Origin of the sequence: Indibacter alkaliphilus LW1 (genome assembly GCF_000295935.2) — a bacterium.
GTDB lineage: Bacteria > Bacteroidota > Bacteroidia > Cytophagales > Cyclobacteriaceae > Indibacter > Indibacter alkaliphilus.
This window is the reverse complement of sequence record NZ_ALWO02000052.1, coordinates 230,686-288,356: the sequence shown is the minus strand read 5'-3', so window position 1 is coordinate 288,356 and position 57,671 is coordinate 230,686. Positions and strand designations below refer to the sequence as shown.

Here is a 57,671-nt window from a genome sequence, read left to right as displayed (position 1 = left end):
TATGCTATGAGACCAAGGTTTGTGAAAAACTTGGAATTTACTCTCTTGATCAATAATATTTTCAATCAGCTCTACGAACCTAATGGTTATACATTCAGTTACTTCTTGCCCGCTGAAGGAGCTACAGGAAGAGAGCTGGTGACAGAAAATTTCTATTACCCTCAAGCAGGAACCAATTTCCTTGCTGGCATGAAAATCCTCTTTTAATTAAAAAAAACCATCGAGTAACTCGATGGTTTTTTTTACTCCATGGTTCATCGGCCAAATGAATGACCTTCAGTTTCTGATTCCTTCGGCAAAAAAGTTTTTAACCCAAAGCGTACGGCTTATCAGGTTTACCGTATCCAATATATCATAAATGGTCTTGGGAACAAAAGGGGAGATTTTAACCCGAAAATGGCCTTTACGGTCTTTTTGGATTTCAAGATCAAATTGATGATGCAGACTTAAAAGCTCTTTAGGAAAAAACACTATATTTTTAACAGGTGATGGAGCTTCGGGTTTGATCCCAAATCTTTGTTTTTGACTTACAAATTTTTGATGGGATAATTGTTCCTGAAAATTTCTTTCCTGAATTATCAAAACTGATTTTTTCAGAAATTTGGGATTAAATCTATGGGATAGCTCCAGGCTTCCTTTGACTAAAGAGTATTTCATGTTGTCATGATAGCTGTAATCAAGAGTCAAACCGTTTTTGATACCTAGAAACTTCCAGAGATTGTCTATTCTGCTAAGCTCCATTTACTCGTTATTTTGGGTTATTGATCAGGCGGAAGAAATCAACTAAAGTAACCCTTACAGCATCTCTTTCAAGATCTTCTGCAAGTATAGAATGCCAGCTGTCTTCATGCCACATTTCAAAGTACGTATTTTCTGCCAGTAATGGATAAAACTCTTCAGCAAACCTGTAATGGGCAATCTTATCTCCTCCCAAAAATTCAAGCTCCCCTTCCTCTCCATTATCTAAATTTTTCCATTTGATTTTCAATGGCAATTCATCAGGGAATGGCTCTGTATAGATGTATGCCTCATCTTTGATTCGGTTGAGTAAAATAGCAAAGTTCAAGTGTGGTTCAGTCTCGGATATTTTCCGCTTTCCATGACGGTACATGTTCATCTTGGCTTCTTTCCTGCCTTCCATTTCATAAGTAGAAGCTCTCAGATTTTTGAAATAAATCCTATCGGCAACCGAAATCGATAAAATGGAATCATCCTTGCCTGAGTTGTCCGCCCTCCGTTCATTAAAGAAAGACAGTATGAAAACAAAAAGTATTGAGCCAAACCCGAAAATCTTCAGAATTCGGACCATTTCCGGAGAAAAAGTGTTTTGAGAACTGGATGCCATGGGTGCTTTTTGAAAACAACAGCTATCAAAGGTTAAAAGTTTTTCACAAAAGATCTCGGCTACATGATCAAATTCTCTAAGTGGAATCAGTACAAAACAAAATCAGTGCACATAAGAACCGGCATTGATATCTATGGTACAGCCTGTGGCATGATCTGCCAAGCCAGAACAAAGCAATGTCACCATAGGAGCTAGGTCTTTGGGTTCTGTCAATTGGTTCAATGCAATGTCATTGAGTGCATACTCCTCACCGTACTGATCCATAAAATCCTGTGCCATATCTGTCCTTGTAAATCCAGGAGCTATCAAAAAAGCCTTAATTCCTTCTTTTCCATAATATCTTGCAATAGATCGTGTAAGGGAGACTATCGCTGCCTTGGAAGTTCCGTAAGCCAGGTAATCTTTGGTATCACCCCTAAAGGCTGCTCTGGAAGAAATGTTGATTAATCTTCCACTTTTGTTCTCTACTGCATGCTCCAGGAATTCCTTACAGATTATTCCCATTGCATTGATGTTGACATTCATGGTTTTGAGCCAAGCATCAGTCCAAGATTCAGTATCTGCATTATCTGCCACAGAAATGGCAATACCTGCATTATTGACAATAGCATCAATTTTACCATATTTTCCTACCAGACCTGGAATCCAACCCTTTACATTTTCAAGATTTTCAAGATTGCAAGGGCACAAATGTGACTTATTGGTAAGCTCAGATTGAAGCTTCTTTGCAAGATCTTCATTGCTGTTAAAATGGATCAGCACCTCAGCTCCAGAAGCAGATAATTGTTGTGCGATGGCCTTTCCTATTCCTCTTGAGGCACCTGTGATCAAGATTCTTTGGCCTTCCAATGAAATGTTCATAATGATATAAGTTTATTTTTTGAGTAATTTAATCAAAAGCTTCAACTCGTAATTGAAACTTCAAAGATCACTAAAGACCATTGGCTTTGAGTCACCACCGGCCCTCTGATACTCAGTAACTCGAGAAAATTCAAAGAGGTGTAGCTGCAAGCATAAATGACTGGAGTACCATAAAGATTCCATCTACCCGATCTTGGTCCATAGCCCAATGGAGTCCTTCCAGGCAAATCCTCTATCAGTCTGAAATATTGCGATTGCAACTATTTTAATATTTCCCTAATCTGGAAATCCTGTAAATTACAATTTATCCATTCCTCCTCCAGATCTGAACCATACTTTTTGTAAAAGTTGATAGCAGGCTCATTCCAGTCCAGCACCTGCCATGTCATACCAGAGCACCCAGCTTCCAAGCATTTTTCCAATGTCTTATCAAAAAGCAATTTCCCTGCTCCATTTCCTCTTTCAGATGCTGTCACTACAATATCCTCCAAATAGAGTCTTTTCCCCTTCCAGGTGCTGTATCGGTAATAATAAATGGAGATTCCGACAATTTCTTTTGAACTGTCTTTGATGGCTACAAAAAATCCAAAAACGGGATTTATTCCGAAGCCATCTTGCTCCATCAATTCAACCGTGTTGATCACTTCATCAGGGGCTTTCTCATATTCAGCCAACTCCTTTACCAATTCCAATACTCTTGGCAAATCTTCTTTTTGTCCTTTTCTGATTGTATACATAGTTTAAAATTAGAATTTATCGCTTTAAATGTTGAAGGAAATACTTTGAATGGTAAGCTTTTTCTACAGAGAAGACTGTATTTCACCTAATTTTTCAACAATATCCTAAAAACAAAATCAATTTCTATCTTTGAACAAAAGGAAGTTCACCATACCTATACACCGTCAGAACACACTTTATGTTTTTAGCAATAGATGCAGGCAATTCAAATATTGTTTTCGGCTTTTATGATGAAGTTGAAAATAATTGGATTTACGAATTTAGAATAGAAACCAGTAGAGAACTTTCAATACTGAAACTGGAAAAAGAAATTCGGCTGTTTTTTCTGGAAAAAAACATTAGGATCAATCAAATCAGCCAAGTAGGGATCTCTTCTGTTGTGCCTGAAATAAATTTAATTCTTCAGGGGTTTTGTAAAAATTACCTTCAAAAAAACTGTTACCTCATCAATGGTAATAGCTACCAAAAACTAAAGGTAAGCACTGCGAGACCCAATGAAATCGGTTCTGACTTGATGTGCAATGTAACTGCTGCATTTGAAAAATTTGCTGATACCTGCATCATTGTGGATTTTGGTACTGCTTTAACTTTCACAGCGGTAGGAAAAGACGGAAATTTACTTGGTGTAAATATAGTACCCGGCCTCAAAACTGCTATCAAGTCCCTTTTTTCAAATACTTCAAAGCTTCCTGAAGTAGAACTCAAGTTACCAAAATCTGCTCTGGGAAGGAATACCATACATTCAATCCAATCCGGAATTCTCTATGGGTACACTGGCTTGGTCAAAGGCATGCTGGATACCATGAAAAATGAAATTGCTGTGCCTTGCCATGTCATCGCTACAGGAGGGCTTTCAACAATCCTTACCACCTTGCAGGATTCTTTTGAAATGGTAGACCGCAACCTCACCATGGAAGGTATACGCTTGATTACCATGACCAATATCAGCTCCTAAATGGAATAAGTAAATTAGGATCAGGACAAATCTTCCGGTACTTTTCCATTTCTCTATGCGAGCAAACACCCGGAAAGTCTCCAAACATGCCTATCATATCCCACATCAACTGAAAATGGAGGTGTGGCGGCCAATCTCCATTTTCTGGAAATGGACCTATGTGACAGAATCTTTGCCCTTTTTTGATCACCTGCCCTACTTTCAGACCGCTCAGATCTTCCAATGCCAGATGTCCATAGAGACTAAAAAGCTTTTTATCATCAAGTTCATGCTCCAAGATAATTGTAGGCCCGTAGTTGCCAAATCCGGCATTGTCCTGAAAGGAGTGTACAACTCCATTTAATGGCGCAAAAACAGGTGTCCATGCTTGTGCCCAAATATCAACCCCCATATGGATGTCTCTGAAGTCGGCTAAATCAGTTGCAAAAACTGTACTTCTGCTGTAGATAGCCCTGTGTTCAAAATAACCTCCAATTCCGTATTTCTTTTTTGCTTTTGAGATCAAATCAAAAACATAGTCATCAAACTTTTGGGTGTCTGACAAGTCAAGTTTTTCCAAATGAGAATTGGCGGGAGAAAAATCCAAAGGTAGTGTATTGGAAAGGGTTAAATCTTCCCCCATGACTGGGAAAATTTTATTTCCTTCCAAATATGAAATCAGGGTATTTTGCATGGGGCGCAAGTTATAGAAAGTAGAGGAATTGATGAAAAACTAGTTATTGTGATTTCTTTTTTCTTTGTGAATCCATTGTAAAGCGAAAGACAACGTTTTGATAATTTTAGGACTTTCATTGATCTACAATAATAACAAGGTCCTCTACATTTATCCGATTCTTGAATAATTTTTATAACTAAGTAATTTTTAGACTGTTCAGTTACTGAACCAAAAAATTATATTCCACATGAAAAATTTTATAAATCACTTATTAAACAGTCGATTTTATTTTGTTTTAATTGGGTTAATGGCAATTTCATTTGCTTGTAGTGAAGATGATGAACCTGATCCGATAACTACAGAACCTGAAGGCCAAAATGTTGTCGATGTAGCTTCATCCAACGATGATTTTTCTACGTTGGTGAGTGCGGTAGTAGAGGCGGATTTAGCAGAAACTTTGTCCGGTCCAGGTCCATTTACAGTATTTGCTCCTAATAATGATGCTTTTTCCCGATTTTTAGAAGAAAATAATCTAACAGCAGAACAATTATTAGGAAATGAAAATCTTGCCGAAATCTTAACCTATCACGTAGTTCCAGGCGAAATTCCTTCAAGTGCAGTAGAGGCCGGTGCAGTGAATTCCGTTGCGAATTCGACCTTTTATATCAGTGTTGCTCCTGATAATTCTATCTGGATCAATGGTAATACCAGAATTATAGATACAGATATTGATGCTTCAAATGGTATAATACATGTTTTGGATAATGTAATAACTGCTCCTGAATATAGCATTGCGGAAATTGCTTTAGCAGCAACAGAATCATCTGAGCCTGAGTTTACGCAACTTGTTGCAGCTCTTTCAAGAGCTGAACTTGTAGAAGCAGTAAGTGGTGGTTCAGGTGATAACTTAACAGTTTTCGCTCCAACAGATGCTGCATTTGAAGATCTTTACGATGTTTTAGGGGTTACTGGAGTAGATGAAATTCCTTTGGAGTTATTGACCAGCGTTTTGGAGTACCATGTAGTTCCTGCTCGTGCATTTTCCCAGGATCTAAGACAAGGAAATGATTTACCTACCTTATTGAATGGACAGACATTATCAGTTGACTTGGAGAACCTACAAATCAATGAATCAGGTTTGATTGCCACAAGCTTAAATATTCATGCAACAAATGGTGTAATCCACGCTATTGATAGAGTGCTATTACCAGCAATGGGAGAAGAAGTATCTGCCACAATCACTTTAGACAATGTAGGAGCTTCTGCTTATGTCATTTCTTCCATAAATGGAGAAGGTGCATCAGGTGAATTGGATGTTGAAAACGCGGCAATTACACTCCAAGCTGGTTTAAGATACACATTTGTCAATGATGGAGGGTCTGCACACCCATTGGATTTCAGAGATAGTGAAGGAAATATCTTATTAGCTCAGGGAGATCAGGAAGGTTCTTTTGAAGGAGACTCAGAAGTTGCCTTTGAAGTAGATGGAGCAAATGTATCTTTCACTTTAACTAATGGGCTAGCAGAAGAGTTAGCCGTATACAGATGTACTGCACACCCTTCTATGGAAGGAGAAATCATCATTACCGATTAAATTTTGGTAAGTTTGGTTCAGAGAGGTAGTCACTATGTTGTCTGCCTTTCTGTTTTTTTAAGGTTTATAGAATTGTTTTGATTAGGTAGCTTTGAAAAATTCTGGGATATTTGAGAATTGTCCAAAAAAGTCCATTTGAAATTTTCCATACAATTCAGATCTCGTTATAAAGTTTATTCAATACCTATGTCATTACCTTCACTTGAGGATATAAAAGAAGCCCATGATCGGATTAAGTCTTTCATCCATCACACCCCTGTTTTGAGTTCTGAAGCAATCAATAAAATTGCAGGAACAGAAATTTATTTTAAGTGTGAAAATTTTCAAAAAGTTGGAGCTTTCAAAGCCAGAGGTGCTGCCAATGCCGTGAGTAAATTGGGTCAAGAGGCGATGCGAAATGGAGTAGCTACACATTCCAGTGGCAACCATGCCGCCGCTTTGGCAAGGGCGGCAAAAGTAGGCGGAATTCCTGCTTACATAGTCATGCCTTCCAATGCACCTGAAATCAAAAAGAAGGCCGTTAAAGGTTATGGAGGTGAAATCATAGAATGTGAACCTACACTTGAGGCAAGGGAGAGGACCTTAGATGAGGTGGTCGCTAAGACAGGAGCTACTTTTATCCATCCATACGATAATATTCATGTAGTGGAAGGTCAGGCTACATGTGCCTTGGAAATGTGGCAGGAAAAAATTGATTTTGACACCATTATGGCACCCGTTGGTGGAGGTGGCTTATTAGGAGGAACAGCCCTCACTACACATTACATTTCACCTAAAACCAAAATAATAGCAGCTGAACCGGAAGGTGCCAATGATGCTTATCGCTCATTTCAAGCCAAAGAGTTGATCCCAATGAAAAACCCAAAAACAATAGCCGATGGGCTTTTGACTTCTTTGGGAAAAATCAACTTTGAAATCATACTTCAACATGTAGATGATATACTTACAGTAAATGACGATGAAATTATCCTGGCAATGAGGCTTATTTATGAGCGAATGAAGATTGTCATTGAGCCTAGCTGTGCAGTACCCTTGGCAGCTCTGTTGAAAAATAAAGAAAGATTCCAAAACCAAAAAATAGGTATTATCCTCTCAGGGGGCAATGTAGATTTGGCAAAATTACCTTTTAAATAACAATAGGAGTGGGGTCGCCCACTCCTATTGTTATTTCAGATGTAAATAAAATTAAACTTCCACCAAAATCTGATCGTGAATCCCATCCCAAAGGATTTTTCTAGCTTCCAAAGCTTCTATTGCAGCAAGCTCTGTTTCCTTCCATTTTATCTCATCAGCTCCACATAAATACTCCAGCATCCTCATGGCCAAAGGACCATGATGATCCTCATCCAAATGGATATGTCTTTCGAAGTAATACTCCAACGTTTTCAATTCTTCGGGCTTAGAAGCAATCAGGTCATTGATTAATCTTCTGAACATATCAGGTATTAAGTCCTCCCTTCCCAAGGTAAACGAAGCAGCAATTTCATGAGGCTTACCTATCATCACTTTTCTGAAATTAGTTCTTAAAAAACGCTTTGTGGGTTCAGGGATATTGACATGATCCAGCGCTGCCTCCAAAGTTTCTCCCTGAGTCAATAGCTCCAATAGCGAATCGATTGCAAAAGTACTGGCACCCGCCTCTTTCATAGCCCTCAAATAAAGTTCAAAATGCGAGCAATATCCTCCATGGCCATCTTCATCACTTTCTTCTGCCATCACAATATCATTTATCAAACGGGTAACCATTGGTTCTCCAGATGGTATCCAAGGCAGACTCATCCCAGTCAACTTCAACTGAAGAGCCTTGAGCAGGCTCATGAAATCCCATACAGCAAACACATGTTGCTCCATAAAAACCTGAAAATCTTCCAGGGATTTCATGTCCTTGTAGATTGGATGATTCAATAATTTATCTCTGTAAGGCTGAATGGCCTCCATCAGTTTTTCGGTATTCATACTATTCTAAACTTAAGGGTGATTAAAGTATAAACCAAGAATCAGCTAATTTGGTTACCTGACTGCTCTTTATTTTTCGTTGCCTTGATATGTAAGTTCATGAATCCAAAAATCAACCTATTCAGCAAATTGAAGACGAACCAAATTTGCATAAAAGCCATCCTCTTGAATAGCTAATTGCTCATGAGTTCCTTCTTCTACAATTTCACCTTCTTTGAGCACATAAATTCTATCTACTTTTCGAATAGTAGCTAATCTATGCGCTATGATGATGGTCGTCCTATTTTTCATCAGCTCATCCAAGGCCTCTTGAACCAAAGACTCCGACTCCGCATCAAGGGAAGAAGTCGCTTCATCCAAAATCAATATCGCAGGGTCTTTGAGAATGGCCCGTGCAATGGCTACCCTTTGACGCTGACCACCCGAGAGTTTAATCCCCCGCTCCCCAACCTTGGTGTCCAATCCTTCCGGAAATTGACTGATAAACTGCCACGCGTTGGCTTTTTTAGCAGCTTCAATTATTTCTTCTTCTGAAGCTTCCGGGCGGGCATAAGCGATATTTTCTTTAATACTTCCGCCAAAAAGCAATACCTCTTGAGGCACTATCCCAATATTTGATCTAAGCTGCTTGAGATTCCATTGGGAAACAGGCTTGCCATCAACAGACAATACACCATTTTCAACAGGATAAAATTTAAGAAGCAGTTGGACAATTGTAGATTTCCCTGCTCCTGAATGTCCCGCAAGGGCAACTTTCTCACCTGCCCTAATTGAAAAATTAATGTCTTTGAGTACTTGGGCTTCTGGCCTTGTTGGGTAAGCAAATGCCACATGCTCAAAAATGATATCACCTTCTACAGGTACCATTTGAAAATCCGCGGTGGATTCTTCAGGAACCTCCTCAAGTATTTCAAGTACACGCTCAGAAGAGCCTATTGCTTTTTGAATCTGTCCGTAAATATCACCTAAGCCGGCAATTGATCCACCAATAAATGTGGTATACAAAACAAATGAAACCAAGTCACCTACACTCATATCTCCTGAAGCCACCAAAGACGCTCCATACCACATCACTGCTACTATCCCTCCAAAAAGGGCAAAGATGATGAAGGATATAAATGCTCCTCTAAATCCTGCCGCCTTCAATGCAACATTGACAACTTTGTTCAGACCACTTCTATAGCGATTTGATTCATAATCTTCACCAGCAAAAGATTTTACTGTCATGATAGACTGAAGAGTTTCTTCAACAATCACATTGGCTGCCGCCAGTTCATCCTGAGTCTGCTTAGATAGTTTTCTGATAAATTTCCCAAAAACCATCGCAATAATTACCAAAACAGGAAAAGTCCCTAGCATAAAAAGTGTAAGCTTAGGCGTAGTAAACATTAGGAATATCACACCTGCTATCAAAGTAATGATCTGTCTAAACAGCTCGGCCAAAGTAGTAGAAAATGTGTCCTGCAACATGCTCACATCAGCAGTAATCCTACTGATCAGTTCCCCTGTCCTCCTTTTATCAAAAAATGTCATTGGTAACTGCACCAATTTGCTGTACAGAGCTATTCTAATATCCCGCATGCTTCTCTCACTGACTTTGGCAAAAAGCCAAACCCTGAAAAATGAAAAAATAGACTGTATCAATAAAATGCCCAAAAGAATATAGGCAATGTTATTGATGCCATTGACCAACCACTCTTCCCCTGAGGCAGCATCGATCAATTTGCCTGCTACAAAAGGAAAAGTAAGTAAGGTGAGACTGGAAAATGCCAAAAAAAGCATCCCCAGAATAAAATTGAATTTATAAGGCAGGACAAACCTAAATATACCCCCCAATTTGCCCAGATTCTGTTTATTGAGTTTTCTCTTCTCGTGTTCTTCCAGGGACGTACCTCTCTTTTTTGCCATTATTTAAACCTATTCACTTCTATACAATCTGCAAATTTAATCAATCCCTCTCCCTTGTGGTCAATTTTTCAGGCTTTTTTAGCCTCGGGTATAAATCGTTGATATCTTGGAAAAGGTATCACCTATGAGTCCATACTGATCTTTTCGAAATCATTCTTTTTTCCTACCTGTGATTCTTCTGAAAAACTGTTTTTCTTTTTCCCAAAAAAAAGAAAACTGACCAAAGACAAACCCCCATATCAACAGGATTATTTGATATAGAGGTAAAACCAATAAAAGATAAAGTATGGTTTTCCAAAAACCTCCACGCTCCATACTAATACCGAGGAAATCAAAAATTGGCTTTTTGATAAAAAGAATGGTGAATCCTGTACATGCAAATACAACAAGTACAAGAACCACCTGTCTCAAACTCTTTAGGTTCCACTTAGTCTGAAGCTTTTCCAGAAAATTTTTCTTTTCTTTTTCTTCCATATCAAAACACTTAACAATCCTAATCCCGAATAGTGCGATTAATCTATCCTAAATATTGGATAGCGGTTGTGTTCTTTTTCTTTCCAAGGGGTGCGCTCATAAACCCACCTCAACTGTGCAGCAGCGCTGTTGGCTAGATTCTCGTCCTTTGCTTTCTCCTCTTCCAATACCTGCCTCATTCTACCATGAGCTTCTAAAAACTCATTGGCCAAATCTTCGAAAACATACGCAGAATACCCCTCTTTGGCCTGAAGTACAGTATCAAAAAAATTCCAATTGAAAAAGCTGTCTTCACTTTCAGGCTCCAATACCTCCATGATATATCGATTAACTTCCTGATTCATAGTCACCAAATAATCCCCTGATCGAAAATCCATAAAGCCCTGGCTTTTTACAATTTTAGTGTTGCTGTGCAGGTAATGCCCTTCGAATGGACGGGTAGCAGTCTGAAAGTCCTCAATATGATAAATACTGACCTTGATAGTGGTATCTTTGGGGAGACGAGTAAGGGTTACACCGTTTCTTTGAAGATTTTCGATTACTGTATACCATCCATGTGGAATGATATAAGCTTCAGGCTTTTTGATTAACTGTCCTTCTCTGTAGGTGTCAAAAAACTTAACTTCCTTGGTAAAGGGCTTTCCCCTGTCATAATATAATCTCGGTAATCCAGAGATATCTGATGGCTTTTGACCTGATTCATAACCTTTAAATGTAATCAAGCTATGCTTTTCCTTATCCAAAATATGGTTAAATGCAAACTCACTCCTTGCCCTCTGGCTTTCCCTGTCTGACTTGACGACATTGACGATTTTGTTTCCTTCTTTATTCAGTATTTCTAAAAAGGCTTCCAGTAATTTATAGGTTGATTCAACTCTTTCTTTATATGGTTTCAGCATGTGGGTCTCAGGCATAAAACTTAAAGTGCCGAAAAGTGCTGCATACCCGGAACTATAACGACCCAAATCTTTGAACTGAGTCCATCCATCTTCTGGCTTACCTCCCCATGCATTCACATAGGGTACCATTGGGAATCCCTTTTCATCCATTTTTTGATACAAAAAAGGATTAAGCTCTTCATTCAGGTATTGGCCAGCCTGGCCTCCGAGTCTATTGTGTTGGGTAGAAATCAGTGTCATCACATGTTGGTAATCTGCTCCATTACTGACGTGTGTATCTACAAAAATATGTGGCCTCACCCAGTTAAATATCAATTGAAAAGAGCGGGCATTCTTGGTATCAGCTTTTATAAAATCTCTATTGAGATCAAAATTTCTTGCATTACCTCTAAAACCATAAGCTTCAGGACCATTTTGATTTACCCGACTGTGAGAACCCCTGTTTAGGTGACCCCCAATATTGTAAACAGGTATAAGTGCTATAACCAGTTCATCATTAATCTGCTGCTTGCCCAATAAAATATCTCTCAACAACATCATACTCGCATCTATCCCGTCAGGCTCACCCGGATGAATGCCATTATTGATAAACAAAATCGGCCTGTTCTTTTCATGCCATTTTTGGGGATCAAAAACCTGTGTTTTATCCAACAAAACAAGATGTAGTGGATACCCTGCATCTGTCATCCCCATTTCAACAACTTTAACTTGATCAAAATCATCTGCCAGATTTTGAAAGTATTGGATCACCTCCTCATACTCTGGAGTCTTTGTACCCTCACTTTCTTCAAAAAGGGTCTTATACTCCTGCTGGGCAAATGCAGTAAGACTGAATATCAACAATATCTTGAGGCTAACAATATTTTTCATGCCCAAATTTGGGTAAAATGCTGAAACTTACCCAAAGCAATTACATTATTGGAGAAAATGATTTTAGGATCAAGAAAGAGGGTTTAAGTTTCGGACTTTTCGTTACGATATATCGTAACGAAAAGTCCGGAATATGATTGATCTAATAAAAGTCAAAATGATTGAAAATGCCAGGAAACCCATTTTCAATCAATTCCATTCAAAAAGCCCTTCATTCAAGCTCCTCAAGGCTTCATTTTTGAACTTGGCATCAACAAGAATAGACACATTATGTCTGCTACCACCATAAGAGACCATTCTTAAAGGAAACTCTTCCAGACAATTCATGACTTTAGCTACTGTGCCTTTAGACTCTGCTATTAAATTCCCTACAACTGATATAATTGTCTGATTGGTGTCAATTTCTACAGTACCATATTTTTCCAATTCTGCAGTAATTTCTTTGAGGTGGGAAGTGTCATCAACCGTAAGGGAAACAGCTACCTCAGAAGTTGTGATCATATCAATAGAAGTCTTATATTTTTCAAAGACTTCAAATACTTTTCTCAAAAAGCCATAAGCCAACAACATCCTGCTAGATTTAATTTTAATGGCAGTAATTCCATCTTTTGCGGCCAGAGCTTTTACACCTGTTCCAAGCTCTTTAGCGGTGATGGTAGTCCCAACTGCGTCAGGCTCCATGGTATTGAGAAGTTTTACGGGGATGTTGTATTGCTGGGCTGGCCAAATAGATGCAGGGTGCAAAATTTTAGCTCCGAAATATGCCAATTCAGCAGCTTCATCAAAAGACATTTGAGCAATAGGCCTGGTTTTATCTACAACCCTAGGGTCATTGTTGTGCATTCCATCTATATCAGTCCATATTTCCACTACTTCGGCACTGATAGCTGCTCCGATCAAAGAAGCTGAATAATCTGATCCACCTCTTTTGAGATTGTCAACCTCATTTCTGTGATTTTTACAGATATACCCTTGTGTGACAAATATTCTATCTCCAGGATAATTGGCCAAAATCACCTTTACTTTATCCGAAATTTTTGTCAGCTCCGGCTCATGATTTTCATCAATACTCATAAAATCCAGGGCAGGTAAAAATACAGCCTGAATATCCAACTCCTGCAACAAAGTGTAAAACAGCTTGGTAGAAAGCAACTCTCCTTGAGCAAGAATATCCCTATTAATTGCCTCATTAAAAGAAATCTTGAGGATGATATTCAAAAACTCAAAATGCTCTTTGACAATCTTATCAGCTTTTACCCTTGCAGCATCAGTCTTGAGTAGCTCTTTATAAAAGGCCAGATAATGCTTATGCAGTACATCTATTCTTTCTTTAGCCAGTTCCTTATTGGCAGCAGCAAGTGCATCTCCTATTCCTACCAAGGCATTGGTAGTGCCTGATAGAGCTGAAAGCACTACTATTTTTTTCTGATTATCCCTCGTAATAAGGTCTTTCACTTGATGCATTCTTTCGGGCTTTCCTACCGAGGTGCCCCCGAATTTCATGATTTTCATATTCAATAGCAGGTTTGAGTTCTTTTAATAGAGATCAGAAACGAGACCTACCTGCCTACTGGCAGGTAGGTCTCGTTTCTTTTTCTATGACTTGGCCCTTTTTAATCCTTGACCATGGGGATTTTAAAAATCTCGAAGTTTCTCGCTTCTTGACTCTATTGTCTTGTATCTTAATTATTGCCTCTAATTTTCAAAATCCAAGCATTTTCACCGCAGTAATAGCCGCTTCATCACCTTTGTTTCCATGCTTGCCTCCAGATCGGTCCAGAGCCTGTTGCAATGTATCAGGAGTCAAAACGCCAAAGATTACAGGTTTGTTATATTTTAAAGACACATTGGTAATACCATTAGCAACCGCGTCACAGATAAAATCAAAATGTCTGGTTTCGCCTTGTATTACGCAACCTAAACAGATAACAGCATCAATTTCACTAATTTCAGCAAGCCACTGGGCCCCAAGAGAAAGTTCAAATGACCCAGGTACGTTTTTCCTGAAAATATTGTCCTTTTTTGCTCCATGCTTGAGCAAGGTATCCACTGCTGCGGAAAAAAGAGACTCAGTTACCTGGTCATTCCATTCGGAAACTACAATGCCAAATTTTTTGTCTGACATGTCCAGTATATTTTTATCTGAATACTGGCTCAGGCTTTTTAATGAAGTAGCCATATACTTTGGTTTTAGAATTTCAGAAAATAAAAAAGAGTAAGACTTGAGGCCTTACTCTTTCAAAATGCTTTATTAAGAAAGCATTACTTAGAGGCAAGACCTTCCAAGCGTGCTTTATGCTTTCGTGCGTTGGTAAATTCAAAAGACTCGAAATATTTGTCCTCGATGGTTCCCCAAGTTTTGATTGCATTATTGATATCACCTGCTTCTTCATAAGCAATGGCAAGTTTGCTCAAGTACCTTGGTGCAAAGTGTTTATTTTCTTTGTGATCAATTGCTTTTCTGTAATTGGAGATAGCATCTTTGGTATTGCCGAGCTCCAAATAGGCATCACCCAATAAAGCGTAGGCTCTAGCTTGTACAAAGTAATCGCCTGAAGAAAACTTCTTCAAATGGTCTACTGCCTTTTGGAAATTACCTTCTGATAAATATATAGAACCAATGTAAAAATTGGCCAAATTAGCTGCATTGGTGCCACTATATTGATCTGCAATTTTAAGGAAACCAGGATTAGAACCATCACCGTTCAGTGCATAATCTGTACTGTCCTGCTCAAAATAATAAACAGCCTGGAACATTTCAGCTTGGGCTCTTTTATCCTTATTCTGCCTGTCTATTTGAAAATATAGGATGGCTGCCATCGCAAGGATTCCTACGATCAGAATACCACCGAAAATTCTTGAATTCTTTTTTACAAAGGCTTCACCTCTTTCTAACCTGCTGGCTATTTCTTCTGGTTTTTCCAAAAGCTCGTATTCTGCTTCTGTTGCCTTTTTTTGATTTTTCTTCGCCATTTTAATATTTTTTGCAGCCGCAAATATAAAGCTTTTACTTAATTCACAAATACCTATAAAAAAAACCAACCATGAGTATACGCTCTCGATACCCATGGCTGATTTCAAGATATTTTACTTTATTCCATCACAAATGGATAATCTTCCTGGATATACACATCCTTAAATGCATCTTCCCCATCAGGCCAAGGTGACTCTTCAGCAAATTTCACTGCATCAGCAACTTGTTTTTTAACCTTTTCATCAATTTTAGAAATTTCTTCTTCGGTCAAAAGCTTGTTGTCAAGAATAGTTTGCTTAACCTGTTCAATAGGGTCCTTTTGCTTGTATTCTTCTACTTCCTCTCTTGTTCTATACTTTTGAGGATCAGACATTGAATGACCCTTATATCTATATGTTCTGAATTCCAATAAAGTGGGGCCATCGCCTTTTCTTGCTCTTTCAGCCGCTTCAGCTACTGCTTCATGCACTGCTTCTACATTCATCCCATCTACCGGGAATGATGGCATATCATATGCTTCACCTATGGTGTAAAGTTCAGTGACATTGGATGTACGAGCGACAGAAGTACCCATAGCATAGCCATTATTTTCAATTACAAAAATTACCGGTGTCTTGTAAAGCATAGCCAGGTTCAATGCTTCGTGAACCGCACCTTGCCTAACAGCGCCATCGCCCATGTAGCATATACATAGGTTTTTGGTTCCTTTATATTTTTCAGCGAAGCCAATTCCTAGTCCCATTGGAACCTGAGCACCCACGATTCCATGACCTCCCATGAAATTTCTCTCCTTATCAAAAATGTGCATGGAACCACCTTTACCTTTGGTGGTACCTGTAGCTTTACCGTAAAGTTCGGCCATAATTGCACCTGGATCTGTACCCAAGCCAAGTGGATGTGCATGGTCTCTGTAAGCTGTAATCCACTTATCGTCCTTTTCCAAAGCAGTAATTGCCCCAGAAGCACAAGCCTCTTGGCCTATATATAAGTGACAAAAACCTCTGATTTTTTGCTGCCCATAGAGTTGTCCTGCTTTTTCTTCAAAACGCCTCATTAAGAGCATGCTTTCATACCAATACGCGTAAGTATCTTTGGAATATTTTGCTTTTGCCTTGCTGGCAGTACTCTTTTTTGCCATATCGATTATTGTAAAATATGCTAAATTAGGCCTCAAATATAAGCAAATGGGCTGAATTTTAAGGCCAATTGCGAAAATAGTCAAAAACCCTACAGATTACCTTATATGCACCTCAAAAATATCCGCCTTCAACAATTTAAAAATTATGGAAAGGCAAAGGTGCAGTTTTCAAAGGAAATAAATTGCTTTGTGGGAATCAATGGCAGTGGAAAAACCAACCTTCTGGATGCTATCCATTACCTCTGTCTCACCAAAAGCGCTATCAACCCCCAAGATAATTTCAATATCCGGCACGAGGATAGTTTTTTCACCGTCTTTGGCGACTTTGATGTGGAAGGGAAGGAAATTGAAATCCGCTGTATCGTAGAAGCGGGAAAAAAGAAGCAGCTGATCCAAAACGGAAAGGCATACGATAAAATGAGTGAACATATCGGACTACTTCCAGTAGTTATGATAGCTCCAGATGATACCTCCCTGATTAAAGACGGTAGTGAAGAGCGCAGGAAATTTTTTGACAATATGCTTTGCCAACTGGACAGACAATACCTCAATAGCTTAGTCAGATACCAGCATTTTCTGAAACAAAGAAATGCTTTGCTGAAACAATTCGCTGACAGCGGTAAATGGAATAGCCAGTTGATAGAACCCTATGATCTGGAAATCATCAAATTGTCCAAAAAAATTTCAGAAATGAGAAAAGTTTTCATCCAAGAGTATGAACCTTTACTCATTTCCCATTACAAAACCATCTCAGACGATCAGGAGCAAATAGGCATAAGATATGATACCCACTGTTCTGATGCTGATTTTGAATCAGTGTTCCGTTCTTCGGCAAAGAGGGATTATCTGCTAAAGCGGACAAATATGGGTATCCACAAAGACGATTTTATATTTCACATAGATGAATACCCAATCAAGAAATTTGGATCTCAAGGTCAGCAAAAGTCTTTTGTCATTGCACTTAAGCTTGCTCAGTTTATGATCTTTTTGAGTCATAAACAGACTAAACCCATTCTTTTGCTCGATGATATTTTTGACAAGTTGGATGATAGTAGGATTTCAAAGCTGATGAATCTGGTAGCTGATCATCAATTTGGGCAGTTATTCATCACAGACGCTAGACCAGAAAGATCCAAAGGAATCCTTGGTGAAATAGATGCAGACAGCAGATTTTTCATGATTGAAAACGGTACTGTTACCAACTGGAATCAATAATTTCTGTTTTTCTTGATCTGTCCATCCACAGAATATCTTCCTGGGCCCAAAAAGAGCAGGACAATAAATATAAGGAGAAACAAGAGTGGTTTTTCTTTGGATGAAAAAGGATCATCAGCATGCGCAATAAAGGCTGCAACACTCATGGTGATGATCAACGGAATCAGCGAAAGCCTTGAAAGAAATCCAATTGCAAGCAAAATCGCACAGAAAAATTCTGCAAATATTGCCAATTGAAGAGAAATTGCTGGACCTAAGCCAATGGGATCTCTGAAAGAGGTCAAGTTTGTGCTGAAATTGGATATTTTGGACCAGCCATGCGTTAACATCATCAATGCAGAACCTACACGCAGGAGAAGTTTAGCTAAGTCTGCAAAATAAGGGCTTGTGGAGAAAAATACTTTTTTCATGGTTTTTGTTTAAGTAGATTGGAAGGTCTAAACCAAAAATAATAAGAAATAATGTAGCAAGCTCATTGTTTTTGGGTTTTGATATGATTAAAAAGTTAAAAAGTATGACCACACACTTGAATTTGAGGCCAATAGTCCTTTTAGTTTTCTCTTGGATGTTGTTGATATCCTCATCAAGCCTTTGGGCTCAAAAAACAGAATTGGCAGATAAACGAGCAGATTTTCAACAGTTTATCCAAAAGGAACTTCAGCCTAGATTGGCACAGGTCCTCTTTGACCCGGAAGTAGCACCAGACCCGGCAAGCTTTATTTCATTTAGCAAAGAGATCAAAATGGAAATGGATACTTTTTGGAAAGAAAAGGGAACGGGCCTGAGTGAAGAGGAAAGACAAGTTTTTAAAGCAGACATCCAATCTGTTTTTGTTCAGCTAGGTCAATTGTATTTGAACCGGGCAGAGACTTTGAAAAATAAAGAAAGGGTTTCATTCTTCGAACAATTCCTTGTGGAAAACTCATTACTCAGCGAGGTGGAAACACTTTCCTCTGACCTGAGCAGATCATTGGTCATGGGTGTACACCAATCTTTGATGATCCCTTTTGGAGGACCAAACCATGAAATTGAAGCATATATCCTTGAGCAGGAAGAACCAATAAGGGAGTTACTTTTTGCAGCTTTTGCCAATACTGAAATCGATATGCTCAGTGAAGGGTATGAAAGTGGTGAAAGGCAGTTTAGTGCTTTTTCAAGTGATTATCCAAAGTCAAGATTTTTGGGGCAATTGGAAAAAAGTCTAAAATCCATCGAAAAACTTAAGACCGGACAAGCTGTAGAAAATTTCGAATTCACAGACTTGGATGGAAACACAGTATCACTTTCTGATTTTAAAGATAAAATTATTTACCTGGATTTTTGGGCTACTTGGTGTGGTCCATGCATCAGTACCTTCAAAAACAAAACCCCGGCCTTTGAAAAGCAACTTGACGGAAATGAAAACATAGTCCTTATGTACATTTCAGTAGATGAGAAATCAGAGTCATGGAAAAACTACCTTGAAAAAAACCCCATGAAAGGCGTTCATCTTTTTGCAGGTAAAGGTTTTGAGGCTGACATCATGAAGTATTTTAAAGTGTGGGGTATTCCTAGGTATCTGATTTTGGACAGAGGAAACACCATACACCATGTGAATGCTCCAAGACCGGGAAAAGAGGCCTTGGAGGCTTTGAATTCTATTTTGGAATAATCTGGCTGGGTAACCAAAAAAAGATAGCCCGGAATTTCCCAGGCTATCTTTTTTCTATTTCCACAAATTTTCAGGATATTCTCCTGAGCTATGCATTTTCTTCAGGGCATCTATTACAATAGGCTTGTCTTCTGTGTAAGTTACCCCAAACCAGGTTTTTCCACCCTCCAACACTTCTACAGCAGCCTTTCCCTCCTGTATAAGATTGTTAGCTACCGTCGGGATAAAGAATTCAGATTTGAGATTTTCTTTGTTGGCCGGCAAAAACTCCTTCCACATCCGCTCAATATCTTGGAAAACAGCCTGATGAAAACCCCAAAAATTCATGGATACAGGAGTCCCTTCTTTAATCTCTAGCGTTTCACCCTCTCCTTTGGATACTATTTTTCCCCCGTCTCTGGCGATTGAAGTTCTTTCGACCATTCCGATCAGTTGATTAGAATCATTCATATCGCAAACTCCCCTAGAAACTGTTCCATGCTCAGAGAGAACATTTTCAATCGCATACCCAACCATAGCATGCAAGTTTGGCTGCGTCCCGGAGCTCAGGAATTTCCCGATAACTTCAAAGGCTTCCTTTCCATAAAAATCATCTGCATTGATCACAGCAAAAGGCTCAGCAATAGCATCTTTGGCACATAAAACAGCATGGGCTGTTCCATAGGGCTTAACTCTTTCCGCATTCTGAAATTCCTCAGGAACAAAACTATTCAAGGACTGAAGTACAAAATCAATTTCTATTTTACCCTCTAATTTGGGAATAAGAAGATCTTTAGCTGTTTCGAGAATTTCCTTCCTGACAATGAGCACAACCTTGCCAAAACCGGCTCTGATCGCATCATAAATGGAATATTCTAAAATTGTTTCTCCATTTGGCCCAAATCCATCAATTTGTTTATTCCCTCCATATCTGCTGCCCATTCCCGCAGCCAATACCAAAAGTGTAGGTTTAGTCATCTTGTATATCTATTATGATTTAAAGCCTCAAATTTAGCCCTTTCAGTTTTGATACAAAGGAAGCCCTCCAATTATTTCTTGATTCTTTGGAATTCCCGACAAATTTAGAAAACAAGGCACATTGAGTTCATTAATAACCCCTTTTTACAGCCAATAACTTCCATTTCGTTTAGTTTTGATAGATTTTTTATCCAATTTTTATCTTTTTTACATTTTTCTGACAAAATCAGGGTAAAAAACCAACCTAGATTACTTTTTTTTCATTTTTTGATTTAGATTAGCGCATAATTCCTATTAAACCAACCGAATCATTGATTAAAATGAAAAAAATCGAAGCAATTATTAGAACATCAAAATTCGAGGAGATCCATGAGTGTCTGCTTGGATTAGGGGTAAAATTCCTTGCCATATATGAGGTCAAGGGAATGGGGATGGAGCATCCTAAAGCCCAAACTTATCGGGGCATTGCTTATGAGCCGGCCTACATACCCCGAACCAAAATTGAAGTAGTCGTTCCGGAAAAACTGGTAGAAGGCGTAGTAGACTGCATCCTCACCAAAGGCAGAACAGGTCAAGTGGGGGACGGGAAAATATTCATCTATGAAGCTTTGTCTGCATACCGGATAAGGAACAACGACACAGGAGAAGAGGCTCTTTAAACCAAGCTTCCGTTGGATTTCCGATATCCAACAAGTGTAATCAACGCACATTTCTCATTAATCAAACCTTTCAAACCTATGAATCAAGAAATATTTACTATCAACAACCTTTGGGTGCTTGTGGCTACCATTTTGGTATTTATCATGCACTTGGGTTTTGCATCTCTGGAGGCGGGGCTTACCAGAGCAAAAAACACAGTTAACATCCTCTTTAAAAATACAATTATTCCAGCCATTGGATTACTTACCTATGCGTTTATCGGTTTCAACTTGATGTATCCAGGCGATGCGTTCATTGGTGGTTTTTTTGGATTGTCAGGTCTAGGGCTGAGCCTTCCTGAGGGTTGGGACACACCCGCCTATGATGAAGGCTTCACATTCTACACAGATTTTATTTTCCAGGCCATGTTTGCTGCTACAGCAGCCACGATCGTTTCAGGAGCTGTGGCAGAAAGAATTAAGCTGGGGCCATTCATATTCTTTTCAATACTCTACGTAGGCATTTGTTATCCAATTGTTGGGATGTGGAAATGGGGCGGAGGCTTTTTGGACAGCTTGGACACACCATTTTATGATTTTGCCGGATCTACAATAGTACACTCTGTAGGAGGATGGGGTGCTTTGGTCGGTGCTTTCCTATTAGGTCCTAGATTGGGCAAATACACCGAAAAAGGAATGAAGCCTATTCCTGGACACAGTATCCCCATGGCAACTATTGGAGTTTTCCTTTTGTGGTTCGGATGGTTCGGTTTTAATGGAGGGTCCGTCTTATCTGCTGATCCGGGAGATGTTTCCAGGGTTTTTGTGACTACTGCAATTGCAGGTGCTGCTGGAGCATTTGGGGCTTTATTCGCTTCTTACTTTAAGTTCAAAACCTATGACATCACCATGGTTCTGAATGGTATTCTTGCAGGATTGGTCGGAATTACTGCAGGTGCTGATCTCATGGGAGTCGGTGAATCAGCGATTATTGGCTTTGTAGGTGGCATCATCGTAGTATTTGGTGTAGTACTTTTCGACAAAATCAAAATTGATGATCCAGTAGGAGCTATTTCGGTCCACTTACTTGGTGGAATTTGGGGTACTTTAGCAGTAGGGCTGTTTGGCGATCTAGCCGGAATGTCCCAAGTACTTTCACAATTACTAGGCATCGCCGTAGTAGCTGCTTTCTGTTTTGCAACAAGCTGGTTGATTTTCTTCTCTTTGAAGAGAAGTATTGGAATCCGGGTAGACGAGCGGGAAGAGCTTGAAGGTCTGGACATCAACGAACACAGCATGCAGGCCTATCCGGACTTTGCCTCTAAAGATTAAATTGAAAATTAAGTCATCGAAAGGTCCTGCTTTTAGGAGTGGGACCTTTTTATTAATATGCCTTTAAACTGATGTCCATACTTTTAACCTGATGCGTAAGAGCTCCTACAGAAATAAAGTCAACGCCGCATTCCGCGACATCCTTAAGTGTGTCTTCAGTTATCCCTCCTGAAGCTTCCAATGGTACTCTGCCATCCACAATTTTTACTGCCTCTCTCATCATGTTATAATCCATGTTGTCCAGCATGATAAAGTCAGCACCGCCTGTAGCGAGTGCTTGCTCAACCTCTTCCAGATTTCTGGTCTCAATTTCTATTTTAAGATTCAGTTGATTTGCCTTCAAAAATGCTCTTGTATTATTGATAGCATTGGAAATGCCTCCAGCAAAATCCACATGGTTGTCTTTGAGCATCACCATGTCATATAAGGCAAAACGATGATTGAGTCCTCCACCCAGCACTACAGCCCACTTCTCCATTATTCTAAAGTTGGGAGTGGTTTTTCTGGTATCCATCAACTTGGCTTTGGTGTGGGCAATCATTTGATTGAGCCTATTCGTTTTCGTGGCAATACCACTCATGCGTTGCATGCAGTTTAGGACCAGTCGCTCTGTACTCAATATCGATACTGCGGACCCTTCAACAGTCAATCCCAGGTCCCCCGCTTGGACTGCATCCCCATCATTTAGCAACAAATTGACTTTTAATTCAGCATCATATTGCTCGAAGATCATCTTGGCAAGTTCAAGCCCCGCAATGATCCCAGGCTCTTTGATCAAAAGTTTGGCCTGTCCAAATTGCCCCTTCCGTAAAGCACCAAGACTTGAATAATCACCAGGTCCGACATCTTCTTCCAGTGCACGGTTGATAAATTCGCGGATTGCGTCTTTGCTGAGGTAGGGTAGATTTTTCACTCGGCAAAATTAGAAAAATAATTACAGCTTGCCTGTAAAATTTAAGCTTTGACTATATCTAAGCTGTAAATCCGGATATTTTCGTCATTCTTTTTGCCTTTGATAAAGACTCTAAACTCAGAATTATCGGATTTATAATTTCCTATATAATTAATGATCAGGTCTGTACCATTTCCTTTATGAACAATAGTAAAATCCGAAGGTGGAAACTTCTTGAAAAAATCCCTCATCACTTGTTCTGCCTGGTTTTTGGAATAATCACCTTGAATCCCTGAAATATTGATATCTATTCCATTGTCAAAAAATCTCGCCAAATCCCTACTAGACCCATACTTAAAAGTACTCACAATATCATCAATGGACTCTCTATTGTGATATTCCAAGCCCGTAACCGATATGGAGCAAACTAAGATTAAAACTGACAATATGAATAGTATTTTTTTCACGAAATCGCTAAAAAACAAATATTAAGCCAAAAATGAGAAAACAGTGATATGAGCCAAAAAGAAGCGCATTAACCAAAAAATAAGTCTGGTTGTGTTTCGCTCAGGCAAATTATTATCTCCCTAACTTTGTTCACTTGACAAAGAATAAGCATTTTTACGGCTCATTAATTTAATTTTTAAACTCAGCAAATTCCAAGAGATGAAATCAAACATGATGGACACATCAACTACAAGGATGAATATCAAGCATGCGCGATTCCATTGCCTACCCTAAAAATCTGGGGTGACCGCTGAAAATATAATTATATAGACTCATGAAAAAGAAAGTTGTACTAATGATTTTGGATGGTTGGGGATTAGCCACCAACCCTACTGTATCTGCAATAGACAAAGCAAAGACCCCATTTGTGGACAGTTTATATCAAAAATATCCACATTCAAAACTTGATGCTTCAGGTTTGGCAGTAGGCTTACCTGAAGGGCAAATGGGAAATTCAGAAGTCGGGCACATGAATATTGGTGCAGGGAGAGTGGTCTATCAAGACCTGGTAAAAGTCAACAAGGCTGTATTGGAAGGAGATCTAAACAAACATCCTGTTTTGGTTGAAGCCTTTGAATATGCCAAGACTTCCGGAAAGAAAGTACACTTTATTGGTTTGGTCTCTGACGGCGGCGTACACGCACACATAGGCCACTTGAAAGGACTTTGTGATGCAGCCAAAGCAAATGGACTAAAGGAAGCATTTATCCATGCTTTCACTGATGGAAGAGATACCGATCCTAAAGGTGGAGTTGGGTATTTGCAAGAGCTTGATGAGCACCTTTCCCATTCGGTAGGTAAAATCGCCTCCGTCATAGGAAGGTATTACGCAATGGATAGAGATAAGCGTTGGGAAAGAGTAAAACTTGCCTATGATGCATTGGTCAAAGGAGAAGGTGAAAAGTCAAAAGATGTAATCGCTTCAATAAAAAAATCTTACTCAAATGGAGTAACAGATGAGTTTATTCGTCCCATCATTCAGATGAATGGGGATAATAATCCAGTAGCAGTAATTGAAGAGGGTGATGTTGTTATCAATTTCAATTTCCGGACCGACAGGGGTAGGGAAATAACGCAAGTGCTTACCCAAATGGATTTTGAGGATTATAATATGAAAACTCTCAATCTACACTACATCACCTTCACAAGCTATGATGAGACTTTTCAGGGAGTGAAAGTTCTATTCGAAAAGGACAATCTCAACAATACTTTGGGAGAAGTACTTGAAAGAAACAACAAGAAGCAAATCCGGATTGCCGAAACAGAAAAGTACCCACACGTTACATTTTTCTTTTCAGGTGGTAGGGAAAGAGAGTTTGAAGGCGAGAGCAGAATTCTCTGCCCATCTCCTAAAGTCGCCACTTATGACCTTAAGCCTGAAATGAGTGCTTTTGAAATCGCCTCTAAAATCAACGCCGAACTGAAAAAGAAAGAAGTGGATTTTGTTTGCCTTAACTTTGCCAATGCTGATATGGTGGGGCATACTGGGGTTTTCGAAGCAGCTGTAAAAGCCTGTGAAGCTGTGGACACCTGTGCAAAACAAGTAATAGATCAAGCACTGGAAAGCGGTTACACCACTATTGTGATCGCAGACCACGGAAACAGCGACATGATGATCAATGAGGATGGTACGCCGAATACAGCGCACACCACCAACCTGGTACCTATGATCATGGTGGATGATTCCGAACAAATTCATGTTCGAGATGGTAAACTTGGGGATCTTGCTCCAACTATTTTAAAATTGATGGGCATCGAAATTCCTAAAGAAATGACAGGAGAAATATTATTAAAGTAAAAAATCAATAGCTATTTATATTCTGATTTATGAAAATGAAATATTACTTAAGCAGTTTTGTATTGCTTACCATGATATGCAGCTGTTCAAATATTTCAAAAGACGGTGAAAGAATAGAAGCTGCCTATTTTCCCATAAAGGAATTTACCGAAGTCACCGCAGAAAATCTTGAAGGTAAAAGTCTGATCAAAGAGGTAAATATAAACGGTGAAAAGCAAAAGGTTAATACCACGCCAAATAGCGAGGAGTGGCTCAAAGAACTGGATTTCTTTGTAAAGGCGGATATAAATAATCCTTCCCTTGCTCAGTCCTACCATACCGAAAGAAGTGAGATGGCTTTGATCCACAATTTGAAAGATGGAGAAAAAGGAAAAGTAAAAAGAATAGTGGTCAAGTATCTGGAAGGAAATGTTAAAGAAGTAAGTTTCAGATCCAAAACTGAAAACCCTTTTTATTCTTCAGAGACCAGAGGAGTGATGATATTTCATTCTGAATCCGGCAAATTAGACCAGTATTCCATCGAAAATCTTCAGGAGGTGGTATTTAGCAAGCCCAATAAAATGATCATTTCTGCATCCATTGTAGATTAATTCCTGCTTATTTCAAATAAAAAAAGAGGCCCTAAACAGCCTCTTTTTTTATGGAATATTTGAATTGCAAATTAGACGAAGGCGAAGAATATAAGCCAAGTAATAATCAAGACAGGCAATAAAATAGGTATTGAGAACCTGATAACATACCCGAAGAAGGAAGGCATTTTGATACCACTCTGTTCTGCGATTGATTTTACCATGAAGTTTGGTCCATTTCCAATATAAGTCATGGCTCCAAAAAACACTGCAGCTATCGAAATTGCCATCAACTCAAAAGCGGAGTCCTCATAATTATTCATGGCAAAGTTTCTGACATTTTCAATATTACTGATTTCCGCACCCTGAGATGCCATAGCGGCAGCCAGGAAGTTCAGGTAAGTTGGGGCATTGTCAAGAAAGCCTGACAAAATCCCTGTTCCCCAATAAAGGGTGTTATGCGTGATCATTTCTGCTCCCTCCGGAGATTTTGCAAAATTGCCCACGAGTTCCAAAGCAGGCATCATTGTGCCGAAAATCCCTATGAAGATAAAGGCTACTTCACGGATGGGCTCAAAGTTAAATTCATTCCCCTTGATAGCTTTCTGATCAGCAAATCTATAACTCAAATAAGCTACAGATAACATGATTATTTCCCTTAAAAAAGAGAACTTCTGACCGTCATAGCGGATAGCAGGCACCCAGTCAATGACGTTCGGGTCGAGGAAAACCGACAGGATCACTACCAATAACCAAAGGAAGTTTTTAGAACCAATCAGCTCAAACTTATTGGTATATGTAGCTTCTTCCAGTTCGTCTTCATTCGCCCTTCCAAACTTCTTATCAATGAAGAAGAAAATGACCGCTAAAATTAACAAGGCAATGATCCATGCAGGCCAGTTATATTCCAATGTCCAGAAGAAAGGCACTCCTTTCAAAAAGCCCAGGAAAAGCGGTGGATCTCCAATAGGTGTCAATGAACCGCCAATATTACTTACCATAAAAATGAAGAAAATGATATGGTAAGGTTGAATATTGCCTTTGTTAAGTCTAATAAAAGGCCTGATCAAAAGCATAGAGGCCCCTGTGGTACCGATCAAATTTGAAATTATGGCTCCAATAAGTAGTAAAGAAACGTTGGCTAATGGAGTCGCTTTTTTGTCTATTTCAATCAAAATCCCCCCTGAGGCAATATATAAAGATGCCAATAGGGCTATAAACTGCACATATTCTGCCAAAGCATGTACTGGGCCATGGACATTTTGCAGGGCAAACAAATAATAAAAGACTACTACTACGGCAAGCCCGACAGCAATTTTAGGATAATTATGGTGCCAAAAATGCTCGTAAAACAGGGGACCTGTTGCAATCATTAGCAAAAGAGCCACGAAAGGAATTACCAACCATACAGGAGCATCTTCATGATGCTCGTGGGAATCATCGTGAATATGTGCGGCAACACTTTGAATTTTATCTCGCTGTTCGGTCGTATCTACTTCCTCAGTCTGGGTTTCTGTCTGGGCTTGGCATTCTGGTTGATCCACAAAAAATGTAAATCCTATAACCATCACAAAAACAGCAAATAGCTTCTTCATTCAGTCAAAATTAAACTTTCTTCTACAACAGTTCTGGTTCAAAAAACTTGGCTGTAACACGTTTCAATGATACAATTTACAAGTTTGTTTTTGCTAAACTACTTATTTTGAATGAAAAGCACCACATAAAATAACTAAGCCGGGAGGAATTGTTTTATGACAATTCTACCCGGCTGATGATTGGTTTTATTCTTATACAAGTTGCTGAAGTGCGATTTCAAGTGAAGACTGTGCGATTTTGGTCTTACTACTGTTCTTGGAATGGGTCTTTTTCAATGCCTTCGATATGGTCTTGCTGACATCTTTAAAAATTGCATCATCCGTAACTTCCGCATTTCCAGACATTAAGTAGGCAAATACCCTGGCCATCCCACAATTGGCAATAAAATCCGGCAGCACTGACACCCTTTCATCTACCCAAACTCCTGTTGGACCAAGGAAAATTTCAGGGTCAGCAAAAGGGACGTTCGCACCACATGAGATAACTTCAAGGCCAGCATGAACCATTCTTTCAGCCTGAGCTTTGGTGATCAGCCTGGAAGATGCTGCCGGGATGAAAATCTCACTCTCCATATCCCAAACCCTTTGATTCATTTCCTCAAATGGTATTAAATTTTCAGCCACCAGCTTGTTCCCATCTCTATTTACAAACAACTCTCTGATTTCATCCAATGTAAATCCATTTTCATTGATCAGACCACCTACCCTATCAATTATAGCTACAATTTTCACTCCTTCCACAGCAAGAAAACACGCCGCTGCTGCTCCTACATTTCCCCAGCCCTGAATTACTGCTCGCTTTCCTTTGAGGTTACCTCCCCATATTTTATAATAATGCCTTACAGCTTCGGCTACACCAAAACCGGTGATCATATCTGCTACTGTATATTTTTTAGGACCATTGGGGGTATAGAGAGGGTCTTCCAATACTTTGGACACACCCTGTCTAAGTTGTCCTATCTTTCTTATTTTCTGTGGCTCAGTAGCATGAAAATGTCCATTGACAATACCTTCCTGGGGATGCCAAAGTCCATATGATTCGGTGATTGGAATCACTTCGTGAATTTCATCCACATTCAGGTCTCCGCCTGTACCATAGTAATTTTTCAAGAGCGGCATGACAGCTTTGTACCATCTTTTCAGTACATCAGCTTTCCTGGGGTCGCTGGGGTCAAAGTTTATCCCTGATTTGGCACCACCTATAGCCGGACCCGAAACAGTGAATTTTACTTCCATGGTCTTGGCTAAAGACTCCACTTCCCTTTTGTCCAGACCTTTTCTCATGCGGGTGCCACCTCCTGCAGCTCCTCCTCTCAGGGAATTGATCACCACCCAACCTTCTGCCTCAGTCTCATGGTCACTCCATTCAAAAACAATTTCAGGTTGTTTATTCTCAAACTTCTTTAAAAGATCTTTCATAAAATGTATTTGGGTTTATTCATGGAGCAAAAATAGAAATATTATGCAGTTCAAAAAGAACCGATTATCACAGACCAAATATAGTCCCTCCACAATTATCCCTAGAAGCTCCCGTCACCGAAGCCAGACAGTTCACTTCATTTCTTAGACGCAACACTCCCAAGAAACCAAAAATCAAAGCTTCCTTAAAGTTAATGATAGTTTCTCCTGCCGCTACAATCAAATATCCATCCCCCAAAGACTCCTCTAACAGGTCCATAAAAAACTTATTGAAAGCTCCACCGCCTGTGATCAAAACCGTCTTTCTGATTCCATCTTCACTCAAAAGCACATTTTTGATTTGACTTACATAATGCTCAAGCAAAGTTCGTAAGATATCCTCAGGCTTTCTCTCCTTCTTTTGGGTCAACACATCCAAATAATCCTCCAAATCTTCTCTTCCCAATGATTTGGCCCCCTCTATTTTGTAATAAGGGAATCCGTCCAACTGATTTAGCATTTTTTTAAGGACTTTGCCTTGGCTGGCAAGCAGACCATCTTTATCATAAGAATGTCCGGCTTCCTGAGCAAAATAGTTCAATAGCAAATTGAATGGGCAGATATCGAATGCAATCCTTTTGCCTGACTCCTGCATGCTGATGTTTGCTATCCCACCCAAGTTGATGCAATAATCATAATCTTCAAATAACAGTTGATCCCCTATGGGAACCAAAGGAGCCCCCTGACCGCCAAGCTGAACATCCAACATTCTGAAATCATTGATTACCGGTACACCTGCAGCCTGATGAAGTGCCCAACCATTTCCGATCTGAAGACTGATTCCTTTCTTTGGCTGATGAAAAACAGTATGTCCGTGAGAACAGACGGCATCCACTTGTAATTCTTCAGTCGTGACAAAGTCTTTGACCTGCTCTCCCATCCATAGCCCAAACTCAAGGTCCAGCTTGGCAAGCTTCAACCCATTATACAGGTGGGATTTTTGCAATTTCTTGCCTAATTTTTTTGGGAACGAAACAGTCTTCGCACTTTCAATTTTGAAGTTCCATTTATTGCCTCTTTCAAAAATGCAATAAGCCATATCAAGTCCATCACCTGAAGTTCCTGACATAAGCCCTATTACTTTATATAAGTTCTGCTCTCTCATGGGTTAAATAATGTTAAATATATGTGGTTAAAGTTAAATTTATTTTAATCAAAAAAACCCATTGACTAAAATCTGTATTTTCGCTCCGCTGGAATTGTGTATCAAAACCTCAACCCAAGACTGAACTTGACCAATTTAATAATTGACATAGGAAATACCAGGATCAAAACTGCTTTATTTCAGGAGGACAGTTTGATTGAAGAAGTTGGTTTTGAAGCTCTCAATGAGCTGATTTCTTATTCTAGCAACTTGGAATTCAGCCATGCCATCATCAGTTCGGTGAAGTATTCAGAAAATGAGCTCAAAGCATTAATTCCTTTTGGCTTTCTTTTTCTGGAAAGAAATACGCCGGTCCCTATCCAAAACCTGTATAAAAGTCCTGAGACCCTGGGAGTAGATAGAAAGGCAGCTGTGATCGGAGCAAGGACCAAAGTAAAAAAAGGACCAGTGTTGGCTATTGACCTGGGGAGTTGTATCACTTATGAAATCCTGGACGAAGGTAATAACTATCATGGGGGTGCCATTTCTCCAGGTCTGACAATGAGGTTTAAAGCAATGAACCAGCAGACAGCGCGATTGCCCTTGGTGAGCTTGGAAGCAAACACGAAGCCTAAGCTTACTGGTGATACTACAATAAGCTGTATGCAAAGTGGAGTATATTCAGGTATCCTTTTCGAGATAAAAGGATTTATCCAGGCTTATCAGGAAAAGTACCGTGATTTAAAGGTCATTATTTGTGGAGGCGATTCAAAAATTTTTGAAAGCTTAACAAAAGACCACATATTTGTAATCCCAAATTTGGTCCTGTATGGATTAAATAGAATTCTAAGCTACAATGTCAATTTCCAATAGGATAAAAATTCTGAGCATAATTTGCTCATTTTTCATAATCTCTGAAGTATTTCCCCAATCAAGTGCATCCACTTACAGTGCTTTAGGAATAGGTGATTTCAATAATTCGGGCCTCACAACCAATCGTGGCATGGGTGGTCTGGGTATTAGTTTCGGAACAGGCTGGTCGGTCAATTACATCAACCCAGCCTTATCCACCCGAAACACCATTTTCAATTTTCAGGCTGCACTTAATTATGAAAGAATAAATGTCTCCTCTGGGGAAGACTCTGAACTAGTTGATGGAGGAGGGCTTTCTTATGTACTTATGTCCCTACCTGTCAACTCAGGGAAATCCACCATAGGGTTGGGTATCAATCAAGTCACTAGCGTAAATTACAACTTGGTCGTATCAGGTCAGGTTTTAGGTACAGATTTTAATTCCCTCAATAGAGTAGAAGGGATTGGAGGTATTTCAGAAGCTTACCTTTCTTATGGATTTGTAGTTGCAAAAAATCTGAGCCTTGGGGTGCAGGGTTCTTATCTTTTTGGATCTACCATAAGAACCAACCAATTGACTTTACTTGATGAATCAGGAACCCCTATAGGAATATCCTCTGAATTGTATCAGAGATTTTCTGTAAGTGACTTTGCTTTGAAAGGGGGAGCCCATTATTATTTCAAAGCGGGTAGCAAGAATAATATTCACCTAGGTGCCATTTATCAGGCGTATGGAAATATTAATGGAAAAGAATTTGCGAAGACTGGCAATTTTGGTGAAGCTAGCAGGCCCGATTCAGATGGGAATATTATTAGTGATAATGTTGCCGGAAGTGTTTATATACCACATAACATAGGTTTTGGGGTAACTTTCGAAAAAATTAATAAATTTGTAATTGGCCTTGAGGGTCAATATCATCAATTGAGCCAATATCGGGGCTTCGATGGTGGAACTGGAGAACTGAGCGATTCGTTTAAATTAACATTAGGCGGTCAGTTGACACCTGATTTTGGTGCAGTAGACAATATTTTCAAAAGGTCTACTTACCGGTTTGGGATAGAATATCAGCAAACTCCATACATTTTGGCCAATATTCAAGTTGAGGACATTGGCATCAATTTTGGAGGCTCGGTTCCTATAAACAGTTTATCATTGACGAATTACGCCATCAAAATTGGAACCCGCGGCACAACTGAAAATGGATTGATAAGGGAGAATTACATAAACTTTAGTTTAGGTTTTTCTCTGAATGATAACACATGGTTTTACAAACGAGTATTTGAATAAATTTAACGATGATGAAAGTTAAAAGTGTATTAGCCGGGTTACTGACCATTTTAGTGGCAGGTTTCGCTCAGGCGCAAAATTGGAATTGGCCTGCTGATGAGGCAATGGAGGCAAAAGCAAGAGAGCTTAACGCTGCTTACACAGATTACATGAAATCTGAGCAGTTTGTGGAAGCCACCCAAGGCTTACATTGGTTGTTGACCAATGTGCCTGATTTGAATGAGTCCATTTACATTAATGGAGTTACCATTTACAATGGAGCTGCCAATGCCACTTCAGATGCGGCACAGAAAAGAGTTTACCAAGATTCTGTAATGACCGTATACGATCTAAGAAAAAAGCACTATGATAATGAATCCAGGTGGATTGAAAATAAAGCTTATTACGGTTATCAATACTACAGAGATGACAAAGCTAAACTTGCCGAAGCAGTAGGTGTATATGATAGAGCTTTTGAAGTTAATGGAACAATCAACCCTGCATATGCAGCAGCTTATTTTGACTTAGTCAGAAGACATTATTTATTAAATAAAGCTTATTCAGATGTAGAAGTTTTGGGAATTCATGATAAGATTTCGCAATTATTGGATGAAGCTGAAGCTCAAGGCGTGGATGTTTCTACACCGAAGTCAAATGTGGAAGCTTTGTTGGTAGCAATGGAACTCATCAATTGTGAATTTATCGATAACACATTAGGTCCAAGATTGGAAAAAGATCCACAAAATCTTCTACTGGCACAACAAATCATGAAATATTCCATTCAGTATAAGTGTTTGTCTTCTCAAACCTTCCTTACTGCGCTGGAACTTATTGACTCCGATAATCCTACATTCTCAACCTCTCAAGTAAGAGCGATGAGATATATGCAAAACAGAGAATATGACAAAGCACAGCCTGTATTGGAAAAAGCTTTGACATTGGCTGAGAATGACAAGCAAAAAGCTGAAGTTCAATTTGATCTTGCAAAAGTACATGCACAATCAGGAAGGAAGTCAGCAGCAAGAGCTTCTGCTCAGGAAGCTGCTAAATTAGACCCTGATAAAATGTCTGATGCTTACACAATGATTGGCCAATTGTACATGGGTTCTTTCAACGACTGTAAGGGCGGAGAAAGTAGAGCTAAGGATTACTCAGTATATATCGCTGCTTACAATGCTTTCCAAAGGGCAGGTAACAACGAGGGTATGAGAGATGCAAGGGCAAGATTCCCATCCAAAGAGGAGTTATTTACAGAAGGACTTCAGGCAGGTTCTACTATGAATACCGGTTGTTGGGTTGGAGAGACTGTCACCCTTGCCACACGTGATTAATTAAAAGCATAAAAATATAAATCGGAAAGGCAGTCATTCTTGGCTGCCTTTTTTTATCTAAAGGTCCTTGAAAAATATCATCTCAAATTCAATATTCCATCAATCAGCAATCTTTTGATATCTTTGCTCCATGAAGTCGAAAATAAGAATCCGGAATTTCTTAGCATTAGGGCTTTTGACAATGTTTCTTTACGGGTGTGAAGAAGAAATAGACAGCAGCTTACTGGAGCCATACCTTGGACCGATTAAAGTTGCTTTGGACATTGATTTATACCATAGCGATTCTGCAATAGTGCGGACGCATTTAAAGGCTCCAAAGCAAGTAGAATTTGATGTGGGAGACTTTGAATTTCCAGAGGGTATAGATATTACCTTTTTTGACGAAGAAGGAAACATTACCACTACAATGCGGGCTGATAAGGGTTTTTATATCAAAAAAGACAATCTATACAGAGGTGAGGGCGATGTAAGGGTTCATAATTTGGAAAAAGACCAAAAGCTTTCTTCGGAAGAGCTCTTTTGGGATCCAAATGCAAAAAAAATCTACACGGATAAATTTGTAACCATCGAAGAACGTGAAACCCTCTTCAATGGAACAGGAATGGAAGCTGATGAAAGCTTCAGCGAATACAAACTATTTAAAGTAACAAACAGCAGGACCATACTTCCCGGAGAAAACAACTAAAGTGAAAATCAGCAATATTTCCATATTGTCCCTAGCTGCTGCCACTGTCATCATTGGTACACATCAAATGATCACTGTCGGGATCATAGCATCCTATCCGATCTTTATGCTTTCAGTAGCTTTGCTTTTTTGGTATAAGTTCAGGAAAAACAAGCAAAAAGAACAAGAGGAAAATAGCAATTCCTCCAAAAAGCCTAAACAGAAAAAGAGATGATAGAAAGTCAATATCTCGTTTATGTCTTGATCACTCTTTTGTTTTCTGCGTTTTTTTCAGGGATTGAAATCGCTTTTATTTCAGCCAACAAATTACAGATCGAGCTTCAAAATAAACAGGGACTCCTTACCGGGAAAATTCTCTCAGGATTCATCCAGAAACCCGGACAATTTTTAGGCACTACATTGATAGGTAATACCATTGCTTTGGTGCTTTACGGGATCTTCATGGCCAATCTTCTGGAGCCTTGGATTAGGGGATATTTACCGGATGACATAGACAATCAGGCGACTGTCATGATTTCACAGACTGTTATTTCAACCTTGATTGTTCTGGTAACAGCCGAGTTTTTGCCTAAAAGCATCTTTATTCTGAACCCTAACAGGCTATTGGCTGCTTTTTCCCTTCCTTTTCAAGCAATCTATTTGATCATGTACCCCATTGTTTGGCTGGTGGTAGGACTCTCAAGATTCTTTATTACCAAAGTATTGGGCTTAGAGTACAATGAAGATAAACCTGTTTTTAAAGTAACTGATCTCAACAGCTTTATTCAAAACAATCTTCATCACATAGATGAAGACTCGAAATTGGAAATAGATACGAAGATATTTGACAATGCAGTAGAATTCAAAACCATCAGAGTAAGAGAATGTATGGTTCCCAGAACTGATATTGTCGCTGTGGAAATTGAAGAAAACATAGAGGATCTCAAAAAAACCTTTGCCGAAAGCGGGCATTCTAAAATAATAGTATATAAAGAATCCATAGATGACGTGATTGGATACTGTCACCAATTGGAGCTCTTCAAAAAACCCAAGAAGATAACAGACATTCTCACCAATATCATAATTGTGCCGGAATCAGCCTTGGCCAATGAACTTTTGATCCAGTTTATCAAAGAGCGAAAAAGTCTGGCCCTGGTAGTGGATGAGTTCGGTGGTACCAGTGGAATTGTGAGTATGGAAGATATTATTGAGGAGATTTTCGGAGAAATTCAGGATGAATATGACAGCGATGACCTTGTAGAGCAGAAAATTTCAGAAACGGAATTTCTAATGAGTGCCAGACATGAGATCGATTATCTCAATGAAAAGTATGGCTGGGCACTGCCATACGGGGAATTTGAAACGCTTGCGGGATTTATTCTCTCACTTACAGAAGATATACCGCAAAAAGGGCAGTCAGTCGTCTATGAATCCTTTACCTTTACAGTCGCTTCAAAGCAAGATCACAGAATAGAAACCCTTAAAATAAAAATCAATCCCAACCTTTAAGCCAATAAGTAATTTATTGACAGTGATATTATTTTGAATTTAGCACTAGATGTAATTATTTTGCGGCACTTCAAAAAACCAGTAGAATGGCATTAATTAAAAAAATCAGACAGAGAACAGGTCTTGCAATCGGCGTTATAACAGTGGGCTTGATCTTCTTCCTTGTAGGGGGAGATATCCTAAGTCCAAACTCAACCCTGCTGGGTGGAGGTTCAAACAAGGTAGGTGAGATTGCAGGTGAAAGTATTTCTTATGAAGAATACATTCAAAAAATAGAAGAAATCAAATTCCAGTTTCAGCAAAATACTGGAAGGACTCCTTCTGAAAATGAAATGAACAGTATCAGAGAGCAGGCTTGGCAGGCGCTGATCGTTGACAAGGTATTTGATACCCAGTTTGATGAATTGGGCTTGACAGTGACTGATGCCGAATTGGTAGATATGGTTCAAGGCAAAAATATCATTGCCGAACTTAGACAACAATTGACCAATCCTGAAACAGGAGAATTCGACAGAAATCAGTTGGTGGCTTTTCTTCAGTCCCTAGAAGATGCAGCTCCAGAACAAAGGGCTTTTTGGGCACAACAGGAGCGTTTGTTTGCAGATGCAAGACTGAGAGTCAAATATGATAATCTATTGTCCACTTCTGAATATGCTACCAAAGCAGAAGGAAGAATGGAGCATAAAATGGCCAATACCATTGCAGACGTTGATCACTTATTTATCCCTTTCTATGTAATCGCTGATACTGCAGTAAATGTTTCTGATAGTGAACTTAGAGATTATATCAGTAAGAATAAAGAGAAGTTTAAGGTGTCCAACGCCGCAGATTTGGAATACGTGAGCTTTTCGATCAACCCTAGCAGCGAAGATTCAGCAGCTGTCATTTCTGAGATCAGGCAGTTAACGGATGAGCTAAAAAACACAGAAACTGATTCTGTCTTTGCACTTAGAAATTCGGACGCTCAAAGACCTTTCCAAACCATCCTTCCTGGGGATGCGCTTCCAGCTTCTTTGACATCCAATGTTGATGATATTAAAGAGGGCGAAGTATATGGCCCTTTCCTTACCAACAGATCCACTTATGTGACTTACAAAATCACAAGGAAGTATGATGGAACTCCAAGAATGCGTGCCTCACATATTCTGTTTGGTACTCAAGGGTTGAGCGATGATGCAAAATCAGAAGTAAAGCAAAATGCTGAAAGTGTCCTGAAAGAAATTCAGGAGGGGTTAAACTTTGCCACTGCGGCTTCACAATATGGTCAGGATGGAACTGCTCAAAGAGGTGGTGACCTGGGCTGGTTTGCAAAAGAAGACTTTGTAGACGAGTTTGCAGATGTTTCCTTTGCTCAAAGGAATACAGGCCTGATCAATAGATTGGTAGAAACAGAATATGGCTACCATATCATCAGTGTGACGGACCTTCCTAAGACAGAGACTTACAAAATCGCCACTATAGAAAGAGAATTAATAGCCAGTGATGCTACCAGAAACGACGTGTACAGAAACGCTGACTTCTTTGCAACAAATGCGGGCAATGCCAATGAGTTCAGACAAAATGCAGAAAAAGAAGGTTACAGAATCATCCAGGCAAACAATGTGGATGCTTTTGCCCGAAACCTGAACAATCTCACAAATGCAAGAGAGGTAATCCGTTGGGCCTTCAATGATGCGTCCGAAGGAAAAGTTTCTCCGGTATTCGAATTGGACAATGCCTATGTGGTGGCTTCCTTGAAAAAAAGATATGAGGAGGGCACAGCTACGCTGGATCAAGTGAGGCCTCAAGTCTTGACGCAGGTAAGAAATGAGAAAAAAGCCAAAATGATCAAAGATCAAATCTCTGGAAAATCAACTCTTGAAGAAATGAGATCAGTATTTCCTGATGATGCATCTTTGGACAATACTCCTGATCTGAAACTTTCAGCTTCAGTACTTCCGGGAGTTGGTTTTGCACCAAGAGCAGTAGGAGCGGCATTCGGTTTAAATGAAAGTGGACAAATTAGTGAGCCTGTCCAAGAAGATGTAGGAATCATTGTTCTTAAACTTAATTCTTTAACACCTGCAACTGAAGTGGGAGACTATAGCAGCTTCCAAAGACAATTGACATTAAACTCTTCCCAAAGAACAGCATATATGATTATGATGGCTCTGGAGGACTTGGCCAATGTCAAAGATTATAGATATAAGTTTTTTTAAAAAACCATAAGTATCCTTCTAAAAACCCGTGAACAACTTCACGGGTTTTTTTATATCATGGATTTAATTTTCGCTGTATGCTGTTAAAGTTTTAAATTAGTGAAATATGAAAAACACATTTAACCGTGAAGCCTTTAAGGAAAAACTGGATGCACAGACCTCTTTTCCTTCACTTTACATGTTCAAATTCATTGTACCAAAAGGTAGAGAACAGGAAGTAGCCAAGCTTCTCCCCAACAATAAAATAGAACTGAAAGAATCTTCTAAAGGGACTTATGTTTCAGTTACAATCAAAGCCATGATGTCCAGCTCGGAGTCCATTATGGAAATTTATGAATCTGCTTCAAAAATTGAAGGAGTGATTGCACTTTAAAACCAAAAAAATCATGTGGAAAGAAGAAAACAATAAACTTTGCAGAACTTTTGAATTTAAGGATTTTCAGGAAGCCTTTGCTTTTATGTGTAGGGTTGCTTTTTTGGCGGAGGCTCAGGGCCATCACCCCAATTGGAGCAATGTATACAATAAAGTAACTATAGAGCTCACCACCCATGATGCCGGAAATACAATCACCGAAAAGGATCGTCAACTGGCCAAAGCCATCGATAAGATTTAATATATGTCCGACTTGGCAGAAACAGCAGTAAGCCTCTATTTGGTCCCTACTCCAATAGGAAATCTTCAGGATATTACCTTTCGGGCAATTGATATTCTGAAGTCAGTGGACGTGATCTTGGCAGAAGATACGCGGACTACAGGAAAGCTTCTCAAGCATTTTGAAATCCAGCGACCGCTTCAAAGCTACCATATTTTCAATGAGCACAAAACCGTAGAAAAGCTCATTGACCGACTTAAAAGAGGAGAGACGATGGCCTTGGTCAGTGATGCCGGAACACCTGGTATTTCAGATCCTGGTTTTTTGCTCGTAAGAGCCGCCAATGAGGCCGGCTTGACAGTCAACTGTTTACCTGGAGCGACAGCTTTCGTCCCGGCATTGGTCAATTCAGGCCTGCCCAATGACCGCTTTACTTTTGAGGGTTTTCTTCCTCACAAAAAGGGAAGAAAAACCAGAATAGAAAACCTCAAAGATGAAGGCCGAACCATGATATTTTATGAATCTCCGCATCGGCTGATGAAAACCCTGGAGCAGTTTGCAGAAGCCTTTGGGCCTGAACGTATGGCAAGTGTCTCCAGAGAGCTGACAAAACTTTATGAAGAAAATGTCAGAGGAACTCTAGAAGAACTGATTGCCTATTATCAAGAAAATCCGATTAAAGGAGAAATTGTCTTGGTAGTTCAGGGCAAATAAAAGCCCCTCAACCTTTCATTAATCAAAAAATCAAATTAAAAATGATAGAATTATCCAACATTCTTAAGCAAACAATTGATACAGCCAAAACTGCCGGTGCATTTATCCGTCAGGAATCCAAAACCTTTGATAGGAACAAAATAGAGTCAAAGGGATTGAATGACCTGGTATCTTATGTGGACAAAGAAGCCGAAAAGATAATCGTCAGCCAATTGAGAGAAATTTTGCCGGAAGCTGATTTTATAGCTGAAGAAGGCACTGCAGGTCAAAGTGGAAAGGACTATACCTGGATCATAGATCCTTTGGATGGTACCACCAATTTTATTCATGGTATTCCGATTTTTGCAGTAAGTATAGGGCTCAAATACAAAGACGAAATTGTATTGGGAGTAGTCTATGAAGTCAATTTTGATGAATGCTTTTACGCCAGTAAAGGAAACGGAGCCTATCTAAACGAGAAAAAAATTCAAGTCAGCAAACCTAAAACACTTTCCGAAAGCTTAGTAGTAACGGGGTTCCCTTATTCGGCATTCAGTAAGATTGATAATTACCTGAAAATTTTGCGAAGCCTTATGGAAACCTGCCATGGATTAAGAAGAATGGGTAGTGCTGCTACTGATCTATGCTATGTGGCATGTGGAAGATCTGAAGGATTTTTCGAATACGACCTCAAGCCTTACGATGTGGCCGCAGGTGTAATTATCCTACAAGAGGCAGGAGGAAAAGTCACAGATTTTGAAGGTGACAATGACTATTTGTTTGGAAAAACAATCTTGGCAAGTAATTCGCATGTACATACAGAACTTATGGGCGAAATCCAAAAAGTCTGGTAATCCAAAACGCAAGACTCTTTAGAGGGATTTTCGTTTAAAATTAAAAACTCATTGGTGTCATGAAAAAAAAACTGTTGATAGCGGGTGCCGTATTTCTCTTAATTCTAGGGATCCTGATAGCACTCCCATTTATTTTCAAAGATAAAATAGCTGAAAGAATTGACAGAGAAATACAGGCATCAGTCAATGCACAGGTCTATTATGACTTCAACAATATCAGCCTGAGTATTTTCCGAAGGTTCCCCCATATTTCCGCTACCGTGAGGGAGTTTGGCATTATTGGTAATCCTCCATTCCAAAATGATACCTTGATCCATGTAAACCAACTTCAGGTAGATTTCAACCTCAGAAGTGTTCTCTTCGATGAATATCCAACACTGACAGGAATGCATTTGAACGGAGGAAGCTTATATGTAAAAGTACTTGAGGACGGCACCGCCAACTACGACATCACCTATCCTACCGAAGAAGCACCTACAGAGAGTAACTTTAAAATGGCTGTAGATATTCTGGAAGTCAATGATCTTGATTTGATCTATAATGACCATAAGCTTGATTTTTTTATGGCTTTAGGCCAAATCGATATAGAAGGAAGGGGAGACTTTACCCTTGATGTCTACGATCTTCCTATGAAGATGGAAGCATATATTGCCGATGTTTCTTATGAAGGAACCAATTACTTGAAAAGCAAGCGGTTCAAAGGAGAAACTGTACTCAATGTTGATTTGGAACAGTTTAAATTTACCCTTGGAGATGGTAGCTTTACCTTGAATGATTTTCTTTTTGATCTTCAAGGATATATCGCATTGCCAGAAGATGATATAGAAATGGACCTGTCTTTTGAGGGTAAAAACAACTCCTTCAAAAGTGTCCTTTCTTTGGTTCCCGGTATTTATACAGATAGTTTTGAAAATCTCCGTACATCTGGAAACATGGACTTTAGAGGCTTCATGAAAGGAATCTATAATGAAAGCAGTTTCCCTACCTTTGATATTTCCCTTAAAGTAGAAGATGGTATGTTTCAATACCCCGATCTTCCAAGACCTGTCAGCGATATCAATGTAGACATGCAGATTGCCAATGCTACAAATAACTTGGACAATACCACTATAAACATCCCAACCTTCAACATGAATTTTGGTAGCAATCCTATTTCCGGAAGGTTTTCACTGGCCAATCTTGTAGATTACACCATGGATGGTGCATTGAGGGGCAAATTGAATTTGGAAGAACTTACTTCAATTTTTCCGGTAGAAGGCATTACACTGAAGGGTATTTTAGATGTAGATGCAACTGCAAAAGGCAGGTATGATTCAGCAGCTCAGATTATCCCTAGTATTGATACCAAACTCAACCTAAGCAATGGTTTTGTAAAAAGTGAGGATTACCCTGCTCCCATTGAAAAATTAAACTTCATTGCCAGCATCATTAACCCAAGTGGCCAAATGGATGATTTCGTGGTAGATCTTACCCAATTTGGGTTCGAATTGGAAGACGAGCAGGTCTCCGGTAATCTTAGAATTCAGGATTTTTCAAAACTTAATTGGGATGGAGCTCTGATGGGATCGGTGGATTTAGGTAAAATATTGGCCATCTTCCCTATGGAAGATATCATCATGGAAGGTAAGCTAAAAGCTGACCTTCAAACCAAAGGGTCCTATGCTGATGTAGAAGCTAGCCGATACAACCGCATAGATATGCGTGGTGAGATGGATCTGATGGATTTCTATTTCAATTCAACAGATCTACCTCAAGGAGTACGGATCAACAATTCCTCTGTAGAGTTCTCGCCACAAAGAATCAATTTGAAATCTTTTGATTCCAGGTTAGGTAAAAGCCCACTTCAAGCAAGTGGTTTTTTATCTAATTATCTGGATTATTTCTTAAAAGAAAATGAAGTATTGAATGGACAGCTCAACTTAAACTCCAGTAGATTTGATATCAATGAATGGATGACCGCTGACGCTTCAGACACCACGGAATTGAGTGTAATCGCATTCCCCACAAATATTGACTTCAACCTCGCTGTCAATATGGATGAGGTTCTTTATGACAACCTGAGTTTAAAAAATGTAAGGGGTAATCTCAGCATCAAGGATGGAATTCTTCAATTCAGAGATGCCGCAATGAGCACTCTTGGAGGACAAGTAAGTATGAATGGAAGTTATGATCCAAGAAACATCACCGAGCCTCTTTTTGATTTCAACTTGGATATATCAAGCTTGAGTATTCCAAGAGCATTTGAAGCATTTAATACTGTGAAAGCATTTGCTCCAATAGCCCAGCATTTGACTGGAAATTTCAATACGAAGTTGAATTTCTCCGGAAAGCTAGGACCGGATATGATGCCAATTCTTTCAACCTTGGATGGGAAAGGTTTACTCAGAGTAGCAGAAGCGGCCTATCAAAACCCTCAGCTTTTACAGGCAGTTTCTCAGGTTACCAGATTAAATGAATCCAATAGCCTTCAGATGAGAAACATCAGTATCCCAATTGAAATTGATAATGGCGTAATGGATGTAAGACCATTTGATGTAAGACTTTGGGATTATCAGGCAAATATTCAGGGAAGTACATCCTTCGATGGAGGGATAAACTACCTGATTAATATGGAAGTTCCAGCTGGAAAATTTGGCTCTATGGCCAACAAATTGCTTTCCACAATTACAGGAACACAAGCCAGTGAATCCACTATTATACCTGTATCCTTAAATCTTGGAGGTACTTACAATAATCCAAGAGTTTCACTTGCAGGAGGAAACAGCATAGAAAACCTGTTGTCCAATGCGCTGCGCTCAAGAGTAAGTCAAGAAAGAGAAAATATCCAGGAACAAGCTACGCAACAATTCAAAGCTGCAGAGGACAGTATTAGAAGAGAAGTAAGGTCAAAGGCAGAAACTATGCAGGATAGTGTCAAAAGAGAAGCTGAAAGGAAAGCTTCAGAGACCAAAGACAGGGCAGTAGATGAAGCTAAAAATGTACTTCGGAATGTATTGCGCCCAAGAAATACCACCAAACCAGATACAACCAGCATTCGCTGATCAAGCCAATACAAAATACCAAACAGATAGAGTCAAGAAAGATAAAGGTATCCCTACTCCAACGAGTAAGGATGCCAGCTTGGGCTCTAAATCATGAGAAATAGCAATGATAGATCCTGTAATCATGGGTGCCATGGCTGTTTCAATAACTGATACTTTTAGGAGAAGTCCATCTAATCTGAAAATACCCGTGTACAAAACATATACAACCAACGGAATAAGCAACAGCTTGTACCCCAAACCCAACCAAAGGTATGGAGAACCAACTGCCTTCAAATTAACTTTAACCTGAAGTCCTACAGCCACAAGAGCAACTGGAGTGAGTGTGGCAGCAATAAATTCAAAAACCGGTATTGCTGCTGAGGGAATTTCCAAATCCAGCACATTCATCAGCATAGCAATGATGAAGAAAGAAAAAGGAGGAAACGTAAGTATTTTTTTGGAGATATCACGCTTTCTCTTTTTGCCTTCACTGTATATCGAGGCAACGATTACTGCAATACTGCTCACGATGATAAAGGATCCTGCTTGATCGATCAGCAGGGCAATTTTTACAGCTTCCTCTCCATATAAGGCTCTGACAATCGGAAAACCTACAAAAGAAGTATTGGCCAGGCCTGAAACTATGATAAGACAACCTGTAAGTGAGTCCTTCCATTCCAGCTTTTTCCCCAAGAAACCAAATATAGCCCATGACAAAGCAAAGCTCATCCAAGCTGTCGCTATTGGCAATACAAGGTCAAGCTTCAAATCAACTTCTGGAAGGTATTTTAAAGCCAATACAGGCAGGACTACATAAATTAAGTAATTGTTGAGATAGGTAGCTAGATTGGCAGGTATAGCTTTTACCTTTTGCAGGAATATCCCTAAAACCAAAAAAACTACAATAAGGATAATATTAAGCATAGAGAAAGAAGGGCAAAAACTTGAATATTTTTTGAAAATCTATTTCCCAAAATTAACACAAGGGTAATTTATATTTAACCAAAGCCCAATTAAAATAGGTTTCATTTGTAAAAGGATAAACAAAGCTGACCATGACAAAACTTATACCCTTAATGATCAAAGGCCAAAAGGTCATTCAACTTTCCCAGCTTACCATAGACCAGGCAAATGACTTGAGAAGTTGGTTGCCGGCAGATAGCCTACAAAAGCTGGAATTTCAGGGAATGGAGCTCAATGATTGTGTTCCGTTTGAAACTTATAACTATTGGTTTAGAACATTTCACATTCAATCCTTAGAATATCATACCATTCTAGACTTTTAGCGAAGCCCATAATACTTCCTTTTCTCCGAAAAATACCTTTCCAAATCAGGATAATAATGGCTTTCGGCTTCAGGGATTCCGGATAAGGTGAGCTCAGCATTTCCAAGTGCTCCTTTTTGATCTATCTCCATAGTTTCAATCAAAAAAATTAACTCTTGAAGACTTAGAATTAGCCGGGATTTATCCGGATTTAGCTTGATATCATTTCCGTAAAAATCAATCGCCTCAAAATTAAATTCACCGTCTATCACATTTGCGTAAATATTAATTTCCTCACCCCACTGACTTTCAGGATAAAAAAGTTTTGCTATCAGAGAGGAAGGTCCTGTGCCGTCAAAATAGGTCTCCGGCCTGTAATCGTAATTTATCATAGAGGAAAATTACTTATAAAAAGCCTGATAAATTATTTTTAGCCATATCTAAATATAAGTTTTGCCATAATAAAAAAATAAAAAAGGCAAGTCTAACTTAACAATCTTTATTATCTTCGTGTTCTAAATGCGAAATTCGCTCAAATGAGAATCTGGAGAAAAATTGTTCCCTTCATCAGCCACATGAGCTTAGCCCTAATGCTAAGTATCCTGACTAATGGAGTACTTTTTTTCCACTCCCATGAACTCGAAAACGGCAAGATTATCACCCACGCACACCCAGTGCTGTTTGATATTACCGATGAAGACGCTTCAGACCACGGGCATACCGAGATGGAGTTGATCATTTTGGACCTGATTGCTCATGGAGAGTACTTTGCATTTCATTTTGAAGTAGCTATTCCTCAAGCACCTGAATTGAATGAAAGTAAAGCTTCTTCATTTGTTTCCCATGATTTTTTTCAAACTACATCTCTTGGCTTTGATCATCGGGGTCCCCCAATCTTTTCTTAAATAGCAGCCTTTTATTTCAAGGCCATATTTCTTTTATTCTTTAATATTTTAAAATTCATATTACCATGAGATCACTATTCGTGGCTATATCCTTCCTGTTTTCAGTAGGAGTGATTGCCGCTCAAGATATTTCCCTTTCAGGAAAAGTGGTGGACAAAGATTCCAAAACTCCACTTCCTGGCGTTTCAGTTTTTATACCAGAATTAAACAGAGGCGTAGTAACAGACCTAAACGGTAACTTTAACTTAAGTTCACTGCCCGAAAAAAATATAACCATCCAAATTTCTTTTATTGGCTATGCCACAGAGGTCAAAACACTCAATCCAAGTAGAGTGGGTAGTCTGACTGTAGAACTGGAAGAGAGCACCACATCCATAGATGAAGTGGTTGTTTCGGGGGCATATGTAATGAGCAAGGAAAGCTCCCCCATCAATATTGAAAAAATCAATAAAAATGAAATTCTGAAAATGCCTGCTCCAAATCTGATGACAGCATTGACAAGAACTCCAGGAGTCAGTGAGATATCGTTGGGACCTGGTATCAGCAAGCCCGTGATCAGGGGCCTATCATTTAGCAGGGTCTTGTCGGTTTACCAAGGAGCTCGATTTGAAAACCAACAGTGGGGAGCAGATCATGGGCTTGGGATGACAGAAACAGGCATTGCAGATATTGAAATGATTAAGGGCCCTGCATCCATCATCTATGGTTCTGGAGCAATGGCCGGAGTGGTCAATCTTATAGAGGACAGAGATGCTTCCGCAGGAGAAATCAACGGTGATGTGAACCTCAGAGGGTTCAGCAACTCCCTAGGTGGCAGAGCTGAAGCTGGAGCTAAAGGAGCAAGTGAAAACGGTTTTGTCTGGTCATTGAGAGCAGCTACAGAATCCCATGCTGATTACCTGGACGGTGATGGAAATACAGTGGGAAATACCCGCTTCAATACACAAAATATCAAAGCAGGAGTTGGGCTCAAAAAAGATTGGGGCGATACCCGCATCAGATACACCTACCTACAACAAAATCTTGGCATCCTTGAAGAAGATGAAATGGATGAGCTGGTAACTACAAGAAATGACCGCTCCATGCAGCTGCCATTTCAAGATGTCAGGGATCACTTTTTAAATTCAGAAACTAATATATACCTAGGAGATGACAGGTTGAAAGCGACATTCGGATACCATATCAACCAAAGAAAAGAAATTGAAGATGATTTTGATGAAGTTGATTTGGGACTAAATCAAAGCAATTTCATGTACGACCTGAAGTATTTCAAGTCCTTAACCGAGCATACAGAGCTGATTTTTGGAGTTCAGGGTTTTTACCTGACCAATACCAACATGGATGAAGCCGAGGAAATTCTTATCCCTGATGCAACCAAAGATGACCGTTCCGCATATGCTTTGGTCAATTACAACAAAGACAAATGGGTACTTCAAGGGGGACTGAGATATGATTGGAGAAAAGTGGTTGCTGATGCTAACGCTCCCAACCTTATAGATTACGGTTTTATTCTTCCCGGAGAGCCTGCTGACAGAAGACTGGAAAGGACTTTTGATGGGGTCACCACCAGTGCCGGTGCTACTTTCAGGCCCAGTACCAACTGGAGATTCAGATTGAATATTGCCCAAGGCTTTAGGGCCCCTGATCTCGCCGAATTATTCTCAAACGGACCGCACCCAGGTACTAGCCGGTTTGAAAGAGGTGATGCCAGCTTCGAAAGAGAACAAAACTTACAAACTGATTTCGGTGTCAGGTATAGCAGAAATGGCTTTAGTATTTCAGGAGAAGTTTTTTACAACCATATCAACAATTATATCTTCTTCTCTCCAACAGATGAAATGATGGGAGATCTTACTGTATGGGAATTTGAACAGGCCGACGCAAGGTTGTATGGTGGTGAATTGGAATTTCAATACCAGCCAACCGGTGCCAAGTGGATGAATTTCCATTCCGGGTACAGCATGGTAATAGGTCAAAGACGCTCTGACTGGAGCTTCCTGCCTTATATTCCTGCTTTCAGATGGACCCAGGGTGTGGATTTCAGGTTGAAAAACTTCGCCGGAATCCAGAGACCCTACATCAGCCTTTTGGGTACAGCTGTATTTGACCAAAACAGAGCCGCTCCTCTTGAAGAAGCTACTCCAGGATATTACCTGTTGGGATTGAATGTAGGTGGAAATGTACAGGTAGGAAATAATACGCTAGATGTATATGTAAGCGGTACCAACTTATTGAACCAAACTTATCTGGATCACATGTCACTCTTCAGACCATTTGGCATCAATCAAATCGGGAGGAATGTGGCTTTGAATGTGAGGATACCGTTTTAAAGAATCAATCTGATGTTTTTACAATATTCGGTCAACATCCAATTAAACTTATTTGCATCAATATAGGATATTAATCGATATTGGATACTGATGGATATTGCTGTAAATGTCAAGGAAAATAGATATCTATCCTGGCTGCTGGCAGTCAGGTATCAACTTAATACCTAGTAAATATCTTTGCGACATAATCCCAAGGAAATACAACCTTCAATACACTAAAAAGCCCTTTTGATTGATCAAAAGGGCTTTTTTATTTTCCAACATTTCCAAAGTAGATAGATTATTGACAGAAGGAGTCAAAGCAGTGTACTAAGTTTTGGAAAAGTGTTTCTCATCACCGTCGGTCAGACAATTTTGCGATAAGCCATATTTTTGAAAGTAATTTTTATTTTTTTCGGTTAAATTGTTTTTTACAATAATCCAAAAACCAAATGCAGCCATTCTATAGGCTATTCATCTTTTTATTATCGGCTTATATTGTATGCTCCTGCAGTTCAGATGAAGAAAAGCCTGAATATACACTGCGCTTTGGGCACATCGTCAATGAAGACAACACTTGGCATAAAGCAGCCATTAAATTTAAAGAAGAAGTAGAGAAAAAATCCTTTGGCCGTATCGAGGTCAAAATATATCCCAACGAACAGCTTGGAAAGGAAATGGACATGATCACCGGTATCCTCAGCGGTTCGGTTGACCTTCTGATAACTGCCGAATCTTTGGAAAACTGGAGCTTGCCATTGGCAATTTTTTGTGCCACCCCTTATGCCATCCGTGATTCCGAACATCTCAGAAAAGTAGCCGGTGGACCCATTGGGAAAGAAATAGAAAAGCATATTGAAGATGTGGCAGGGCTCAAACCCATAGCTTGGTTTGAAAGAGGAGCCAGAAACCTTACTACAAATGTTCCCATAACTCATCCGAACGACCTCAATAACCTGATCATCCGCGTACCAAATGTCTCTTTATTTGTCAGCACCTGGAGTGCGATGGGTGCCAAACCTACACCGATGGCATTCTCTGAGATCTTCACCGCTTTACAGCAATCAACCATTCATGGTCAGGAAAACCCTTTTTCCCATATCAGAAATGCCGGGCTCTATGAGGTTCAGAAATACGTAAATCTGACCGAACATGTGAAAGGCTGGGCTTATGTGGTCTTGGGGAAAAAACAATTTGATAAACTGCCAGAAGAACTTCAGAAAGTTGTCCTGGAGGCTGCAGAAATGATGCAGGAATATGAGCATGGTCTTTTCCTAGAACAGGAAGGGTTGGATCGGGAATACCTTCAGGCCAAGGGAATGCAATTTGTCGAAGTGGACAAAGAGGCCTTCCAAAGTTTTGCCAGCAAAGCAGTGGAGCGCAACTTCAATGCCCAACAAAAGGAAATGTACAAAAGAATCCAAGCCATAAAATGAAATCAAAATTCAGCTTAGAGCAGGTATTGGGCATGGCTGTCGTAGGCACATTTATGCTGATGATGCTAAGTGTTTGTATCCAGGTTTTTTCCCGATATGCCTTACCATGGTCGCCATCGTGGACAGAAGAGCTGGCCAGATTTTGTTTTATCTACATGGTAAGCTTAGGAGCTGGATTGGCCATCAAGGATAAAAGCTATGTAAGAGTTGGGCTGATTTTTGACAGGTTGGGGCCAAAATCCAGAATCCGATTGGAAATTTTGATACTCTCTTGCATTGGTCTTTTGATGAGTTTTATGATGTATTTCAGTATCCCGCTTATCCACATTGTAACCCTTCAACAATCCGCGTCTATGAAACTTAATATGGGTCTGGTCTATTTATCTATGTTGGCGATGAGCTCATTGACATTGTGGTATGTGATCAGGGAAATCTTTATCAATAGCAAAATCTTAAAGCTAAAAGCATGATACTATTGCTGTTTATAGTTTTTATTTTATTGCTATTGATTGGTGTTCCAATTGCTTTTGCTCTGGGCTTATCTTCATTTGTTTACCTGATTTTTTCTGATTTGCCTTTGATTGTCATTCCTCAAAAAATGTATGCAGGTATAGATGTATTTGTCTTGCTGGCCATACCGGGATTTATCCTTGCCGGTAACCTGATGAATGCCAGTGGCATTACAGGCAGAATCATCAATTTCTGCAATGCAATCCTTGGGCATGTCAGGGGTGGTCTTGGATTGGCCAATGTAGGAGCCTCCATGCTTTTTGGAGGAATATCAGGTACAGCCATAGCAGATACCGCAAGTATAGGGGCGGTTATGATACCTGCTATGGAAAAAGAAGGGTACGACAAAGAGTTTTCCTGTGCAGTGACTGCCAGTTCCTCCACTTTGGGACCGATCATTCCTCCGAGTTTGCCCATGATCATAGCGGCTACTTTGACCGGGCTTTCAGTAGGAAAATTATTTGTAGCCGGAATCATTCCGGGGATTTTGCTTGGTGTTGGCCTAATGGGAATTACATATGTGATTTCGGCCAAAAGAAACTACCCCAAAAAGAAAAGGGTGAGTACCATACAGATGGCCAAGAGTTTTTATCAGGCATTTTGGGCAATTATGATGACCGTGTTGATTCTGTTTGGAATTATTGGAGGTGTCTTCACTCCTACAGAAGCCTCTATTGCTGCAGTTGTATATGCTATGGTGATCGGACTGTTTGTCTACCGAGAACTGAAACTTACAATGATCCCCCGCATTATCTTGGAGTCTGCCAAAACTACCGCTTCCCTAATGGTCTTGGTGGGTTTTGCCAATCTTTTTGCCTGGATCATGACTGTGGAAGAAATCCCCCAAATGATTGCCAACGGCCTATTGGGAATCACCGAAAACAAATTCATGATCCTCTTTCTGATCAATCTGCTTTTACTCTTTGTTGGGGCCTTTATGGAAACCATTGCAGCGCTTTTGATATTATTTCCGGTGTTGTTGGGCGTGGTCATGCATGTGGGTGTGGATCCGATACAGTTTGCCATCATCATGGTAGTCAATTTAGTAATCGGACTGACTACTCCCCCAGTTGGGATCTGTCTCTTTGTGGCTTCCAGCATAGGAAAAATTTCTTTGGAAAAAATCAGCAGGGCAGGCCTGCCCTTTCTTTTGATAAGTTTACTCGTGTTGTTTTTAGTCACCTATGTGCCAGAGATATCACTTTACTTACCGGGTTTGTTTTATGACTGATTTACCATGAAAAATGAAAGTAAAAATTACGATTTTCATGGTAAAATGAAATCAAGAAACAGAGAAATTAAAACAGTCAAGTCATAGAGCATCAGTAGTTTAACTCCATCCTTACAAAGCCCAACTCATCATCGACATTCACGTAATACCAGATTTTACCTTCTTTGACAAAAGGATAACTTGGAGGTTCTTGCAATTGAGGGATCAGGGATTCACCTAAAATATTGAAATTTTCATCCAACACCGTAAAGTAAACCTTGGAGATTGGTTTTTCTTCTTCCTCATCAAAAGGTGGCTTATTGGAAATTTCACCCGGGTTGGTTTCATATGAAAACCTGTAATATCGTTTTGAAGAAGGATCCCAGATCGGTTCTCTGAAATTGATTTCTGCACGGATATCGGCCATCACTTCTTTGAACCGCTTTTCAGAATCAACCTCCTTGGGGTAGTCTCCTTTTTTCGCCTTGGCTGTTAATTTGGGTTCATAATCGACTTGATATATGCTGTCTTTTTCAGTATCAAAAATAAAAAGCGCAGCATAAGCTGAGTTGGAGAGAATGATTTTATTACCGACCCTTTGAAGTGATTTATCAGAAGTAGAAACCATAATCATTTGGTCTGACTTCAACATCACTGAATAATCTTTCAAACTTTCAATGCCTGGCAAATCAAATTTTTTGACAACCATCTCTTCAAAATTAACTTTACTAAAAGATTGCTTTTCATTCATCCAATTGCCCATCAAGCCATAAATTATATTACCATCTTGAGAGATGAGGGACTTACGGTTGAAACTTTCTCCTTCCATTAAAGTATCTCCCTCAAAATTTTCCTTATCCAATTTGTAAGTCTTGAGTTTCTTTCCTTTCATATCAAAAAGACCCATGCCCTGGAAGTTGGCAATCAGAATCCTTTCATTATCCAAAATAGTCATCCATGTTACGTATGAGCCAACACCATCAGGCCCTTCTTTTTCAAATTTAATTTTTTCTACCAATCGCAAATCATTGATACTGACCTTGTCCATAGTGGATTCATCCATATTCCAGAGATAAAGCACCTCTTTGTCATCAGTCATTACACTAGACCAAAGCCCATTCTTAAGATTCATTATCTCCTCTCCAGGATCTACAACCACTGTATCCATGGTAAAAGTGATATTGGAAAAGTCAGTTCCGGTTTCAGTTTCATTTCCACCTCCACATGCAAAGATGAGAGAGGAAAATAAGGCTATTGCATAGTTTTTCATAAAAGAGCAGATTAGAACATCAATGTAATCACTAATTGTTTAATATAGAAAAAATCAATGTGATAATTAGTTAATAAATATAGTTCAAGGCTTGACCTCTCTCCCTCAGTAAAAGGGGAAGCAAAAATTAATGGAGAAATCATCAATCAAAAGTCATTCTCACAAAACCAAGCTCATCATCCACATTCACGTAATACCAAATTTTACCATCTTTTACAAAAGCAAAGGTAGGCACACTACCCAAGTGGCTTAGATCGGATTCGCCGAGAAGATTGAAATCTTCATCCAATACGCTCAAAAACAATTTGGATAAAGGTTTTTGTTCAGCTGATTGAAATAAGGGCCAATTATTATTTTCCATAGGGCTTGTCTCGAAGGAAAACCTATAATATCTTTTGTTTTGTTCATCCCAAATCGGTGGCTGGAAGTTGATTTCCGCATATATGTCCTGGATGACTTCCCTCAGGCGCTTCTCTGAATCAACATCTGAAGGATAGTTGCCTTTCTTAGCTTTTGCAGATAGTTGAGGAGAATAGTCCACATGATAAACACTGTCATTTTTCAAATCCAGAACATATAGATCAGTATAGCCTGAGCTGGATAGAACCAGCCTATCTCCAAACTTTCGAACATTTTTTATAGAAGTAATAATGGTGGACATATTTTCAGTATTTCCATTCACCACATACTCAGGCAATACATCTTCACCAGGCAAGTCTATTTTTTTTATAATTTTGGCTTCAAAATCTACCTTGGACAATGTTCCTTTTGGGCTCCTCCATGGATTTCCCAACAAACCGTAAACCACATCTCTGCCTTCCAAAGCAAAAGATTTGTTGTGAAAACTTTCTCCTTCTAACAAAACGTCTCCTTCAAATTTACCCTGCTCTAACTTTAGCTCCGATAACTTATTACTATTAAGATCAAATTTCCCTATTCCCTGATGATTGGCAAGGAGAATTTGATTATCATCTGTCAAACTCATCCAATTAACATATGAACCGACACCATTTGGACCTTCTTTCTCAAATTTAACTTTTTCGATAAGTTTCAAACCATCAATATCAATGATGTCTAAAGTAGAGACCTGATTGTCCCATAGATATAGCTTAGAGTTATCTGAATTCATTGTACTGGACCACAAGCCGCCTCTTAAGTTGATAATTTCCTCTCCCGGGTCGACTATCACAGTATCCATACTGAATGTTATGTTAGAAAAGTCAGCTTTTGTTTCGGTTTTATTTTCACCGCAGGAAAACAATAATAGTCCAAGTGCAATAAGAAGAAAATTTTTCATTTCTATCAGGATTAAACCCCAATCTAATTACTAAAAAATTAATTTCAAAAATTAAAAACTAATTATTTTTAAACAAGCAGTTAACATTTAAAATGATAGGTTTCAAGGTCAGCTTAACCTTGTGGCGCCGGATTTAAGGCCAAATGACACCTCTTACATTAAAATTTCAAATTTTTAATGTGAAAAATAAGCCGAATACTGAATCAGCTTATACATTCGGATCCGAAGCCACAGGACTTAGATCATAAGTTCACTTGACTCAAAAAGCAAACCCGAATTCTCATCCTTTCACCTATATCCTTCATCCTTCCTCCTTTTCTCACCTATCCATCCAACCACTCCTTCAAGGCTCCTACTTTCTCCCTACTGACCAGAATATCATTATCCGCGCAGTCTTTGAGCCGGATTTTCAGTCGGCTATTGGAATAGGTATGAATCTCGGCAATGGATTCAATTGCCGCAATGTATTTTCTATTGAGTCTGAAAAACTGCTTCGGATCCAGTATGCCCTCTAACTGATCCAAGGCATAATCCAGTACGTACTTCCTTCCGGATTGGTGTTGTAGAAAAGTCACCCGCTCTTCACTGAAGAAAAAGGAAACCTCCAAAGCCGGTATGGATTGTATCTTCTCCCCGAATTTGACCAAAAATCTGGTCTTAAATTCTTTAGTTTCCTGATGGAGCAGTGATTTGAGTAAGGACATGTCCAACTGTGGGACACTTTTCATTTGCCTGAATTTTTCCACGGCCGCCTTGAACTCTTTTGGATCAATAGGTTTGAGCAGGTAATCCAAAGAGTTGAGTTTAAAAGCACGAATGGCATATTGATCATAAGCTGTCGTGAAAATAATGGGACTTTTCACCTCCACTTTTTCGAAAATCTCAAAACTCAAACCATCTGCCAGCTGAATGTCGCAGAAAATAAGATCGGGTGCAGGATTGTGCTTCAGCCAGGAAAGTGCAACAGATACCGAATCCAAACCGCCATCCACTTCAGCTTCGGGCATTGTTTCTCCAATTAAGGTTTTCAGCCGGCTAACCGCATGCCTTTCATCTTCAATTATCAATACTTTCATTGGCTTCGTTCGATTTTTAGAAGTGGCAGGGAGACTATGAATTCTTTTCCGGTATCTTCGACCTCTGGAGTTTTACCACTCAGAAGCTTGTACCGCTTTTGGATATTTTCAAGGCCTATTCCGGAAGAAGGAGATTCTTTGACGGATTTGGGCTGAAGGATATTCCTCACTTCCAGTTGATCTGCTTTTTTGCTGATGAAAATCTTCAAAGGTTGCTTCTTGCTGGCCACATTGTGTTTGATGGCATTTTCCAAAAGCAGCTGAAGGGAAAGTGGAGGTATGTAAAAACCAGCTGCATCATCTATATCCATAAAATATTCCAGACTTTCCTCAAACCTGATTTTCTGAAGACTCAGGTAATTTTCTGCAAAAACCAATTCATCCTGAAGGCTTGCAAGTTCCTCATTCTGCACCTCCAAGACATAACGGTAGATCCTCGATAATTGCTGAATAAAATCAGCAGACTTATCTGCACTTTCGTACACCAGGTTGCTCAAAACATTGAGTGAATTGAATAAGAAATGGGGATTGAGCTGGTCCTTGAGGGATTGGTATTGGCTGGCAAACTTCTCGGTCCTGAGCTTTTCTGCTTCTATAGCGGCATTTCGCCATTCCATCAACCACCCTCTTGAGATAAAAATAGAAATTATAATAAATGCAATAATAGTTGGCATGATGGTGTTTTCTACCATTCTTATCCAGGAAATATTATAAATATTGACTTCTTCCACAAGGATTAAAACCATACCTGTAATGAGAATAAAGCTCACTATAAAAGAGTACAACATGTAAGTAATAACAGTTGCCAAAAACCTCTTTAGTGGTTCTTTGATCCATGAAATCTTACTTTCATAAAATCTGTCAACCCAATAGCCCCCAAAACTTAGAGAAGAGGACATCAAAAAAGAAAAAATGAATTGATTTCTATTGGAAATAAATATTTCCCAAGAAAAGAAACAAGAGGGACATTGAAATAACGACAGTACCAGCACTATCCCCAAATTCAACAAGATGAATTTCCAGAATGACTTAAAAATATTGTCGGAACTAAAAGGTTTGTTTTTAGCCATCAAAGGATTTAGCTTAAATTCTGTTTCAGTAATTAGCTCTGCTTTTTTGTATTAAATCTAAGAATAGGGAATAAACTTTCCTATTAATCATAGAATCAGGCCTGCCAGGTTATAAAAACCAGACAGGTCTTTTACTATCGCATTGGTTATTGGCAAGTTTGCTTCAATTGCAGGGCCATATCTTTTCCCCACTTTGGAGCTAATGGATCATTACTTTCCAGACCTTCTTCCTTCTCAAACATATCCAAAGCAGTCTTGACCAATCCACAGGCTTTTTCCGGTCCTTGGCCAAAAAACTGCGCCATTCCCAGTTCCATTTGGGCAAGCATGACCACTGCCCTTGGATTCTTTCGGTTTAGATTGACAGCTTTGTTGAAAGTCTGCATGGCCTGGGCGGAAAGGTGCTGCCCCCTACTATTGGGGTCTGCAGCCAGCTCTCCCATGGTAATAAAACCTTGCAAGGCCACAATTTCCGAATTGTCAGGAGAAATCGAGGCAGCTTTTTCGGCATGTTTTTTTGCCTTTTCAAAGAAGGTATCTTTTTCCTCTATGCCACCTTGTGACCTGAATCCTGCATTTGCAAGGGCTAACCCGGCATAATATTCAGGAAGCCATTCCTCGGGAGCCATAGTAGCTATTCTGGCAAATCCATTGGCTATTTTCTGTAAATCTTCAGGGCTTAGGGCACTACCCATAGCCTGAAGTTCCTTTTGCATGGCCTTTACATAAGCCTCATTGGATGCATGAGTCAAGAAAGAAATCAGCATCATGGCGATAATTGCTAAACTGTACTTTTTCATTTTTTTCGAAGTTTATAGGTTATTCAAATTATTTGCGGTTTTGTCTTTGGATAGGGTCAGGAAAATCCCCAGAAATAAAAATCTGGGAGCCTGAAGTCTGATGGGGTTTCCTTCAAACACTCCTTTCTCATTGGTTACATTTGCGTATTGATACCCGAAAATATTGTCCCGGCCCAAAACGTTGGAACAAGCCAAGTGGATGATCAGGTTAGGTTTGGGCAGGTAACTCCAACCCAAGCTCAGATCCTGAAAGCTTTTGGTTTTGGAATTCATCTGTCCCGGCAGGTTGGGATTATCATAGGTGTAGCCATCATTGATACTAAAGGATACACCCAACTGAGACCGTAAGGGTTGAATGAAATGCTTGACAACCACAGATCCGTTATGTCTAGGTGCAAATCCGGGCTGAACCATTTCGGTAAAATGGGCAAACTTCCTTTGGCTGTCCACAAAGCTGTAGGTCACCCAGAAGTCCGTATTTTTGAAGCTCTTCTGATCTCTGTAAAAAATATCCCATCCTCGGGCATATCCTTCTCCGTTTTGCTGGATATTATCAAACCCAATTGGCATTGGAAATAGTTGGGCCACTTCATAAGTAAGGAGCTTCTTATAATCTTTGTAAAAAGCCTCTGCCCGGACAGTCCTACCGTTTTTGCTCAGAAAGTAATTCAAAATCAAATGATCTGCTATGGTGTTGTGCAGACTTTGATCCAAAATCCGCAACTGCTCCACAGGCATTTGGCTGAATTGTCCAGCTGCCAAAGAAAGCTGTCCATCATGATCAAACTTGAAAGCAATGGAAACTCTTGGATCCAACCAGGTTTGCTTGGCAAGGCTGCTGTTACCGGCCCTTAACCCACCTCGTAAGATCAATTTATTGCTCACATAATAATCTGCTTCAGTGAAAAGAACTGCGTGATGATCCTGATAATCCCTGCTTAATCCTTCAGACAACAGTTGTTCTTCGTACGTGTATAGGTAAGACTCAAGGCCTGTTTTGATGGAAAATCGGTCTGAAAACCCTTTTATCGCGACAGCCTTGCTGTGCAACACCTGATTTTGATTGCGGACTTGCAATTGATCCAGGTTGAATTGATCTACATTGTTGGAATATGAAACGCCCCCATAATAGCTCCAATCATTTTTCCCTAATTGTTTGAAGGAAGCCTGGCCAAAAGTATAGTTATTTTTCACCCCTACCAGTTGTCCTCTATCTTCCGAACCAGGCACGGGTTGCCAGATTTTCATTCCATTGGATTCGGTATGTAGGTAGGCTTTCACCACTCCGCTTTTTCCCCATTTTTGTCTGGCAGAGATTTCAGCATCCCAGCCAAAAGGAGCCCTTTCCCAATCAAAATTCTGCTTGATCAAAGACTGATATGGAGACAGGTCAAAATAATTGGCAGAAGCGGTAAGACTACTTTTTTCTCCGGCCAAGGTCTGTGTGAGCCCTCCCCCTACAGACATAAGGCTGAT

57 protein-coding genes (2 of these 57 only partly in view) are annotated in these 57,671 nt (G+C 39.5%); 28 read left to right on the top strand and 29 right to left on the bottom strand.

Annotated elements, in window-relative coordinates; all coding sequences use genetic code 11:
* A protein-coding gene (locus A33Q_RS19620; protein ID WP_009032968.1) for a TonB-dependent receptor crosses the window boundary here: on the top strand, window positions 1-207 show its 3' portion. Its footprint begins 2,190 nt before the window's first position; 207 of the gene's 2,397 nt are visible here — the last part of the coding sequence; its start codon lies beyond the left edge, outside the window; it ends in the stop codon at window positions 205-207.
* A gap of 69 nt (window positions 208-276) precedes the next feature.
* Here the strand turns inward: A33Q_RS19620 and A33Q_RS19615 are convergent, their stop codons facing one another.
* From A33Q_RS19615 to A33Q_RS19595, 5 genes are all read right to left on the bottom strand, one after another.
* Window positions 277-741 carry a hypothetical protein gene (locus tag A33Q_RS19615; protein WP_009032969.1) on the bottom strand — a complete coding sequence of 155 codons (465 nt, stop codon included), beginning with the start codon at window positions 739-741 and terminating at the stop codon, window positions 277-279.
* Between the two features lie 7 nt (window positions 742-748).
* Entirely contained in the window at window positions 749-1,345 is a 597-nt protein-coding gene (locus A33Q_RS19610; RefSeq protein ID WP_009032970.1) for a hypothetical protein, read from the bottom strand.
* A gap of 102 nt (window positions 1,346-1,447) precedes the next feature.
* Window positions 1,448-2,206 carry an SDR family NAD(P)-dependent oxidoreductase gene (locus A33Q_RS19605; RefSeq protein WP_009032971.1) on the bottom strand — a complete coding sequence of 253 codons (759 nt, stop codon included), beginning with the start codon at window positions 2,204-2,206 and terminating at the stop codon, window positions 1,448-1,450.
* Window positions 2,207-2,247: 41 nt separating this feature from the next.
* On the bottom strand, window positions 2,248-2,466 hold the full coding sequence (locus A33Q_RS19600; protein WP_009032972.1) for a hypothetical protein: 219 nt from the start codon (window positions 2,464-2,466) through the stop codon (window positions 2,248-2,250).
* Window positions 2,467-2,943: a GNAT family N-acetyltransferase gene (locus tag A33Q_RS19595; RefSeq protein WP_009032973.1), complete on the bottom strand. Its 477-nt coding sequence runs from the start codon at window positions 2,941-2,943 to the stop codon at window positions 2,467-2,469.
* Between the two features lie 179 nt (window positions 2,944-3,122).
* Here A33Q_RS19595 and A33Q_RS19590 point away from each other — a divergent pair, with 179 nt between their 5' ends.
* Window positions 3,123-3,899 carry a type III pantothenate kinase gene (locus A33Q_RS19590; RefSeq protein ID WP_009032974.1) on the top strand — a complete coding sequence of 259 codons (777 nt, stop codon included), beginning with the start codon at window positions 3,123-3,125 and terminating at the stop codon, window positions 3,897-3,899.
* On the opposite strand, the gene A33Q_RS19585 is transcribed toward A33Q_RS19590, so the two are convergent.
* Window positions 3,889-4,572, bottom strand: a complete 684-nt coding sequence (locus A33Q_RS19585; protein ID WP_009032975.1) for a peptidoglycan DD-metalloendopeptidase family protein — start codon at window positions 4,570-4,572, stop codon at window positions 3,889-3,891. The genes A33Q_RS19590 and A33Q_RS19585 overlap by 11 nt on opposite strands.
* Window positions 4,573-4,861: 289 nt before the next feature.
* Between A33Q_RS19585 and A33Q_RS19580 the strand changes: the two genes are divergently transcribed.
* Entirely contained in the window at window positions 4,862-6,148 is a 1,287-nt protein-coding gene (locus tag A33Q_RS19580) for a fasciclin domain-containing protein (protein WP_009032976.1), read from the top strand.
* Window positions 6,149-6,334: 186 nt separating this feature from the next.
* Window positions 6,335-7,282, top strand: coding sequence for a pyridoxal-phosphate dependent enzyme (locus A33Q_RS19575; RefSeq protein WP_016255612.1), 948 nt, complete (start codon window positions 6,335-6,337; stop codon window positions 7,280-7,282).
* Window positions 7,283-7,333: 51 nt separating this feature from the next.
* Here A33Q_RS19575 and A33Q_RS19570 read toward each other — a convergent pair whose 3' ends face one another.
* The 8 genes from A33Q_RS19570 to pdhA all read right to left on the bottom strand — a co-directional run bounded on the left by A33Q_RS19570 (window position 7,334) and on the right by pdhA (window position 16,367).
* Entirely contained in the window at window positions 7,334-8,104 is a 771-nt protein-coding gene (locus A33Q_RS19570; protein ID WP_009032977.1) for a DUF3050 domain-containing protein, read from the bottom strand.
* 117 nt (window positions 8,105-8,221) lie between these two features.
* Window positions 8,222-10,012 (bottom strand): ABC transporter ATP-binding protein, encoded by a 1,791-nt coding sequence (locus A33Q_RS19565; protein ID WP_009032978.1) that lies wholly within the window; start codon window positions 10,010-10,012, stop codon window positions 8,222-8,224.
* A gap of 150 nt (window positions 10,013-10,162) precedes the next feature.
* Entirely contained in the window at window positions 10,163-10,486 is a 324-nt protein-coding gene (locus tag A33Q_RS19560) for a DUF6787 family protein (RefSeq protein WP_009032979.1), read from the bottom strand.
* 38 nt (window positions 10,487-10,524) lie between these two features.
* Complete coding sequence (locus A33Q_RS19555) at window positions 10,525-12,255, bottom strand: M14 family metallopeptidase (RefSeq protein ID WP_009032980.1); 1,731 nt, start codon at window positions 12,253-12,255, stop codon at window positions 10,525-10,527.
* A 189-nt stretch (window positions 12,256-12,444) separates the two neighbouring features.
* Window positions 12,445-13,767 (bottom strand): aspartate kinase, encoded by a 1,323-nt coding sequence (locus tag A33Q_RS19550; protein ID WP_009032981.1) that lies wholly within the window; start codon window positions 13,765-13,767, stop codon window positions 12,445-12,447.
* A 190-nt stretch (window positions 13,768-13,957) separates the two neighbouring features.
* Window positions 13,958-14,434, bottom strand: a complete 477-nt coding sequence (gene ribH, locus A33Q_RS19545; RefSeq protein WP_009032982.1) for a 6,7-dimethyl-8-ribityllumazine synthase — start codon at window positions 14,432-14,434, stop codon at window positions 13,958-13,960.
* An 83-nt stretch (window positions 14,435-14,517) separates the two neighbouring features.
* Complete coding sequence (locus tag A33Q_RS19540; protein WP_040490774.1) at window positions 14,518-15,228, bottom strand: tetratricopeptide repeat protein; 711 nt, start codon at window positions 15,226-15,228, stop codon at window positions 14,518-14,520.
* A gap of 119 nt (window positions 15,229-15,347) precedes the next feature.
* Window positions 15,348-16,367 carry a pyruvate dehydrogenase (acetyl-transferring) E1 component subunit alpha gene (gene pdhA, locus A33Q_RS19535; protein WP_009032984.1) on the bottom strand — a complete coding sequence of 340 codons (1,020 nt, stop codon included), beginning with the start codon at window positions 16,365-16,367 and terminating at the stop codon, window positions 15,348-15,350.
* 105 nt (window positions 16,368-16,472) lie between these two features.
* Here pdhA and recF point away from each other — a divergent pair, with 105 nt between their 5' ends.
* Window positions 16,473-17,582, top strand: a complete 1,110-nt coding sequence (gene recF, locus A33Q_RS19530; protein ID WP_009032985.1) for a DNA replication/repair protein RecF — start codon at window positions 16,473-16,475, stop codon at window positions 17,580-17,582.
* On the opposite strand, the gene A33Q_RS19525 is transcribed toward recF, so the two are convergent.
* Window positions 17,576-17,992 (bottom strand): DoxX family protein, encoded by a 417-nt coding sequence (locus A33Q_RS19525; protein WP_009032986.1) that lies wholly within the window; start codon window positions 17,990-17,992, stop codon window positions 17,576-17,578. The genes recF and A33Q_RS19525 overlap by 7 nt on opposite strands.
* Window positions 17,993-18,096: 104 nt before the next feature.
* Between A33Q_RS19525 and A33Q_RS19520 the strand changes: the two genes are divergently transcribed.
* Window positions 18,097-19,233, top strand: a complete 1,137-nt coding sequence (locus A33Q_RS19520) for a TlpA family protein disulfide reductase (RefSeq protein ID WP_160169359.1) — start codon at window positions 18,097-18,099, stop codon at window positions 19,231-19,233.
* 54 nt (window positions 19,234-19,287) lie between these two features.
* Here A33Q_RS19520 and A33Q_RS19515 read toward each other — a convergent pair whose 3' ends face one another.
* On the bottom strand, window positions 19,288-20,190 hold the full coding sequence (locus tag A33Q_RS19515) for a nucleotidyltransferase family protein (protein ID WP_009032988.1): 903 nt from the start codon (window positions 20,188-20,190) through the stop codon (window positions 19,288-19,290).
* Between the two features lie 320 nt (window positions 20,191-20,510).
* Here A33Q_RS19515 and A33Q_RS19510 point away from each other — a divergent pair, with 320 nt between their 5' ends.
* The gene (locus tag A33Q_RS19510) at window positions 20,511-20,849 is read left to right on the top strand and encodes a P-II family nitrogen regulator (RefSeq protein WP_009032989.1); all 339 of its coding nucleotides are present in this window, start codon (window positions 20,511-20,513) and stop codon (window positions 20,847-20,849) included.
* A gap of 78 nt (window positions 20,850-20,927) precedes the next feature.
* Complete coding sequence (locus A33Q_RS19505; RefSeq protein ID WP_009032990.1) at window positions 20,928-22,160, top strand: ammonium transporter; 1,233 nt, start codon at window positions 20,928-20,930, stop codon at window positions 22,158-22,160.
* A 52-nt stretch (window positions 22,161-22,212) separates the two neighbouring features.
* On the opposite strand, the gene nadC is transcribed toward A33Q_RS19505, so the two are convergent.
* Complete coding sequence (gene nadC, locus A33Q_RS19500; RefSeq protein ID WP_009032991.1) at window positions 22,213-23,073, bottom strand: carboxylating nicotinate-nucleotide diphosphorylase; 861 nt, start codon at window positions 23,071-23,073, stop codon at window positions 22,213-22,215.
* Between the two features lie 41 nt (window positions 23,074-23,114).
* Window positions 23,115-23,498 carry a DUF4783 domain-containing protein gene (locus A33Q_RS19495; protein WP_235062821.1) on the bottom strand — a complete coding sequence of 128 codons (384 nt, stop codon included), beginning with the start codon at window positions 23,496-23,498 and terminating at the stop codon, window positions 23,115-23,117.
* Between the two features lie 335 nt (window positions 23,499-23,833).
* On the opposite strand from A33Q_RS19495, the gene gpmI reads away from it, so the two are divergent.
* Entirely contained in the window at window positions 23,834-25,357 is a 1,524-nt protein-coding gene (gene gpmI, locus A33Q_RS19490; protein ID WP_009032993.1) for a 2,3-bisphosphoglycerate-independent phosphoglycerate mutase, read from the top strand.
* 35 nt (window positions 25,358-25,392) lie between these two features.
* A complete protein-coding gene (locus A33Q_RS19485) occupies window positions 25,393-25,947 on the top strand; it encodes a hypothetical protein (protein WP_040490773.1) in 555 nt (184 codons plus the stop codon).
* Between the two features lie 71 nt (window positions 25,948-26,018).
* Here A33Q_RS19485 and A33Q_RS19480 read toward each other — a convergent pair whose 3' ends face one another.
* From A33Q_RS19480 to A33Q_RS19470, 3 genes are all read right to left on the bottom strand, one after another.
* A complete protein-coding gene (locus tag A33Q_RS19480) occupies window positions 26,019-27,521 on the bottom strand; it encodes a sodium:proton antiporter (protein ID WP_009032995.1) in 1,503 nt (500 codons plus the stop codon).
* 192 nt (window positions 27,522-27,713) lie between these two features.
* Window positions 27,714-28,940 carry a Glu/Leu/Phe/Val dehydrogenase dimerization domain-containing protein gene (locus A33Q_RS19475; protein ID WP_009032996.1) on the bottom strand — a complete coding sequence of 409 codons (1,227 nt, stop codon included), beginning with the start codon at window positions 28,938-28,940 and terminating at the stop codon, window positions 27,714-27,716.
* Between the two features lie 67 nt (window positions 28,941-29,007).
* Entirely contained in the window at window positions 29,008-30,084 is a 1,077-nt protein-coding gene (locus A33Q_RS19470; protein ID WP_040490723.1) for an anhydro-N-acetylmuramic acid kinase, read from the bottom strand.
* A gap of 126 nt (window positions 30,085-30,210) precedes the next feature.
* Between A33Q_RS19470 and A33Q_RS19465 the strand changes: the two genes are divergently transcribed.
* From A33Q_RS19465 to A33Q_RS19410, 12 genes are all read left to right on the top strand, one after another.
* Window positions 30,211-30,936: a type III pantothenate kinase gene (locus A33Q_RS19465; protein WP_009032998.1), complete on the top strand. Its 726-nt coding sequence runs from the start codon at window positions 30,211-30,213 to the stop codon at window positions 30,934-30,936.
* Window positions 30,920-32,203: a hypothetical protein gene (locus A33Q_RS19460; RefSeq protein ID WP_009032999.1), complete on the top strand. Its 1,284-nt coding sequence runs from the start codon at window positions 30,920-30,922 to the stop codon at window positions 32,201-32,203. Before A33Q_RS19465 ends, A33Q_RS19460 begins: the two co-directional genes overlap by 17 nt.
* Window positions 32,204-32,214: 11 nt before the next feature.
* Window positions 32,215-33,513, top strand: coding sequence for a tetratricopeptide repeat protein (locus A33Q_RS19455; protein ID WP_040490772.1), 1,299 nt, complete (start codon window positions 32,215-32,217; stop codon window positions 33,511-33,513).
* 130 nt (window positions 33,514-33,643) lie between these two features.
* A complete protein-coding gene (gene lptC, locus A33Q_RS19450; RefSeq protein WP_084328515.1) occupies window positions 33,644-34,198 on the top strand; it encodes an LPS export ABC transporter periplasmic protein LptC in 555 nt (184 codons plus the stop codon).
* A 1-nt stretch (window position 34,199) separates the two neighbouring features.
* Window positions 34,200-34,412 carry a hypothetical protein gene (locus tag A33Q_RS19445; RefSeq protein WP_009033002.1) on the top strand — a complete coding sequence of 71 codons (213 nt, stop codon included), beginning with the start codon at window positions 34,200-34,202 and terminating at the stop codon, window positions 34,410-34,412.
* Window positions 34,412-35,686 (top strand): hemolysin family protein, encoded by a 1,275-nt coding sequence (locus tag A33Q_RS19440; protein ID WP_040490771.1) that lies wholly within the window; start codon window positions 34,412-34,414, stop codon window positions 35,684-35,686. Before A33Q_RS19445 ends, A33Q_RS19440 begins: the two co-directional genes overlap by 1 nt.
* Window positions 35,687-35,772: 86 nt before the next feature.
* The gene (locus A33Q_RS19435; protein ID WP_009033004.1) at window positions 35,773-37,884 is read left to right on the top strand and encodes a peptidylprolyl isomerase; all 2,112 of its coding nucleotides are present in this window, start codon (window positions 35,773-35,775) and stop codon (window positions 37,882-37,884) included.
* A gap of 106 nt (window positions 37,885-37,990) precedes the next feature.
* Window positions 37,991-38,257 (top strand): DUF493 family protein, encoded by a 267-nt coding sequence (locus A33Q_RS19430; protein ID WP_009033005.1) that lies wholly within the window; start codon window positions 37,991-37,993, stop codon window positions 38,255-38,257.
* Between the two features lie 13 nt (window positions 38,258-38,270).
* A complete protein-coding gene (locus A33Q_RS19425) occupies window positions 38,271-38,498 on the top strand; it encodes a 4a-hydroxytetrahydrobiopterin dehydratase (protein ID WP_009033006.1) in 228 nt (75 codons plus the stop codon).
* Window positions 38,499-38,501: 3 nt separating this feature from the next.
* The gene (gene rsmI / locus A33Q_RS19420) at window positions 38,502-39,191 is read left to right on the top strand and encodes a 16S rRNA (cytidine(1402)-2'-O)-methyltransferase (RefSeq protein WP_009033007.1); all 690 of its coding nucleotides are present in this window, start codon (window positions 38,502-38,504) and stop codon (window positions 39,189-39,191) included.
* A 41-nt stretch (window positions 39,192-39,232) separates the two neighbouring features.
* Window positions 39,233-40,024 carry an inositol monophosphatase family protein gene (locus A33Q_RS19415; RefSeq protein ID WP_009033008.1) on the top strand — a complete coding sequence of 264 codons (792 nt, stop codon included), beginning with the start codon at window positions 39,233-39,235 and terminating at the stop codon, window positions 40,022-40,024.
* 59 nt (window positions 40,025-40,083) lie between these two features.
* Complete coding sequence (locus A33Q_RS19410) at window positions 40,084-43,065, top strand: AsmA-like C-terminal region-containing protein (protein WP_009033009.1); 2,982 nt, start codon at window positions 40,084-40,086, stop codon at window positions 43,063-43,065.
* Here the strand turns inward: A33Q_RS19410 and A33Q_RS19405 are convergent, their stop codons facing one another.
* On the bottom strand, window positions 43,066-43,971 hold the full coding sequence (locus A33Q_RS19405; protein WP_009033010.1) for an AEC family transporter: 906 nt from the start codon (window positions 43,969-43,971) through the stop codon (window positions 43,066-43,068). It lies immediately after the preceding gene.
* Between the two features lie 131 nt (window positions 43,972-44,102).
* On the opposite strand from A33Q_RS19405, the gene A33Q_RS19400 reads away from it, so the two are divergent.
* Window positions 44,103-44,333, top strand: coding sequence for a hypothetical protein (locus A33Q_RS19400; protein WP_040490720.1), 231 nt, complete (start codon window positions 44,103-44,105; stop codon window positions 44,331-44,333).
* On the opposite strand, the gene A33Q_RS19395 is transcribed toward A33Q_RS19400, so the two are convergent.
* The gene (locus tag A33Q_RS19395; RefSeq protein ID WP_009033012.1) at window positions 44,330-44,704 is read right to left on the bottom strand and encodes a hypothetical protein; all 375 of its coding nucleotides are present in this window, start codon (window positions 44,702-44,704) and stop codon (window positions 44,330-44,332) included. The two genes, A33Q_RS19400 and A33Q_RS19395, sit on opposite strands and share 4 nt — an antisense overlap.
* Window positions 44,705-44,848: 144 nt before the next feature.
* On the opposite strand from A33Q_RS19395, the gene A33Q_RS19390 reads away from it, so the two are divergent.
* From A33Q_RS19390 to A33Q_RS19370, 5 genes are all read left to right on the top strand, one after another.
* Window positions 44,849-45,217 carry a hypothetical protein gene (locus A33Q_RS19390; protein WP_009033013.1) on the top strand — a complete coding sequence of 123 codons (369 nt, stop codon included), beginning with the start codon at window positions 44,849-44,851 and terminating at the stop codon, window positions 45,215-45,217.
* Window positions 45,218-45,282: 65 nt separating this feature from the next.
* Window positions 45,283-47,547 carry a TonB-dependent receptor gene (locus tag A33Q_RS19385; RefSeq protein WP_009033014.1) on the top strand — a complete coding sequence of 755 codons (2,265 nt, stop codon included), beginning with the start codon at window positions 45,283-45,285 and terminating at the stop codon, window positions 47,545-47,547.
* Window positions 47,548-47,978: 431 nt separating this feature from the next.
* Complete coding sequence (locus A33Q_RS19380) at window positions 47,979-48,962, top strand: TRAP transporter substrate-binding protein (protein WP_009033015.1); 984 nt, start codon at window positions 47,979-47,981, stop codon at window positions 48,960-48,962.
* Complete coding sequence (locus A33Q_RS19375) at window positions 48,959-49,432, top strand: TRAP transporter small permease (protein WP_009033016.1); 474 nt, start codon at window positions 48,959-48,961, stop codon at window positions 49,430-49,432. Before A33Q_RS19380 ends, A33Q_RS19375 begins: the two co-directional genes overlap by 4 nt.
* Window positions 49,429-50,703 (top strand): TRAP transporter large permease, encoded by a 1,275-nt coding sequence (locus A33Q_RS19370; RefSeq protein ID WP_009033017.1) that lies wholly within the window; start codon window positions 49,429-49,431, stop codon window positions 50,701-50,703. Before A33Q_RS19375 ends, A33Q_RS19370 begins: the two co-directional genes overlap by 4 nt.
* Before the next feature lie 91 nt (window positions 50,704-50,794).
* Here A33Q_RS19370 and A33Q_RS19365 read toward each other — a convergent pair whose 3' ends face one another.
* The 6 genes from A33Q_RS19365 to A33Q_RS19340 all read right to left on the bottom strand — a co-directional run.
* The gene (locus tag A33Q_RS19365; RefSeq protein WP_009033018.1) at window positions 50,795-51,952 is read right to left on the bottom strand and encodes a DUF4221 family protein; all 1,158 of its coding nucleotides are present in this window, start codon (window positions 51,950-51,952) and stop codon (window positions 50,795-50,797) included.
* A 142-nt stretch (window positions 51,953-52,094) separates the two neighbouring features.
* Window positions 52,095-53,249, bottom strand: coding sequence for a DUF4221 family protein (locus tag A33Q_RS19360; protein WP_009033019.1), 1,155 nt, complete (start codon window positions 53,247-53,249; stop codon window positions 52,095-52,097).
* A gap of 323 nt (window positions 53,250-53,572) precedes the next feature.
* The gene (locus A33Q_RS19355) at window positions 53,573-54,325 is read right to left on the bottom strand and encodes a LytR/AlgR family response regulator transcription factor (RefSeq protein ID WP_009033020.1); all 753 of its coding nucleotides are present in this window, start codon (window positions 54,323-54,325) and stop codon (window positions 53,573-53,575) included.
* Window positions 54,322-55,395: a sensor histidine kinase gene (locus tag A33Q_RS19350; RefSeq protein ID WP_009033021.1), complete on the bottom strand. Its 1,074-nt coding sequence runs from the start codon at window positions 55,393-55,395 to the stop codon at window positions 54,322-54,324. The genes A33Q_RS19355 and A33Q_RS19350 overlap by 4 nt, the downstream gene beginning before the upstream one ends.
* Before the next feature lie 146 nt (window positions 55,396-55,541).
* On the bottom strand, window positions 55,542-56,195 hold the full coding sequence (locus tag A33Q_RS19345) for a hypothetical protein (RefSeq protein ID WP_009033022.1): 654 nt from the start codon (window positions 56,193-56,195) through the stop codon (window positions 55,542-55,544).
* A gap of 12 nt (window positions 56,196-56,207) precedes the next feature.
* Window positions 56,208-57,671, bottom strand: partial view of a TonB-dependent receptor gene (locus A33Q_RS19340; RefSeq protein ID WP_009033023.1) — the 3' portion only. The gene runs 702 nt beyond the window's last position; 1,464 of the gene's 2,166 nt are visible here — the last part of the coding sequence; its start codon lies off the right edge, out of view; the stop codon is at window positions 56,208-56,210.

What these genes read in the sequence shown, in the direction of transcription:
- A33Q_RS19615 (WP_009032969.1), bottom strand. Translation starts at nt 741, where the DNA reads ATGGAGCTTAGCAGAATAGACAATCTCTGGAAGTTTCTAGGTATCAAA.
- A33Q_RS19610 (WP_009032970.1), bottom strand. Translation starts at nt 1,345, where the DNA reads ATGGCATCCAGTTCTCAAAACACTTTTTCTCCGGAAATGGTCCGAATT.
- A33Q_RS19605 (WP_009032971.1), bottom strand. Translation starts at nt 2,206, where the DNA reads ATGAACATTTCATTGGAAGGCCAAAGAATCTTGATCACAGGTGCCTCA.
- A33Q_RS19595 (WP_009032973.1), bottom strand. Translation starts at nt 2,943, where the DNA reads ATGTATACAATCAGAAAAGGACAAAAAGAAGATTTGCCAAGAGTATTG.
- A33Q_RS19590 (WP_009032974.1), top strand. Translation starts at nt 3,123, where the DNA reads ATGTTTTTAGCAATAGATGCAGGCAATTCAAATATTGTTTTCGGCTTT.
- A33Q_RS19585 (WP_009032975.1), bottom strand. Translation starts at nt 4,572, where the DNA reads ATGCAAAATACCCTGATTTCATATTTGGAAGGAAATAAAATTTTCCCA.
- A33Q_RS19580 (WP_009032976.1), top strand. Translation starts at nt 4,862, where the DNA reads ATGGCAATTTCATTTGCTTGTAGTGAAGATGATGAACCTGATCCGATA.
- A33Q_RS19575 (WP_016255612.1), top strand. Translation starts at nt 6,335, where the DNA reads ATGTCATTACCTTCACTTGAGGATATAAAAGAAGCCCATGATCGGATT.
- A33Q_RS19570 (WP_009032977.1), bottom strand. Translation starts at nt 8,104, where the DNA reads ATGAATACCGAAAAACTGATGGAGGCCATTCAGCCTTACAGAGATAAA.
- A33Q_RS19565 (WP_009032978.1), bottom strand. Translation starts at nt 10,012, where the DNA reads ATGGCAAAAAAGAGAGGTACGTCCCTGGAAGAACACGAGAAGAGAAAA.
- A33Q_RS19560 (WP_009032979.1), bottom strand. Translation starts at nt 10,486, where the DNA reads ATGGAAGAAAAAGAAAAGAAAAATTTTCTGGAAAAGCTTCAGACTAAG.
- A33Q_RS19555 (WP_009032980.1), bottom strand. Translation starts at nt 12,255, where the DNA reads ATGAAAAATATTGTTAGCCTCAAGATATTGTTGATATTCAGTCTTACT.
- A33Q_RS19550 (WP_009032981.1), bottom strand. Translation starts at nt 13,767, where the DNA reads ATGAAAATCATGAAATTCGGGGGCACCTCGGTAGGAAAGCCCGAAAGA.
- ribH (WP_009032982.1), bottom strand. Translation starts at nt 14,434, where the DNA reads ATGGCTACTTCATTAAAAAGCCTGAGCCAGTATTCAGATAAAAATATA.
- A33Q_RS19540 (WP_040490774.1), bottom strand. Translation starts at nt 15,228, where the DNA reads ATGGCGAAGAAAAATCAAAAAAAGGCAACAGAAGCAGAATACGAGCTT.
- pdhA (WP_009032984.1), bottom strand. Translation starts at nt 16,367, where the DNA reads ATGGCAAAAAAGAGTACTGCCAGCAAGGCAAAAGCAAAATATTCCAAA.
- recF (WP_009032985.1), top strand. Translation starts at nt 16,473, where the DNA reads ATGCACCTCAAAAATATCCGCCTTCAACAATTTAAAAATTATGGAAAG.
- A33Q_RS19525 (WP_009032986.1), bottom strand. Translation starts at nt 17,992, where the DNA reads ATGAAAAAAGTATTTTTCTCCACAAGCCCTTATTTTGCAGACTTAGCT.
- A33Q_RS19520 (WP_160169359.1), top strand. Translation starts at nt 18,097, where the DNA reads ATGACCACACACTTGAATTTGAGGCCAATAGTCCTTTTAGTTTTCTCT.
- A33Q_RS19515 (WP_009032988.1), bottom strand. Translation starts at nt 20,190, where the DNA reads ATGACTAAACCTACACTTTTGGTATTGGCTGCGGGAATGGGCAGCAGA.
- A33Q_RS19510 (WP_009032989.1), top strand. Translation starts at nt 20,511, where the DNA reads ATGAAAAAAATCGAAGCAATTATTAGAACATCAAAATTCGAGGAGATC.
- A33Q_RS19505 (WP_009032990.1), top strand. Translation starts at nt 20,928, where the DNA reads ATGAATCAAGAAATATTTACTATCAACAACCTTTGGGTGCTTGTGGCT.
- gpmI (WP_009032993.1), top strand. Translation starts at nt 23,834, where the DNA reads ATGAAAAAGAAAGTTGTACTAATGATTTTGGATGGTTGGGGATTAGCC.
- A33Q_RS19485 (WP_040490773.1), top strand. Translation starts at nt 25,393, where the DNA reads ATGAAATATTACTTAAGCAGTTTTGTATTGCTTACCATGATATGCAGC.
- A33Q_RS19480 (WP_009032995.1), bottom strand. Translation starts at nt 27,521, where the DNA reads ATGAAGAAGCTATTTGCTGTTTTTGTGATGGTTATAGGATTTACATTT.
- A33Q_RS19475 (WP_009032996.1), bottom strand. Translation starts at nt 28,940, where the DNA reads ATGAAAGATCTTTTAAAGAAGTTTGAGAATAAACAACCTGAAATTGTT.
- A33Q_RS19470 (WP_040490723.1), bottom strand. Translation starts at nt 30,084, where the DNA reads ATGAGAGAGCAGAACTTATATAAAGTAATAGGGCTTATGTCAGGAACT.
- A33Q_RS19460 (WP_009032999.1), top strand. Translation starts at nt 30,920, where the DNA reads ATGTCAATTTCCAATAGGATAAAAATTCTGAGCATAATTTGCTCATTT.
- A33Q_RS19455 (WP_040490772.1), top strand. Translation starts at nt 32,215, where the DNA reads ATGAAAGTTAAAAGTGTATTAGCCGGGTTACTGACCATTTTAGTGGCA.
- lptC (WP_084328515.1), top strand. Translation starts at nt 33,644, where the DNA reads ATGAAGTCGAAAATAAGAATCCGGAATTTCTTAGCATTAGGGCTTTTG.
- A33Q_RS19435 (WP_009033004.1), top strand. Translation starts at nt 35,773, where the DNA reads ATGGCATTAATTAAAAAAATCAGACAGAGAACAGGTCTTGCAATCGGC.
- A33Q_RS19430 (WP_009033005.1), top strand. Translation starts at nt 37,991, where the DNA reads ATGAAAAACACATTTAACCGTGAAGCCTTTAAGGAAAAACTGGATGCA.
- A33Q_RS19425 (WP_009033006.1), top strand. Translation starts at nt 38,271, where the DNA reads ATGTGGAAAGAAGAAAACAATAAACTTTGCAGAACTTTTGAATTTAAG.
- rsmI (WP_009033007.1), top strand. Translation starts at nt 38,502, where the DNA reads ATGTCCGACTTGGCAGAAACAGCAGTAAGCCTCTATTTGGTCCCTACT.
- A33Q_RS19415 (WP_009033008.1), top strand. Translation starts at nt 39,233, where the DNA reads ATGATAGAATTATCCAACATTCTTAAGCAAACAATTGATACAGCCAAA.
- A33Q_RS19410 (WP_009033009.1), top strand. Translation starts at nt 40,084, where the DNA reads ATGAAAAAAAAACTGTTGATAGCGGGTGCCGTATTTCTCTTAATTCTA.
- A33Q_RS19405 (WP_009033010.1), bottom strand. Translation starts at nt 43,971, where the DNA reads ATGCTTAATATTATCCTTATTGTAGTTTTTTTGGTTTTAGGGATATTC.
- A33Q_RS19400 (WP_040490720.1), top strand. Translation starts at nt 44,103, where the DNA reads ATGACAAAACTTATACCCTTAATGATCAAAGGCCAAAAGGTCATTCAA.
- A33Q_RS19395 (WP_009033012.1), bottom strand. Translation starts at nt 44,704, where the DNA reads ATGATAAATTACGATTACAGGCCGGAGACCTATTTTGACGGCACAGGA.
- A33Q_RS19390 (WP_009033013.1), top strand. Translation starts at nt 44,849, where the DNA reads ATGAGAATCTGGAGAAAAATTGTTCCCTTCATCAGCCACATGAGCTTA.
- A33Q_RS19385 (WP_009033014.1), top strand. Translation starts at nt 45,283, where the DNA reads ATGAGATCACTATTCGTGGCTATATCCTTCCTGTTTTCAGTAGGAGTG.
- A33Q_RS19380 (WP_009033015.1), top strand. Translation starts at nt 47,979, where the DNA reads ATGCAGCCATTCTATAGGCTATTCATCTTTTTATTATCGGCTTATATT.
- A33Q_RS19375 (WP_009033016.1), top strand. Translation starts at nt 48,959, where the DNA reads ATGAAATCAAAATTCAGCTTAGAGCAGGTATTGGGCATGGCTGTCGTA.
- A33Q_RS19370 (WP_009033017.1), top strand. Translation starts at nt 49,429, where the DNA reads ATGATACTATTGCTGTTTATAGTTTTTATTTTATTGCTATTGATTGGT.
- A33Q_RS19365 (WP_009033018.1), bottom strand. Translation starts at nt 51,952, where the DNA reads ATGAAAAACTATGCAATAGCCTTATTTTCCTCTCTCATCTTTGCATGT.
- A33Q_RS19360 (WP_009033019.1), bottom strand. Translation starts at nt 53,249, where the DNA reads ATGAAAAATTTTCTTCTTATTGCACTTGGACTATTATTGTTTTCCTGC.
- A33Q_RS19355 (WP_009033020.1), bottom strand. Translation starts at nt 54,325, where the DNA reads ATGAAAGTATTGATAATTGAAGATGAAAGGCATGCGGTTAGCCGGCTG.
- A33Q_RS19350 (WP_009033021.1), bottom strand. Translation starts at nt 55,395, where the DNA reads ATGGCTAAAAACAAACCTTTTAGTTCCGACAATATTTTTAAGTCATTC.
- A33Q_RS19345 (WP_009033022.1), bottom strand. Translation starts at nt 56,195, where the DNA reads ATGAAAAAGTACAGTTTAGCAATTATCGCCATGATGCTGATTTCTTTC.